The organism is Marinilabilia salmonicolor JCM 21150 (assembly GCF_000259075.1).
Lineage (GTDB): Bacteria > Bacteroidota > Bacteroidia > Bacteroidales > Marinilabiliaceae > Marinilabilia > Marinilabilia salmonicolor.
This window is the reverse complement of the sequence record NZ_AJKI01000041.1, coordinates 1-57,671: the sequence shown is the minus strand read 5'-3', so window position 1 is coordinate 57,671 and position 57,671 is coordinate 1. Positions and strand designations below refer to the sequence as shown.

Sequence of the window (57,671 nt, the reverse complement as noted above, 5' to 3'; positions counted from 1 at the left end):
ACGAGGAGGATCTTGACATTGTACTTGGTCGCAGGCCTGAATTTAAAAGTCACTCATGGCTTGCAAAAAAGACCTTCCGGGGTATTCGCGACTGCATCGACACCCTGCGAATGGCTGAACTCCCATCTATTGACTATTCAAGCATTAGCTTATGAGCAAAAGAAATAAAAGACGCCTTCTGACCAATGAGGAGTATTGGGCAAGGCAAAAGGCGCGCAAGGCCACATTGTTCACAATTATATGGATTGCCGCCTACATCATCTTTATCAGTTCAATTATGTATTTCACAATTTAAAACCATTTAAACATGGAAACAAAGGACTTAGCACAAGCTGCAACAAGCAATTTAAACTTAAACGAGCTCTCTTCTGAGGAGCTTGAGAAACTCCTGGAGCAAAAGAGAAGCCAGGAGAATACTGAGAGGCTTAAACGGCGAGAGGCCTATGAGGGTATTAGGGCAGATGTAGTGAGCCGGATAGAAAAAAAGGCGCGCGAAGTGGAAGCCTACGCCAAGGAGCTTTTTGATTTTGTTAGTGAAGAAACCGAAGCCTTTTACCAGGTGATGAAAGAATATGGCCAGCTGAGGAACGAAAACCAAATGAGCTATACCATATCAACCGAGAATTTTAAAGTTGAGGTAAAAGCCAACAAGGTTAAAAAGTTCGATGAGCGGGCCGATGTTGCTGCGGCAAGACTCATTGAGTTTCTCCAGGGATGGATCCAGAAAAGCAAAAGTGGCGTTGATGACCCCATGTATCAGCTTGGAATGACGCTATTGGAACGTAACAAATACGGTGATCTGGATTACAAGAGTATCAGCAAGCTTTACGATCTGGAGGAACGCTTCAATAATCCTGAATACAGCGCAATAATGCTCCTGTTCAGAGAAAGCAACGTCACCGAACGAACTGCCACCAACTTCTATTTCTACGAGCGCACAAAAATGGGTGTATGGCGAAAAGTAGAACCATCGTTTAACCGTCTTTAAAAATCGCATTATGTACCAGGTAAAAGCCATTATTTACGCAAAAGACCCTGAGTTCCCGGAAAGGAAATTTGAAAGGAAATACGCTCATGGGTTATACGTCCCCAAGGGGAAACAGGCACAGAAAAAGAAGGTATCTGAGGATGTAGCCGAATATTTAAACGAGAACCTAAAGCTTTCCCACGACAACAAGCATCTCGAATTTGATGTGGTTGTCACTTTGGTTCAAAGAATCAAAAACGACTTCATACTTAAAGAGGAGTAGCCTCCTCACCTGCAACGGTTCCAGGGGCGGTTCGATTCCGCCCGCAGGATCTCACATTTAAACACTATTTAAATGACTAAACAAGAACAAATACTCAGGCAAAAACGCCAGTTCTATCATCGACTACTCCTCGCATTGGGCGAAGAGCGCTACAAAAAGTTGATAGTGGCCGAAAGGTTTGGAGTGCAAAGCACCTCAGGCCTCACCGAAAAACAGATGGACATACTTATTCACGATGCCAGGCAACGACTTGAAAAAGTCCGCAAATCAAATCCACACTTCCCAAAGGCAAAGAGCCGGGAGAAAAGCGAACAACTCGTTCGCAAATGGCGCAACAAATGCCTCCTGGTACTCAACGAAAGGGGGATTACTGCAACGCCAAAAGACTGGTCAAATGTAAACCGGGAACTGGCAAAAAAGCAATATCAGTGGATTATGCCCCCCGAAAAGCAACAGCGTGAAATAGTAAACAGCAAAGGCCTTTATGCATTCAGCACAGTTGAGGATCTTAAAAAGCTGTTTCATCAGCTGGTAGCCATTCGCGACAATGAGCGAAAGAAAGCCAAAGAATTAAGAGAACTAATGTTGAGGAACTAACAATGGTTGGCGATATGAGAACAACAAACAAATACCTGAGAAAGGTTATTGCCTGCGAGGACTGCAAAGGCGTTGGAGAGATACTGATAGATCCAGGCACTCACAGCAAGTTTTACGAAAAGCAAGCCTGTAAAACATGCAACGGATCAGGCAGGCTGATCAGAAAAACAGCCGTTGAATATGAGCCTTACAACGAGGATCAGAAAGTAATGGTTCGAATATAAACCAAAACACACCAAACACATGAGAACTTATAGTCCCACAAGCGTTCTGGAGCGCAATGTAGAAACCTATCCTTTTCAGGATGGGTGGAACCTTATCCTTGGAGAGCCTGACATTAGGTTTTCCACGCTCATAAGGGGAAAGGCCAAAAGCGGGAAAAGTACTTACTGCATGAAGTTTGCCCAGCACTGTAGCCAGTGGGGCAAAGTTCTGTATGTAACCGCTGAGGAACGCATCAACAGTAAAACCCTGCGAAAGAGGATTCTTTCATGCGGGGTTGACTCACCTAAAGTACGCTTTTTACATACCAAGCACATCGAGGATATCGACAGGTTTTTGCACAGGGGTGGATTCCGTTTTGTAATAGTGGATAGCGTTCAGCACGTGGCCATGAGCTATGAGGATTTTGAGGACTTACGGCAAAAGTACAAGCGCCGGAAACTCTCTTGGCACCTGGTGATGCAAACCGGAGTTCCACTCGCAAAGTGGGAGCATGAAGTAGATGTCCTGATTGATGTTAAAGAGGGCTTTGCTTATTCCCATGGCCGGTATGGAAAAGCCGACCGCATGCAGGTGCTCAACGGACAAATGGCACAAGGACAGTTATTTTAAACACCATTTAAACCACATCAAATGGAAACAGCTATAGTATTATTAACAGAACACCTTGAGGAGAAAAAGGCAAACCTCGAAGGTATCAGCGGAACCCACGTGGATGGGCCGCACTACAAAAACATCATTGAAAAGGCCAAAGCCAGAACTCAAAAGGAAGTTAATGAGATTGAGTTGGCTATAAAATACCTCATAACGCATGAGGAAGTCAATTCAAAATCTATTTTTGAAAGGTTTGAGACAACTTACATAAAAAACGGGGTCGTTGTAAGTGGCCCCGTGGAACCGCCTTTTACAAAGTCTCAAACGCGGGCACTTCAAAACTTAATGTTTGAGGTGGCAAGCTGGTCAGATAAGACCTTTGGAAACGCCCAGCGGAATCCGGCAATAATCCACCACCTTAAAGAGGAGGTAACAGAACTCCTGGAGGTGGTAACTGCCTATGAAGCCAGCAAGCCGGACGGAAAGCTGCTAAAAGAGGCAAATGAAGAGTATGCTGATTGCCTCATGTTGCTGCTTGATTCGGCCTACCATATAGGCTTTTCAGCAGAAAAACTCATTTTTGCCGCATTTCAAAAGCTGGAAGTCAATAAAAACAGAGAATGGCAACAGCCAGACGAAAACGGAGTATGTCACCATATTAAAAAACACTAATCATGGACACCACAAAATTCAACATCGAATACCAGTACAGTCTTTACCTAGAGAAGATGAATTTGAAAGAGGAGCAAATGCACCCCGTTCAAAAGCAGGAAACAAAACGCGCCTTTATCAGCGGAATCGATGATGTCGCAGACATGCAACTGGAACAGGGAGTAACTGCGCTCGACGATATGTTTAACCAGGTTAACGACTTCTTTAAGAAGCAGAGCCAAAAAGCCAACTAATATGGTACCACACATTGTAAACTTAGGCAGCGTAGAAGATATTCGAGTCACGCTGCAACTCCCAAATGAGATTCCTCCACAAAGGTTAAGAAACGAGATAGCCTATGAAAAGAACAACAAGAACCGGGCTACGGTAATTAAAATGCTTGAGAGTAAACTTCGAAAAATGACTAAAGATGAAAAGAACGGACTTTAAAACACTAATCGAAATGGGCATGGTTCTAATAGTTGTGGCCGTGTTCATTGGCCTAATTGTTTGGGCCGCCTGGTACGAGTTCTGAACCACTTATCCAAACAGCATGGATGAAAAGAATAAATAGCAAGCCTGTTGGATAATCCGGCAGGCTTTTTAATTTTGTATATACCAAACACATAGAAAAATGAAAAAACTTACTCTTTTCCTAACTGCATTTACTGCATCTTTAAGCCTGTTGGCACAGGCCCCGGCTCAATACGACAGCTTACAGAACATTCCGGATAAAAACATCAGCGCATTAATAGGGCAGACCGTCCGGATCGTAGAGGTGAATGAACTTTATTCCTCTCAAGACAGAGGTGCAAGAATAAATGATCCCTCCCTGGTGAATAAGGGTTTTACCTTCGCTGATGCCACCAGGGATGAAGACCGCCTACAAATTTGGGTGAAGCTAACCGGCCCGGAGACAATTTTCTACAGGCTAACCGGCCGAAACATGGAAAACCCGCCATTTCTGGTTAATGGTTTTTTTGAAAAGCAGCAGCAACTTTACTCAGGAAAATCGTTTAAACTAAAACTGGAGCAAGACTACCTGGAACTAAACTCCGGAACAAAACAAACTTTCACCAGGAACGACACTTTCACCTGCAGGAAACTCGACTTGGTAAATCATGGCGGTGAAATCATTCCTTCTTTTATCCTGGAGAATCAATCGGGCCAATCCATCGCGGTACCGCTTAAAGGCTTTGAAACCACTGCCGGCAATACCATTGACAGGTTTATTGAGTTGTAATTTAAACGGTGTTTAAATATAAAAAAGGCTGCCCAAACCGGGCAGCCTTTTTTAATAATTCATAGTAAGCACCTCAGTCTTAGTCTTGCGCTTAGCCTTGCCATTTACGCTAACTTTGGAATCAAACGACTTAGTTTTCCAGCCATACTTTTTGGTGTATTGCGTTAATATTGGACTTGGGTAACTGGACAGCAAAAACTTTCCTTTAAGATTAGCAAGTGTCTGCAACAACTCCTCATAATCATTAATTGAGTATCCGTCATAATGACCCATATTGCTATTGTAATAAGGTGGGTCAACGTAAAAGAAACTATCCTCCCGGTCACGAGCATGCATAATATACAAAGCATCGGCACACTCAAGCTGCACGTTTTGAAGCTTAATAGCAAGGTCAACAGAGAAGTCATTGCGTTTATTGTCTATCTTCTTTGAGGTTGTATTTCTCTTTACATCATATCCCCATGTCCCGTCCAGCTTTCCGGCGAAACCTTGAGCGCTTAGCATCCACAATGCCCAGGCGCGCTTTAACTCAGGGAACATGTCAGGATTGTTGTAAATGACATAGGCTCTACGATGCAAGTCGCGGCTGTGGAGGCTTATTTGAATTTCCTTTTCAAGGGCCGGGAACTCATTTTGAACGACTCGGTAAAAGTTGATTAACTCCCGGTTGGTGTCGTTAAGTACCTCTACATTACTCTTTTCTTTGGCAAAAAATATTGCTGCACCTCCACAAAACGGCTCACAATAAAGGTTGTGTTCAGGGATTAAAGGCAGTATGTGTTTTGCCATCTGTTGTTTACCGCCGTAATAAGTAACCGGCGTTTTCATGTTCAATTTTTCACTCATTTTAGTCAAATTTTATTAAGTTTGTATTGCTACAACAATATGAATGCGGATATCACACAAACAAGGTATTTAAGCCCTCGACGTGTGCGATATTCGCATTTTTTGTGTTGTTGTAGCAGATAACCAAAATGAAGCGTTGGGGGCTTTTTTACTTACTCATAGGCCGTATAATTTTTTATTCTCTTTATAGTGGCCACAAACGGCATAAACTCCTTATCTCTCTCAAGCCTGTCTTCCGCTCCGGAGGGTCAACAATCAGCCTGGCAAGTCCGGCTCTGAATTGCTCGCCGTTGCTTAGCACCTTAAACGGCCTTAGCCACGCGGGCACATCTCCAAGTCCAACCGCCGCGAGCGCACCGGTTACCTTTTTAAAATCCCCTTCCGGAGCAATACAGTCAATAATGGGCCTGTTGTTATCCCAGCCTTTGTAAAGGTCATGTATTGGCACATTGGGCCATGACCTTTGACCTATACTCGTTTTCCCGGAACCCGACGGCCCAACTATTAGGCCAATTTGAAAATCTTCCTCAATCGGGATATCGGCCACATGCTCCCATGTGTGGCCGTACTCAGGGTTAAAAAGGCTTTTAACCTTATTGGCTCTAAAGCTGTCAAAGTTATTGCAGCTGTGTTTTACCTCAATTCTCATACTGATACTAGCTTTAAGTGTTTAAATCCCATTTTCTTTAGTTTCTCGAAAATCTCCTTTTGCTCCTTTTCTGAGCTGCACTTGAGTACTACGGCGTGCTGTTCTTTGTACTTAAATGTTTTATCCATTTCAACAATAATTTTTATTTATATTTGCAATCTCTCTGACATTTACTGCATAAAAAAGGTGCATGCACACCGACCGAAGACATTTGCCTCCGGCGTGGTGTGCATGCACCTTTATTGTTAGTAGAAGGTCAGAGAGCTACTAACAGAGTCGGGGGCTCTTTATCCCCCTTAGAAATATTTCTACAAACTGAACTTTGACGAATGACTAATAAACGGCACAACCTCCCCCATTCCAAGACAAATGCCGCACATGCGGCTATCATCCGGGAACAGGTTTTCGGCATCGCCGTTAAGTCCAAGTTCAACCCCCTTGAGGTTTGATTCTTCGTTTTCGAAAAACTGCTCCTTTTCGGGGGCGATGCTCAATACTTGTCCTTTATATGTGCTTTCGTCTGCCATGAATTATGCTGGTAAGTTTTTAGCCTGGATTGTGACTCGTGCTTTCCAGTAGCGGATAAAAAGGCGCTCGCTGGTAGCTTCGTCGTAATTGGGGTCTAAGTTGCCGTATTGGGGAACGCCGTTGACATCGTAATTAATGCGAGGCTCGGCGTACAAGTCCATTTTTAGCCACACGGCATTTGCGAGGGTTGGGTCTGTTTTTGAAACCTTCAACTCTATTGAACGTGGCTTATCGAGGTAAATTTCCTGAACGTAACCGGTGGCGCTTGTAAAATCGAGACCATCGGCGGTGGTGGCAATAAATGTTTCTCCCACATCGCGCGTTTTACCTGATGCCGTTTGTGAAATGGCTTCATCGCGAACTATGTAAGTTTTGCCATCAGTGAGCGCGGTTCCAGGATTGATGGCGGGGCCTAAATCGGCATCGACATTTACGGCATTACCGTTACGGGTAGCACGTTGTCCAAGTGCTTCGAGGCTGTTGATATGACGCAATTTAAGAAGGTCAACAATATCGGTTTCGGCGGTGGCATCAACGGTTTGGTCGATGATATTGCCGGATGCGTCGATATTGGTATAGCTCACAAAGTCGCCTGCAAAATCGGCCAGTGAACCCTCCGGGTATTTGCCTATATAGCCAGCTTCGTAACTCATTCGAGCAGCTTGGCATCCGGGCACGAGGTAGAAGTTTTCTTTTGCAGGGTCAATGAACAAATCGCCATCAGTTTGATAGCGGCAATTTTGCAGGTATTGGCTTGCTACGCCTCCATATACTACTGCCATCCGTGCGCGTAGATCTTCGAGTTTTTCGGTGTCGTCGGCTCCTGCTGGGGCTGTAAAAGTTGTTTCATCTGCTCCTTGGTCGCCTCCGGTGAATTTGAATGTGCAGTTGTGGAAGATAGTATAAACAATTTTCATATCACCGGTATAAAGCGGGTTAATGATTACATTCGACTCCGATATGATTGAATTTTTAAATCTATAATCTCCAAATTGCCTTAAATTCACTTCTCCACCATAAACCGTACAATTCTCAAGTATGTCAAAATGTGATATTGAGTTATTAAAAAACAAACAATTAGTGAGCTTATTTCGAGGCTCATATTGCGGCCTATAAATTGAAAGGTTTTCTATATTAGAGATAATGCAATTATTCCAAATCCAATTTACTTCAAAACCAATACTCTGCCTCAATTTTAAATAATTTCTTATTTTAATATTACTAAAACCTCTGAAACCTTGAAAACTCCCGTCAATAAAAGATGATAAATTATTGCCACCATCAAAAACTAAAAATCCAACCGAGTCAATCGTAGTCGATACTGGGCCAGAAGATAGAGCCTCAGAAAAAAAACCCACACCGCTAATAGGAGATAACCCCGCATCAATAGCACTCTGAATACTCCGCTTAGGCGTATCCCAGCTAAGGCCGTCATTTTCTACATTCCCGTAATTAGTAACATATCCAGCTGCCATATCTACAATATTTCAACGTTAAAAATGTGCTCTTTTACTGTGTACAAAGAGGGGTTAAGGAATTCCCGTTTTGCTGTGAAGCGCAGTCCGTCCTGCTCAATTGTCCAGGTGCATGTATTATCACTTTTAAGATCTCTCATATCTGTAAAGTCGATTTGAGAAAACACGGTTTGGGCGTATTCGAGGAACTCCGGCGATTGCTCGCTGTAGGGTTTTGTTTCGTCGAAATAGATATTGTCTTTTACCTGTATCATGCTACTTGTAATTTATGAGTAAGACTCCTGATTCTTTGCCGCTCTCGTAAGTTATCTGATAGTTGTACTCTCCCGCAGCTACGTCTATGGGCATTGCTTCGAGTGTGGAGGCGGTGAGTATTGCTATTTCTGAACTGTCTGATATTTTCACGAGCTTAACGGTGTCGAGGTTAAGGTGTGAGGGTACGGCTGTTATTTGCCTGGCTTCAGCAAAGGCGGTGGGGATGGTGGTGTGGCCGATTAGGGAGAAGCGCTCCTGGGAGGATCCGCCCCCAGCATTCTCACTCAACCAATCCAACTCCTCCCTCAGCCCAATCACATCCTCAATTGTAATATCCCCAATAGTTCCGCCCTGGTATGCCCAGTGGCTGGGATGAGTTTCCGGATTTTGCCCTGCAGGGGCATCCTCAAGAAGCCTGTAGAAACCTTCCTTCTGGAATTGTTTGTCTTCACTTTCAGGGTTGCTAAAGCTTACATATTCGGCTAAGTCGGGGTCAAATATGTAATTCTTTTGAGGGTCGTACTCCCCAACCTGTTCGGGGGCTACTACATCCTTCTTATCCATCTTTGCATCCAGCAGCGTTTGCAACCCCTCCACCTGCGCACTGGGTATATTATCATCCTTATGAAAAAATGAATCCAGCCAGTCCCAGAATTGCGCCTGAGTAGGTTTGCTGCCGGTGCGGAACCAGTTCTTTATGGTGTTTATTGATTGTTTGGCCATTACAAGTAATATGAGATATTATCAAGGTGGATTGTATATGAACCGCCCATTACAACTAAAGAACCACTCGTAGGGTTAATAAATGCCTCTGCATTGCCCATATCAAGCTCATCAGTCCCTTGAACCAAAGGAACAATTTTATTTACGGAGGGTCTATAAGACTCGGGGATGATTGTAGCTTGTACCAGAGGAACAGCAGCATCTCTATTTATAACAATTGTTCCTTTAAACCTAATTTCTCCGGATGCCGTTTTTGAAATATATGCATTAGAAGCGTCAGCAGTGTAATCAGCAGTTGAAACTGAAGGCAACTGCACCCATTCCAAGTTTTCAAGGGCATCCAACCTGTCTATGTTTGAGTTTACCTTCCCTCTGGTTATATCCGCCCAAGGCACATTTTCGGAAGTGTCGGAGGAAGTTCCAAACTCAGCTGTATAAACTATTTCGGTTTCAGAACCGGCACCGACAGGATAAACATTTTCTGTGGTTATGATTCTCACATTGGTCTGGATGGAACCGCCCTTGAATGGAACCAGTTTGCCTTTAAGTACCATCCAGCCGGAGGTAGCTGTTGAACCGGACACGGTGCAACCACTCACAATGAAGTTGTCTCCACCTATTGCGGCCAGTTTCTCAAGTGCGGAATAAGATGCCTGCATAAAAGCAAGCAGGTCGGTTGTCAAGGGGACATCCCTTGTGTTTTCTAATACTATTTTATTCATAGCGCGTTAGTTTATGTCGTATCGTTTACCTGCCAGTTTGTAATAATCAACCAGGGCCCTCATGGCATATATGTCTCCCTGTGAATAGGTGTAAGGGGTTTTCACTATAAAATCAAAGTTGCCGCCGTCGTAAGCACTGCGGTTATGTATGAGCAGGGCCGGATCTGTTCGCGGCTGTATTATCACGGGCTCCTCATCGGAGCGGCGGTGGATAAGTGTTACTACTTCGCCCCCGGCATCCTGTATGTATATGCGGCGTAGTTGGGGGTCGAAGCGGTCGTTTAGGGCATCTTCAATTGACCAGACCTGCGATGTGTGGGCCAGCTTGTAGGTTACATTGTTATTGTAGCTCAACAGGGTGTTGTAAATGTGAATCACTCCAGAGCCCATTGCGCTGATGAGACCATAAACACTGCCGGTTCTCAACTTAATGGGAAGTAGATTTACAACAAACCATTTCCAGTTAATCAACATCATAAGGCCTGTAGTTTATTGTTAGGTTTGCTTCATCAATCACCATATACCCGGCATTGGGTTTTACCCTTGCATCGATGTTTTGCCAGTCGTTGGCTGCATACTTGCTTTCGGCACTCAACACCGTAGGAATTACCACACCTTCGGTTTCCTGGAGCGCATCCACCAGTGCAACCACCTGAAACTCTCCGTTAAACGGCAGGGACTTAATGAACGACATGATGGTATCCTTGACGGGTTCCCCACCGCCCTCAAGTAAAAGTCCGTTTTCATCCAGCACCATCGGATCATACATGATATCAACCGACAGTCTCAAGTCATCACCGGCATCACTGATAACGGTTATTTTCACACCCGCATCCTTTACCTTATTGATGTAGGTGGTAAAGGCGGTCAGCTCCGAGGCATCAAGCGGGGCCAGATTCTCACCCTCGCTGGTAGCCACCTTCAGAAACAGCTGTCCTGCTATTTCATCTACTGCAGCATAGTCCACCACTTGTTTGGCTTCATCCGTTTCGTCGTAGTTTCCGGTGTCCGGATTGATGCCGTCTCCAAACTGAAAAGCCCTTGCAAGATTGACATACCATTGCCGGTTGTGTACAAGCCGCTGCGCAAGTGAGGTGTCAACGTCGCTTTTGAGTAAATCGAAAAGAGACTCAACCACAAAAATGGCGGAGGCCACAATGTAAAAAAGGATGCTCTCCAGGCTTACCATCGAAAAAACTGAGGAAAACTCAGCGCCTGCAGCAAAGCCGTAATACCCTGCAATAGTTTCATTACTCATAAAGTCGGAGGTCATTCCGCTTTTTATTTCTGTGATTGTTCTTGCCATTTTTGCGATAGTTTGAAAAAGGTTAACGAGTTCTCATTGTCCGAATAGCACACAAAAGCTAAGGGGCAGTTACTGCAGGTGCAGAAACCACAATACTCGTATCTCTCTGTTATTATTTCGGCATTACTCATAAGCATTTGCTTACCCGCGTTTAATCCAGTAATAATAGATTCCCTGGGCCCATGAATAGGCATAAACCATTGTCATAATCAATATTCCCCATTGTTCATTTTGAATGGTAGTCCAGATCCAAAAAGGCTGCCCGAGCATTCCCAGTATATACCCCCATCTTTTCCATTGCTCTTTTCTGCTTACAAACCAAATTGCTGAAGCTCCGAAAATCATTATAGCTATCTGTGATAACATCCTGCTACTATTTGTATTGTTACGATACAACAAAGTCAACGCCTATGGCCCAATAGCCAATACCTTCTTTAACCAGCTCACCGCTTTCGTCATCACCTGCAGCTGCTCCGGTTGCGGGGATAATGTTTTTGCCTTTAAAGTAGCCGGCCACTGCCTTATTGACTACTCCTGGCAGTTGCAACGTTTCGCCGGTGGTCAGTTCATCGGTCAGAGAAAGACCGTTTAAGACGGCAAGCTCCAGAGCAGCCTCAGCAGATCCGAGTTTCTGAATAGCGATATCAAAGAGGCTTTGGCCTTCAACTATCTTCACCTGGTCAGGATCCGGCATTCTCAAAAACGATGAACCCGATATCACCGGTGGTTCATTTATTACCGGATCGCTCCCGGCCGTAGTTGGCACTAAGCTTTTAAAGCTGAAGAAATCCGCAATGTCGTTGTCGATAATTTTCGACAGCCGTAAAGTGTATCCGGGTACCGGTTGATCGGTAATGGAAAGGCCGTTTAGAGTAGCAAGTGCAAAAGCAGCCTCAGCCGATCCGAGTCTCTGAATCGCGACATCAAACAAACTTTGTCCTTCAACTGCTTTTATACTTCCCATTTTTGCCGTTTAAATGCCGTTTAAATTGCTTTCGGTTTGTTTTTGCGGCCAACTACACCACAAACATCAAAACAGAGCCTTAAAAGGCTTTTTAAAATAAATGTATAGTCCTGCGATAAGAGCCAGGAAAAAAGTGCTGATCAAACCTTTTACCAACCACCCCGAAACGGCAGGTTTCTTTTTCTCCTTTAGCCGGGTTTCTTTATCGGTTGCGGTCTCTTTTTCCGTTTTGTCTGTAACGCGCTTTTCCACACTGGAGGTTTTCTCCTCCTCCTTTTCGGCCCGTATATCATTGTCCTTTTTCGACAGGGCTGTTTGGTTGATGTAGGTCGATTCTACCGGATACTGCCGGCCCGCCGTGTCGGGCTCCGACCATTTCACAATAACGGTAGAGGTTACCACGCTGTCTGCGCTTACTGTTTTATCAGTTACAGACTCCAAAGTTTGGGCTTTGTCCATTTTCTCAAGGTCGGTTTTCACATCGGCCTTAAGCGTGGTTTCTTTCTTCGCATCTTCTTTCAGGGTGGTTTTGGTTGTTTTGCAGGCACCCAGACTAATAGTCAATGCCATTATCATCAAGAAGCTTCTCATACTGTGCAATTTTGTTTTGAAGGGTTGTTATTTTCCGGTTCTTGCGTTTAGAGATTCGGATCTCATCTTTCAATGATTCTATCTCATCCCTCAGCAATCGGTTTTGTTCGGTAAGCTCATTCACTTCGTCAAGAAGTTTGTCAACTCTGTTTTCGAGACTATCCACCACCTTTTGCCATGTAGCAATGGCCATATCAATATTTTCTATTGATTGCCGCTTGCGACCAAAGAACCACCCGGAGAAGTGACCGGCCAGACCGGTTCCCAGGGAAATAAGAATTGTTGCCAGAATATCACGCATAACCTTTATTTATTGCCATCAGTATGGCTTCAACATGAAGGTCGGTAATCACCTGCCTTCCTTTTTCAGACATAATAAACCTGCAGTCCTCTACGGTGTCCATAAACAGGTTTTCGGTGAGCACTGCAGGACAATGCGTATGCTTCAGAACATAGAACTGCGCCTCCTTATCACCGTCCCCGTCGGTCATATCTTTCCTGATATTCATCCAGGGCAATAGCTTTTCCGCACTCTTTACAAAGCATTCGGCAATGTCATCGCTCCTGGTTTCACCTACCGAGGTAAAAACTTCCCATCCGGTTCCTCCGCCGGCATTGGCATGAATGGAAACCAAGAAACTGCCCGGATTACGTCGGTAAATCTCATTAACACGCCTTACCCGCTCACTTAGCTCAACATCGGTTTGCTCCGGAACAATCAAAACGGATTCTACTCCTTTTGACTTTAGCGCCTTTGCAAGCCTTTTGGCAATGTCACGGTTAAACTCCCACTCAAACAGCTGTGAGCCATCGGCCCATTTTGGACTTCGCTTGCCGTGTGTATCTACCCCGTGTCCGTTATCAATAATCACTTTCATAATCCGTCCGTTTTAATGTTAATTTCCATTCGTTCTTTGTACTCATCGTAGTCAATGCCGGCCCTGGTGAAATGGGAGCGGATTCTTTGTTCCACTTTCGTGGCACTATAATTACCACGCATAAACTTTGTCAATCCCACACCAATCAAAGGGTCTTCTTTCAGTTCACCCTGACTCATTTGTAAAACCATGGCCGCTTCCTGGTCGGTGGTATTTCCCGGTACCATGCCCGTCAGGATTTTACCTTTGCTGTCAAGCTTCGGTCTTACAACCAGGTCGTAAGTGGTGTCCAATAATACTCCCTTCATCAGTGCGTTATTTTAGAATCCTCAATCTCCGAAAAGTCCTCTTTGTCTGTGATAGAGGACAATCCCGTTTTAATAGTTGTAAGCAGAGCGGCCCCGCCATCGGAGGAGCCAGGAACGCCGTTGTTAATAGCATCAATGATTCCGTCAACCCTTGCGGTTAATTTCTCCAGTTGCGTTTTCAACTCCGGAGTATTGGCGAATCCACCATTTAAGCCCTGATTAAATTCAATCAACTCCGCGTCATTGGCATAAAGCAAAAAGGCAGTGGCTTCATTTCCCTCGAGTATGGCAATCAGGCATTCTGTTCCTTTCACTGGTTTAACGGCCATCATACCCACACCCAGCAAAACATCATAGTAGGGAAGATCATCCTCATCCGTAGCGGTCATGGTTTTGTTTTCCCAATCCACAGACTCGGCATCCACCCAGCGGAGGGTTGCTTTTACAGCTCCTCTTAAATGCTGTTTAAACAGTCCGGCAAATTCGTCCAGTTCACTTTTTAATGTCATACCGCTTTGTCTCCAAGTTTACATTGTTGCCGGTAACCCTCCTCCGAAAATGTCTTAGTCACTGAATCGATGTAATACAGCCCGTCCTTTTCGGGATATAAAACGCTCCGGAGTTTTACCCTCATACCATGCTGAACTCTTGGAATGCCAAAAAGCGTAATGTCACCATCAAGTCCCGGTTGCTTGGCTTCATTGTAAATTTGTTTGGCTTCATTCAGCATCTCAGTTTTTGTGAGAGTAATACCACTGAGTTCCCTGGTGATTCTTTTTCCGGCTCCCTTGTCTCCAAACTCAACCTTGAGTTTCTTCCCAACTTTCCGCAAAAGGCTTATCACAACCATTGTTGCTTCAATGGCCTTTTGCTTTATGCTCTCACCAGCTGTTTTCTCCAGTAATATTTCCACCGGATCCGCATCGCTTTTGGAAGCGCCAAAGGCATGCAGCTCTTTGGCTTCAAACCAGCAATTGATGCCTGACTTTGTGAGATCCTCAAGTATTTTACTGGCCGGCATGTTTGAGTATCGTACTTTCCCCATTACTTTGCTTTCATCGCAAACAATCACGTATCCCGGTGCAACTGCCTGCAATAGTTCTTTCAGGGAACAATTCTCTTTACTCACACTTACCGTCGAGCGCTTCAGCTGATACATCTCATCCTCGCAACTAATCACCAGTGGAATTCCTGCAGGTACTTTGTTGATGTATCCCTGAAACTCCAGAGAGAGATTTCCATCATAGCCGAGCCATATTTCTATGGGGTCACCTTCCCGGAACCATTCACTCACATTCATCCTGTCAAAATCTTTCACCTTGCGAGGAATGGTTATTTCTGCCGTATCGGTCAATGACTTCCAGCTACTCTCTGTCGTAACCTGGTTAAACCGCCTTATCTTAAATGCCTGCCTACCGTTGTGGGCAGGGAAAAACAATTCTCCATATAGTGCGTAAGTGCTCATAATTGGCTTTAACTGTCAAAAGAATAGCGGCGAGGCTGATTGGTTACTACTCAGCTTTTGAAACATCCAGGTAGTATTGGCCACCTTCTTCAAAGAAGCCACTTGCCTCTGTTTCATAGCTGATGGTCAATTGCAAACTACCCGCAGGGGTAAATTTGGCAAATGACTTGTTTTCCTCCGAGCCATCAATTACTGGCATCAGGTTTACTTCTTTCTGTTCGCATTCAGGAAAATCCTGTACACTAACGCATTCAAATTTTGCTCTAACCTTTGTCATAATGTCAAATTGTTAAATGATTAAATTTCAGTTACAAAATATCGGTCAATAACAAGTCCTCATCACTGGTGGCCTCTATGGTGTATTGCATCATATTGGGCCGTCCCTGGACAGGACTAAAGGATAAATCCTCGGTGGTTATCCTGTAGATGTTCCTTTTAGCAAATATTTGCCCGTCCACCTCAATGCTGCCTGCTATCTCGTGGTACTTCTGGATCATATCCATTTGTCCGTCCACAGTCTTAAAGGCACCCTCATTATCTTTGTCCGGAATAATGATTCCTTTAATAGTAATATTCCAGTCTCCAAGACCGTAAATCTCTTTTACCGTTCCTGATCCGCCGGTAGTGGTTGTTTTGTTCACCGTTTTAGGTCTGGTGAAATCTACAATCGAAGCCAGTGGCATCAGAAAATCAGGATAACTCTTTTCCTTGAGCTCACCGGTATAGTGATAAGTCATATACCGGCCACCTCTGAGCCAAAAGGCCCCAAACGTTTTATTCCCCATTCGCACCGGGGCATCATCATACTCCGGATCATCAGCCTCAACTTCGAGTCCCGGATAAGGAGCTGGAGAGTAGTCCCGCCCCTGCCACCAGGTGGGCAGGTAAACGGGACTTTCCACACCAAACACATCGCTTAATAACTTACCCACGTAGGCCACGTCGATTGTAGGAACAGTCCTCTTTAGGTCTGACTTGTAATCGGCGGCTACCTTTGCCGGGTTTATATTGTTTGTCAACGGGCTCTTAAAATCCATCTCATCAGTTTTATGAAACGGCTATCATGCCGTCGCGCAATCTGTCGTTTAATGCTTTTACCACCTTTTCGGCCACCGAGTCAATCTCAGATTTGGAACCTCCGGAACTGATGGTGAAATAGTTTTTCATATCAATGCGCTGGGTGATATTCTTGATAGAACTGCCCCCGGATCCACCAGTGGTATTTCCTCCTGTTGAACCACCCGTTGGCTTCGGTGACAAATCGGTTGGCGACAACTGCGGAGAGACGTTCTTAATGGCCATGGATGATGCACCAGCCTTTTCAGCCTTGCTGTTTGTACCGCCTGCAGTTTGTGCCTCGGGGATTTTATCCGGATTATCCTGGTAAAAGCTTTCTTCCCCTTCAGCCCGACCCTCGGCAAATGATTTAGCAAGCTTGGTTCCGTAGTCTTTAGCAGCATTGAGCACCTTGTCAAAGCCCTCGCTAAAACTATAATCACTGTCAAACCAGTTCTTCGGATTAAACACACCTTTTATAAGGTGCCATATTCCCTCCATAACCTGTTTGATGAATTCGTAATAACCGGTAAAAGCTGTTTTAATGAAGTTCCAGACGCCCATGAGTACACCCCGGAACGTAGCTGATGTTTTCCAGAAGTAAGCCCCAAGCGCAATGAGCGCGGCAATAATTGCAGCAATCCACCCAAGTATCGGGATATTCATAATGGCCACTCCAAAGGCTTTGGCCGCTGTGGACATTATGCCAAATGCACCGCTCACCAGGGAACTGCCAAGCGTTACAATTTTCCCAACCACCGGCATTGTCTTGAGCGTATTGAAAAGCAACAGGATCCCTTTTCTGGCATTGGCCATGTTTGCCATAACTGTTACGGCCCCGGCCAATCCATCAACAAAAGGAGCGATGTTAGAAGTGATGTCAAAGAGCCCTATTTTTAAATCGGTAAACCAGGCACTCACTCGGCTCATGGTTTCGGTGTACCCGCTCATTATCACATCTGCCTGCTCGGTTGCTGTATTAGTTCCTGTAATAGCAGTTCTCAATTCATCCTGCGCATCAACAGAGTTGAGTAATATGCTTGCAGCTGCAGCATTCTCGGTTCCAAAAATCTGGGCCATTATTGTGCCATCACTCTGTGCTTTCCTTAATTCTCTTAATCTGTCAGTTAAAGGGATGGCCTTATCAGCAACCACACTGTAATCCACTCCCAATGCTCTTAATTTTTCCGATGCGGCTTTGGGTATCACATCCTCACCGGCCATTTTGCTTAATACATTCCGGAGAGCCACACCGGCTTCCGAACCATATTTACCACCCTTTGCCAAAGCCTGTAGGGCCGCATTGGTTTCTTCGAAAGTAACATTTGAATCTTTTGCCTGGACACCGGCTTGTTTTATTGCCGAACCAATATCGGTTACCTCTGCGGCACCTTCTTTTGCACCTGCAGCCATCACGTTCATCATAATGGTCATCTGGTCAGCCGCCTGTAATGGATCCGAAAGATCAACGCCAAACTGGAGCATTGCAGTTGTCAATGCATCCATTGAACCTACGGCATCATTGCCCATGGTTTTACTCAGGGTCGCAATATTACGCCCCATCAAATCGAGCGCCTCCTGGTTGTTGGCAATATCAGGCCCAAGTCTGGAGAGTACACTTTTGTAACTTTCCGTCATGGCCGAAGCGTCTCCGCCAAAGTCCTTTGCTGTTTGTCTTGCTTTAGAGCCCAGTTCATCAAGCGCCTCTCCGGTAACTCCTGTAATTGCTTCCACCTCTTTAAGTGAAGCATTGAAAGCCGCACCAGGTGCGTTGATTTGCTCAAACTGGTTGGCAAGGCTTTCCACACTATCGGCAACTGCGAACAGGTCAATCGCAGACATTTCCTCAAGAGCGCTTTTGCTCTCCTCAGCTTCCTGCCCAACATCCTCCACGGCATCGGCGGCTTTATTGGCCGCTCCTATTACTTCTTTCATAGGAGCGGTCAACCTGTCCACCAATTCAAGAATCCATTGTGTCTTGTTCGCCATTCTTACCGAAGATTGCAGCAGCCGCAGATACAACGGCCGTTTTGAGGTTTAGAAATTGAATTTTATTCAGATAGAGGGTTTCAGCGTAAAGCGCACACCACTTTTCTTCATCCAATTTGTCAGGATCTATATGAAAAGTCTGTCTAATCATGGCATCACCCTGGCGGATGATATCATGATCCTCTATTTGGTATTGCTTTACGCGTTCGCTAAAAAAGTGGCGGCGGGCGCAATCATCTTTTCAAGCTTCGACACCACGCCCATGTAAACTATGCCATCCTCCAGGGCATCGATATCTCCACCTACCACAAGGTTCTTTATAGCCTTATCGGCAAACTCATCTATCTTTCTGTCTTTTGCCAATGGTAGTAACATCTTGATATGGCTCCGATCGGGACGCCTTACAACAAATTGATATTGCTCAGCTTCGGATATAACCTTCCCGTCTTTATCCTTTTCCTCCGGTTCTACCACCACCGTTACAAGCTTCACATGCTTGTATTTTACTTTTAAGTCCTGGATAATCTCCGGAGTAATACTGGAGGTAATAACTCCGGCCGGAATTGCGGCCATTGAGATAACCTCACGGGAGTTATTGGCCATGTAGTCAATGGCCGGAGTTATGTCCACGCTTGATAAAATAGAGGCTGTTACACCTGCTACCAGGACAAGCAGACACGTCAATAAGATTCCAATTGATTTCTTCATTTTTCAAGTATTTAAATGGTGCTTAAACAGGATTACAAAACATTCCAGCCGATATGGCTGATCAGCATCTCAAACTTGTAAGCAATGGTCTTGTCGTTTTGCTTAACAGCCACGCCGCGTCCGGGAAGCTTACAATTGTGAATGCGGTCTTTAATCTTGATGTCGTTGTATTCGTATTCCACAACGATATCAAAAGGAGCAATGTCGGAGAGTCTTTTCCCTGGAGGGAGTGAACGCTGAATAGCATTTACCTCTTCCAGGTAAAGAGTGATGGCCGCTTTGGCAGAGTAATTACCCTCACCATAACCAACAGGGAATTTCCCGGCCCCGTAAGCGTTTTCCATCTCCACATTATCATCATACTCAAGTTCGGTGATGCCTTCCACATCACGCCCAAGCATGTTAATGGTGATTGAGTTCCATCCGGCCAGTTTGCCGAACTTATTAATTAGTGTACTTGCAGTTGCCATCTTTTACAGTTTATCGGTTAAACCCAGGTCAACATCAAATTCATGCACGGTTTTACCCACAACGAGCTGACCTTTTACGCTTAGTGGTGTATCTTCCGATGGTGCCTGTGCCGGGTTAATATAGATGTCCTTTCCATCAATATTGCCGGCGGCCTGCATTGAGTCGAGTGCACTCAACACATCAGATTCGCAACCACTGATCCAGGTGCTTTTGATATACCCGGTAGCCGGATCGGTTGGCACTTTTGAGCGAACCTTTGGAATGAGGGTGCGCCGGATAATCCGTGCAGCTTTATTCCAAATGCAGTTGAGATTGAAATAGGCGTAGTCGCTTTCTTTGCTCACGGCAGTCGGACAACCGTTCCAGTAAAATCCGCTGTAATCGGCAAACGAGCCTACATACATATAGCCTTTTGCTGTAAGGCTGGATTGTTGAGCCGGTGTAAGACTCTTGAATGTTTTGCCGTCACAAAGAGCGGCACTCAACCATCGGCCCAGCAGCTCATCGGTAAGAGAGTAGTTTTCCTCTCCACGCCGATCACGGGGTTTGTCCTCTATGTCAACGCTTCCAATATCCTCATGCACCTTTCTCACACCCACAGAACCAAGTGCGGTTCCAACGGCGGCCCTTACAGCATAAGACGCTTTCAAAGCTGCCTGCGCTGGTTCCTGGGCAATCACGTAAGTCACGTTTGGTGCACTCAGTTCTCGCAGATCGGAGTAGGCTGTAACCTCAATGCCCAACGCGTCTCCCACGCCTTCCACAAAAATGCCGTCAATCAAAAGATGTTCCTGTTCAAATGCTGAAACAAGGCTCTGGAAGCTCAGCGCATCAGCATCAGCAGTGGTAACGGTTGTATCCAGTCCGGCAAAGCCCAGTACATTGACACCATCAACAGACCGAATGGCTGTTTTTAGTTCCTCACTTGCCACCAGTGCAGCAACGGTTTGAGTTGCATCCACAGGAATCAGATGGAAGGTTGTACCTGGAGAGAGTCTGAACATTTCCGACAAATGAAAATGAACCAACTCATCATTGGTGTCATCCGAGGACTCGGTAATCCCTAAATCCTCCGCCGTGGTAATGTCCAGTAGTTCGTAAGCCTTATTAAATGACATGCCTCCCGGAAGAGTCATGCCACAAATAAGAGCTATCACACGGTCAGAACTCACCTGTCGGTTCAGACCGCCGTTTAACTTATTAATATTCGCACCTGCAAAGCTCATGCTTAATCGGTTTTAAGTTCTTTAATCCGGGCTTCGGCTGCTTCAAGCACAGACTTGCGCTTTTTGCCCTGTTCCTCGGCTGCCAGAATATGCTCAACAGTGGTTGCTGTTTCTGCTTCATTAATGGCAGCAATAAGGTTTTCTGCAGTCTCCACCTTTGGAGATTTGGCGCTGTCAAAATCATCGCGCGTAAAGGAGTGGATCTTCAACTCCTTTTTATAGCGGTTTTTGATAGCGTGGTTCTTTACGGCGTTATCACCTTCATCGGTAATAAATGCCATGCCGTCGGTGGTAACAGCCACCTTTTGGGCCTTTTTGTATCGCTTGAATACATCGGCTGCCACGGCTTTGATTTCTTGTTTATTAAGTACCTTCATGGTTTAACGAATTAAATCGGCCGGGTTCCACCAGCCGGTAAATGAAACTTACACAACAATGCCGCTGACAATGGCACCGACTCCAATTTCCTGAATCCGATCCACCAACCCGTAAGTCTGAGTTCTAAACTCAGAGGTAGGATCTGCCGATTTGGTATCAGTGGTTTCCGGCTTGTACAGAATCTTAACACTGTCAAGATGATAAACTGTATTGGCCGCATGGAAAAACAAAGATGCCCGGCGATCGGTAGAGGTAAGAGCAGCACCTTTTGCCAGTTTGGCTCCTAAGTTGTCGTAAGCCAGAACCGCATTGTTCCTAAAGAACTTAAATCCCATCACAGACTGAACCTCTCCGGTCTTCGGATCGAAAAAGATGTTCTTGTTTGAGAAATAACTGGCACTGTCACGGTCAATAATCAGGTCGGTTCTGTGCTCCGGACAAAGAACCATGTAGTTCTCTTCAGGATTTCCCAGGTTGAGAACCTCAATCTTTTCGAGATATTTAACCAGGTCAACAAAAGTCAACCGCTTTCTTCCGGTTCCATCATCAGGCCCGGTAGTTCTCATTACCGGCATGTCTTCATTGGTATCATCATCGGGGGCCAGTTTCCACATCACGTGGTCACGAATACCTCTTTTGAAAGCTTCTGTATGCTTCACACGCACAGCAGAACGCTTGTCATAGTTCAACGACCTGATTTCTGCATCATCTACAGAAGTAGGTTCAGTGTCGTACTTTTCCCACTCAACAAAGGCCTTTTTACCATCCATTTTCTTGGCGGTAAACTCAGCCGAATTGTCAACGATGAAACCAACGTTGTTGATGAGCTTGTTAAAGCGGATACCATCAGCGGTAATCGCTTGCCTTGGGGCCCCTTTCAGCACACCAATGAAATCATCTTTGTCATTTTTGAACTCGGCCAAAAGCTGCGGGGCCACATATTGATTCAGCCAGTTGCCATCTACTAATACTGCCATCAGTTATCCTCCTTATTTGATTTTGTTGCGTTTTTTCCAGTCAGCAAACAATGCATCGAATGCTGTGGGATTCTCATCCTCTAATTGCGCCAGCAACTCAGGATCCTCATCCTGCAATTGCTCGAAGTTCTTACCGTTGTAAGTTGCCGTTTTACCATCGGCAGAGGTCTTAATCTCTGAGGACAGTGGTTTTTCAACGGGTTGAATGTCATCAAGCAGGGCCTTGGTGCCGTCGTAGTCCTTATCGAACATGGCCTGCCACTTGCTTCTGGCATCTGCTTTAATGCGCTTTTCCTTTTCGGCCTTGTCAAGGGTTGCCTTGATATCGGCTTCGCGCTGTTCCTTTTCCTTGCGCTCTGTCTCTGCTTTGAGAGCGTCATAGTCTGCAGCCTTTTTCGCATTGTCTGCGATACGGGCGTTAACTTCCTGCTCGGTTGACTTTTCAGGCATCCCAAGCGTTGTTGCAATAGCTTTTACATCCATTTCCAGATTGTTATTGTGAATAATATCGGTATTAGCAATGGCAATGGGAGAGCCACTCTCCTTAATTACCGCCGCCGTGTCGGTGTCAATTTTTACAGAATCTTTTACCTTGGTCACAAAACCCCACTCAACAGCTTGCTGGGCCGTCATCCAGAAATCTCCGCCATTCCATTTGTCTTTGAATTCTGATTCCGGCTTTTTCAGTTTGGCGGCGTAAGCATCATAATAGGTAGAGGTCATGTTTTTGACCAGTGCCAGGTAGTTTTCAATTTCGGTTTCGTTGCCGAAGGTTCCGCCCATAGGCTTGTGGATCATAAACTGACCGTTTCTTACCTGTTCAAAAACAGTGGCACATGCTGCGATGTAGGTGCCGGCACTGGCCACAATAGCACCACCGTCTCCGGTGTATTCTCCGAAAACTTCATGAAGAATATTCACTATTTCATTCGCCTGGATACAATCACCACCCACCGTCATCAAATAAACATGGCACTTTGTGGCACCAGCGTCTTTAAGTTCCTGGCATTTGGCCCGGAAGTCGGTAGCGTTGTTGTTATTCCATTCGGAAATTTCACCAATGATGTCCACCCTTGCAGTGGTATCCTCGGCAAATACATTAATCTGAAGCTTTGGTTTGCTCATAAACCTGTTGTTTTAAGGTTATCCGTCAGGCCGGATTCGTTCCATTGAGGTAACAAAGGTTCATGGTTTTTCAAAGCCTTACAAATCAGTATTTAATGGGGTGTAAAATTCTCGGGTAGTACTTATTTTTTTTCTCTTTTACAGGAGAATATTAGAGTAGAAAAAACGCTCATTTCCCAAACCGGACAAATCCAGTCACCTTTGCAAATAAAAGACTTGTAATGGCTAAAAAGACAAACTCAAAAGCCCCCAAACGAAAGAAACAACTGCCCCGCAAGGAGTATGAGAAGTTGAGGCATACAGCTTACGAGTACATTGTAGTGCATGGCCTTGACCAAAAGGAGGTAGCGCGTATGCTTGACCTTACCGAACAAACTATTTCCAAGTGGTCGAAGGATGGGAAGTGGAGAGAGGAAAGAACATCCAGACAGCAATGCCACTCCACAGATACGGCCAACACTAAACAGATCCTTCGCCTGATGAGTGAACAACGGCTCAAAATTGAAATGGAGATCCGGGATGCGGAAAAAACCGGAGACAAGGATGAAGAGCTAAAACTTCGAAAGGAGGCCCGGGCCTTATCCGATGAAATGAGTAAGCACAACAAAACGCTGCTTAACCTGGAAAAGGAAAACCGCATCACATTGGGTGTTTACATCGATGTGTTTGACGACATCTTTACCAGCCTGCGCAATTATGATGAAGACCTCTGGGGCAAAACCATCGACTTTCAAACCATTCAGATTCGCAAAAAGACAAACGAGTTAGGTTAATGGCTACACAACGCAAAACAGATAAGGAAAAGGCGGAACTATATCTCAAAAAACTTGAGATAGTACGGAAGGCTAATGATGTTAATCCTTTTGAAACAAAAAAGGAACAGGAAGATCGCATACGCAGATCAAAGGAGGATGTGGTTTACATGGTTATGACATATCTGCCTCATTATGCTACTGCCGAATGTGCAAAGTTTCAGGAGGATGCAGCCAATGAAATAGCGGACGATGTGCTAATTAAAATATTCCTGGAGTGGTTCAGAGGGGCGGCAAAATCTGTTTGGGCGAATGTCATAATTCCACTGTGGCTTTGGATGAGAGAGGACTATATGTTCTTTTGTCAAATGTCCGACAGTCTCGAACGGGCCCAGGAACTTATCGCGGATGTCCAGGCAGAATTAGAAGGAAACCCTCTTTTAATCCATGACTTTGGCGTTCAAAAAAGAGACGGTGACTGGGAGTACGGAAACTTCAGCACCATAGACCAGCGCTTTATTGGCAAATCGTTTGGTATCCGGAAAAAGGTTAGAGGTGTTCGTGTTAAAAACAGACGGCCTACCTATTGGAGTATAGATGACCTTGAGACACCGGACACCATTGCAAGTCCAAAAAGAATGAGAAAACAAGCCGGCATTATTGAGCGGGATGTAGTTCCTACAATGACCGGGCCCATTCGGAGGGTTGTTTATGCCAACAACCGTTTTGCCAGGGTAATGACCCAAACCATACTGCAGGAACGTCACCCCTCATGGGTTGTTCGTCAGATTAAAGCCTACAACAAAGTAACCTATCAACCTGCGTGGCCTGCTATGTACTCATCAGAGTATTACAAGCAGCAGGAAGTTGACATGGGTATCCCGGCTGCTTATGCGGAGTACCTCCATGAGTCAAAAATAGAAGGTAGTGTGTTTAGCGAAGACCAAATTCAATGGGCTAAGCTTCCATCGCTCCTGGACTTTAAAATGGTTATCGTTCACTGGGATATTGCTTATACCGACAATGAGAAAAGTGACTATAACGCATGCCGCGCCTGGGGACTACATGGAAATGATTTTTGGTTGATAGACTGCTACGTTAAGCAGTCAAAAATGAAACAGGCCGTTGAATGGATGTGTCAGTTTAAAGGAAGATTACCCAAGGGAACCAATGTCATTTTCCAATATGAATCGCAGTTCTGGAACGGTGAGGTACAACGTGCCATTAACGAGGTTGAGGAACAATACTACGATACTCTTAACCTGGTAAAAATACAGGTGCCAAAAGTTAACAAGCTTATGCGCATGATTACCATGCAGCCTTACTACCAAAACGGCAGGATCTATTACAACGAGGCACTGAAAAGCCACTCGGATACACAGGTAGGAGTTATGCAGCTTTGTTCAGTCGAGGAGGGTAGTAACGAGCATGATGATGCACCCGATGCAGACCAACAGGCTATCTCAAAACTTGAGCTCTATTCTACTCCGAGAGGTCAGGCTAAAGGCAAATCATATCGCACCGGTAAAATGAAATCTAAATACAACTTGCCATGAAGTACATTAATAAAGATGACCTGATATCTGTAATACAGGAAAGGTTAATGACCGAGACAGTGGCACTCTCTCCGGAAGCACCACTGAATGACAATACCATCTTAAACGACATAGAGGATCAAGCAATAGATCTGGTCGTATCATATATATCGGGCAAATATGATTATACAAGGATATTCCCGGATGCTCCCGAAACTCCAATCCGAAACGGGATACTTGTGCAAATCATTGCCTCTATTGTGGTTTACAGAAGTGTGCGCCGGAATGCTGCAAGAAAGGTGCCCGAAGATTACATGCAATTATACAGCGATGCTCTGAAGCAGTTGGAAAAGATTCAGTCCGGAGCCATGAAGCTTGTAAACTGTCCGCTTCTCGCCAACGATGATGGTAGTCCTGTTAGTCCTGTTTATGGCAATAACACCAACGATAATTTTTTCATTTAAACACTACTTAAATGGCTAAGCAAAAACTTATAGACCGTATATCCAACGCTGCTGAAAGGGTAATATTGAGCCGGATAAAAAACAACAACCTGTATAATGAATATCACAACCGGTCGGATGGGAAGAAAGCGAACTGGAAACGCCAGGCAATAACCTACCAAAAAAAGGACATCGAGGACTGGACAGTTGCTATAATGTCTGCAACAGATCCTGAAAATCCCAGGAGAGGACTTCTTATGCGTTTTTATCAGTCCCTCATGCTTGACCTTCACCTTGGCAGCTGTATTGACAACAGGATTCTACCCATTCAATGCGCCCCGTTTAAGTTGGTTGACAAGGACGGAAACGAGGACGAAGAGGCGCACAAGCTTCTGGACAGGCCATGGTACATTGAGCTCGTTAAGCTTATTTGTCTGCATACGTTTGAAGGCACCAAACTCATTGAACTTTTTGATCTGAATGAAAAGGGAGAGCTTAAACAGGTAACCGAAATACCTCAGTCCAACTTCCTGCCACAGAAAGGCATTATTATTAAGGAGGAGTATGATGACAATGGGGTATCCTATAAAGAAGGATTCTATTCAAATTATTATGTCCAGGTGGGGGGTGACTGGAGCCTTGGTATGCTGAGCCAATTGGCAATGATTGTTCTCGCTAAGAAGCTGGGCCTTGGTTCGTGGATGAGTTACATTGAAAAGTTTGGTGTGCCGCCACTCTTTGCCATTACCGAAAGAATGGATCCGGGGAGAAGAGATGAGTTATTTGAAATGCTGGAGGCTTTTAAGATGAATCATTTTGCAGTATTGCAGGGTAATGAAAAAATAGAGGTGCCCAACAATTACAATGTGGATGCTTATCAGTCGTTCAAGTCTCTCATTAGCGATATTGCAAACAGTGAGCTTTCCAAAAGGATACTTGGTGGTTCCGGCATATCAGACGAAAAGAGCTTTGTAGGCTCTGCAGAAGTACAGGAACGTTTACTCAAATTCAGGCACCAGGTGGACAAACTCATTTTCAAATTTTACTTCAATGAGCAAATCAAACCACGCCTGGTAAAACTGAGCTCGGTTTATGCACCGCTTGAGAACCTGTATTTTGAATTTGACGAATCGGAGTCATTATCACTCAAAGATATTCTGGAGGCAATTAAAGACCTTTCACAATACTACGAGTTTGATGTTGAGGAGATCGCCAAAATAACAGGGCTTCCGGTGTTGAAAGTCAAAAATATTATGGCAAGTCAGGAACCGGATCCTCAAAAAAAAAAGAGTAGCAACAACGTAAACGCATCTTTTAAATCAGGCTTCGCACCCTTTGCCGCGGCACAATACAACCTTAGTGCAGCCACATGGGATTCAGCAACTGAAAGAATGGCCACCCAAATATACAATGGGGAGACTAAACCGATTGATCTGGATCGTGATCTGGTATTAAAGAACTATGCCGCCTTGAACAAAGATGCCAACGCGGGCTGGGGAAAAGACTATTATGATAGTGATCTAACCCGTAAATTCAGGGAAAACCTTTTCAAGTTTTCCGGGGCTAAGAGTTACAACCTAATGAATAGCCTGGATAATATCTCCGGACAAAAGCTATCGAAGGATGAATTTGTTGAACAGGCAAAAAAGACTGTAAACCTCCACAATCAGACATGGCTGGATGTGGAACGTAAATGGGCGGCCAACTCATCAAGCTCTGCCAAAAACTTTGAGTCCTATTTAAGCGATATCGACATTTATCCCTACTTAAAGAACAGAACCATGCAGGATGAGAATGTTAGAGATTCGCACGAGGCCAATGATGGGGTGATTAAACCAATAAATGAGTGGAAGGTAATTCCGCCTTATGATCCGGGTTGCCGCTGTTGGCTCGAACAAACTAACGAACCTCCCACAACGGACAGAGACCTAACCGGCATTGGAGACCAGTGGGCCAATAATCCTTATTTGAGTGGGAAGCTGTTCAGGGATAACCATAGTTATTTCAAGTCAATACCATCGGGTGCCGTCTCCGGTGTTCGGGATAACACAGAGTTATTAAAGGAGTTTGTTCCTTACAACAGGTCTATTGATGCCGGAGATAAAAAGGTTTTGGTAAACGATTTTGCAGACACAAGGGATATGGACGAAAACATAAATGCGGCCATTAAGCTGGCTGAGAACCTTAGCAAAAACATCTATATCCGTCCCCATATCAATAAGCCGGGGTACAAAAACCCGGAATATGGAATTGGAAACAAGTCCAAAACAGGAGACCTCAAAACCTACTCTCCAATAAAAGATGGTAAGCCTGTAACCCTTGAAAAGTTTGTTGTCAACTCCATGAGCTCAGCCAATAAGCAGGGTGTATCACACCTTGTTTTGGATGTATCCCAATACCTGGGGCCAATTGATACAATATTAAAAAGGAGATTAACCGGTGGTTTGAATGATAAAATAAACCGCAACATCAGCGAGGTGATTGCTATCAATGGAGAAAAGGTTTCCAGAATAACCAGGAAGCAAGTGGCTAAACGAGATTTTAAAGAGTTCCTGGATGGCCTATTATAAAATCAAAAAGGCAGAAACCGGGATTCCTGCCTTTTATGGTTGAGATTGACCGTAGTCGCTCTCATTAGCACAACAAATATACAACTGTTTATGGCAAAAAGAAATAAAGTCCCTGAATTTTTAAAGATGGCCAATGACCTCAAAAAGAATGCTTCTCGTTATGCGGCATCGGAGTCAGTCAAGTTCTTTAAAGAAAGCTTTGTAAAAGGCGGGTTTACCGACACCTCCTTTCTGCCATGGAAAAAGTCTGCGTCTCCATTAGCTGGTAAAAGGACTCTATATAAAAAAGGTACTTTGATGCAGTCTATCCGAAAACAAATGGAGACCATGGAACGGGTTGTTGTTGAAGCAGACTCAGAGTATGCCGAAATACACAACAATGGTGGTTACATCACAGTAACAGAAAGAATGAAACGTTACTGGTGGTATCAATACACCCAGCTTAGCGGCAAGGTAAAAAAGACAAAATCAGGCAGAGTCTCAATGGCCAAAGCAAACCGCAAAGTATCAGGAAAGGCAGAATTTTGTAAACGAATGGCACTTATGAAAGTGGGTACCAAAATAAAGATTCCCAAAAGACAATTCATGGGAGAGTCCCAAACTCTTTTGATGAATTTTGAATCATTCTTTGATGGTCGAGTTGACGTAGTATTTAAACAGCATTTAAACAATAAGTAAAATGGAAGCCTGGACAGATTTATACAAAGAATTGGCAGAGGTAATTAAAACCAAAACTCCCGAAATTGAGTGGGTTGATTTATGGCACGAGCAGGTTTCATACCTCACGGATGAGCTGCCATTTCCAAGCCCGGCAGTTTTTATATCCTTTAACACCATGTCATGTGATGACAAAGGGCAGCTAATACAGGACTGCGAAACGCAAATAGACTTTTATCTATTCTTTGAGACGTTCTCTGACACCTACGTTGGATCATATAACCAGGATAGCGCGATTAACTTTCTCAGGATACTTACCAAACTACACACTGCATTCCACGGCCTTAGTGGCAACAATTTTAATACAATGAGACGGGTTGATATGCGCCGGGAGGAAAGCGGAGACGCTGGTAATCTTTATCGCATTTCGTTTGCCTCTGTTATCGAGGATGCCAGTGCGCAGGTTGAATACGACCAGCAATCAGTTAATGAAGTGGATTTGAGTAAAGGCCCAATCACACGGCCAGACACCACAGATGGTGAGCCGCTTTATGATATCAGGATGTAGGTTGCTTGGATTTACTAAGGAGCTGGTTGTAATACTCGTAGTTGCTTTTATCGTAGAATATCAAAGAGTAGATATAGTCTTGGTCTAAGAAAAAATGTTCCTCTTCAAGTTCCTTTAATACGTCATCAATGCGATTGCGCTTCACATCGTACAGCTCATAAAATTTATGAACCAGGCGTCGGTTTCGTTTATTGATTCTATCAGATTTGCGCATCAGGAATAGTGGCTTTGATACAAAAATAGAAAACAAATCCATCAGCCCCAGAAAAAAAATTGTAACCTATTTTGTAACCTAAATTGTAACCTTTCGATATTTTTTATTCTCCAACATCAAAAAAGCGCAAAACAGATTGAACTGCTTTGCGCTTTTAGCTTTCCTTTTGTATCCCCCGTTAAATCTATTATCTTAGTTCTACTCTTTTCACTTAAACAGGCTTAAATCAAATTCAATGCTTATTAAATGTATATTCAATCATCAGCACGGTTTGTAAAGGCTTGTTTTGTTCTTAAAACTTTATCAACCTTTTGCGATTCAAGACTTTACACATTATTTCATTGTAACCTATTTCTTTCATCATTCTTAATCCCCCTTACATTTTCTCATCATTGACCGTCCATACAAATACATCCAAATTGTTTTCCCCTGCTTTGTGCATTAATTCATCACTCAAAAGAGAATAATGAACATCAAGTCCATCAGCCCCATATTTTCGAGCAGTTTCTATAAGTTCTTCTACCGGTTTATTCTCCCATACTAACCAGTAACGCGAAACTTCCGGTAAATAATTAGACGCATCTTCTAACTTTGCAGCATTAAAAGAAATAATCACGCTTTGCTCTGAAGTGCCCGTCTCCGCCAGCAGATCTGATAGCATCGGAAAGACATCCCCAGCATCGCCTTCTTCCCAACAACATTTTATTTCAATAAAAAGTCTGACATCGGAAGGAAGTATTTCCAAAACTTCCCTCAGTGTTGGAATTTTAGTATTTCCGGTTAGGGTAAGTTGCCTCAAAGCTTTATATTCCGATTCAGGTACAACAAGAGAGTCCTCACTCAGGCGGGCAGTATGACGGTCGTGGAAAACAATGAGCGAGTCATCCTTTGTTCTCCATATGTCCACTTCTATTGCGTCACGGCCTAACTCTACAGCCTTTTTTACAGCCTCAATCGTATTTTCTGTTTCGCTTCCCGCAGCACCGCGATGAGCGATTACCTCTAATTTATTAGAACGACAGGCGCTCAGTACAGTTAATACCATAAGAGCTATTGAAAATTGCTTCATTCGTAAAAATTTATTTAATGCGTGTTTCAATAAATCGTTAGATTTTTAGATATAAAAGATAATTCAAATCACATTGACATACTGCATTTTAATAAACCCGGCCTTTGATGTTTACATCAACCGAAAACGGATCAGCGATACGGCTCAGCAAAACAGCCATCTGGCTTCTTGTGAGATCAGCGTCCGGGTTGAAAGTGCCAAAGCCCAGTTCTTTCCATATATCCTGTCCTGTTTTCAAATGGTCATTGCCGACAGTTTCTTTCCCTAAGTATTCTGCCAGTTCATAAGCGATTGAAACGCCTTCTTCTACAGAAAGTGCCTCATTTTTGAGAGTATAACCCATTTCCGGGATAAAGTCGTTAACTCCAATCGTTAAAGCCTCTTCGGTCATCACCGAGTCGGGATGAAAAAGTGTCACATTGGTCCAGCCTATATTTTTTCCTTCACCCCGGATAATACCAGTCGTTCCGATTTTCTGAACGTCTTCCCAGAAAGCATCTTCGGGGGTAACATCGGAATAAGGCAACAGATATGCATCGGATTTCAGAAGGTGGTTTTGCACCTCACGAACCGGAACTTCAGAAGGTGTAACCTCATTCTTCGCTGCAAGTGCAGCCAAAGTACCGGCTGCCTGGCCTATAAGAATACAAACAGGTTGTAATCGCGTTGTTCCGTTGACAATATTGGTGACGGAAATCGATTTCTCTGCTACAATAAAATCTTCAGTGGATTTAGGGATTAGAGTTCCCAAAGGCAGAGAAAAAGAAGGAACCGGATAGAAATGCAAGTCGGGCACTTTTGACTGATCGGGATATGCTGCATGATGGTGATCTATTGGATAGTCACCCACGGCAATTCCGGTGCGATATAACGGCCACTCCTGATCGAAAGGACGTGCCAGATCATTAACGGTAAACCTGACTTTCCCTTTAATGCGCCTTGACTCACGGTGGTAAGGAATTAACGGGAACCCGTCTTCAGTTGGGAATTCATCCTCTGCTATTCCCAAATATTTGAAGCCCAATTCGGTTTGCAGGTAATAAATGTAACAACGCGTAAACCATTTTGCCTCCTGATAAGCTTCTTCCCGTTCTTCAGGAGTCATTTCGATGACGTTCAGATAATAATCATTCCCGTAAATGGGCCAGTTTATCATGTACTTGTCATTAGGCAGTTTCCCGTACTCCATCATCTCATCGCACGGCCAAAGAGTTCGCGAAATCGTATCTGGATCACAAAGGCCCTTACACGTACAAAAAAACGGTGTAGGATCATAATTTTCGGGTCGTTCAATGGTCTTGTCGATTCCTTTACCGAAATTCTGAAGAATGGTCACATAGGTCATGTCCTGCACAATTTCGTTACCTTCTTCTGCTGCAATATCCTCACCTGTGTCGTAACTCGAATCCATACCAATATCATAAGGAATTTCGGCCATTTTTGCCACATCACCGAGTTCCGTTCCATCAATAACGACCGAAGCTTCAATAGTCATTTTTCCATCAGGCCCCTCAAGTCGTATAAGCCAGCCGCTATCTGCCTTTTCCAGAGTGTCCAGTTTTGTATTAAAGATCAATTCAAGGTTGGGTTCATTCATTGTCATTTCTCTGATCAATTTTTCACCGACAGAAGGTTCAAACAAAACATTACTAACCCAACCAGTTTTCACAGAGTCAGGCCCTCCGTAATAGTTGTAGAGTTTTTGCCTAAACTCTTCCCACAACCCGGAATGTAAGTTGTAATTACCATCAATGGCACTTACTCCGGCAGACGTTAACATGCCCCCCAACCAGGGGCCTTCCTCAACAATGAGGGTGCCCGCACCCATCCGTGCCGACTGAATGCCGGCCATGCTGCCACTGGCACCGCCACCAATGATCAAAACATCGTAAGAATTCTCTTCTGTACATGAGCTAAGAAAAAGTGAAAAAAGGAGGCTAAAAAGAATGATGTATTTGGTTCGTACCATCCGTATCAAATTTATTTAAAGAATTAATCTTATTACAGTCTTCTGGCAGGTAGGACAGACCGGCACTTATTATTTTAAGCTCCCCGGTTGACATTGCTACTTTTCACTTTCAACTAGCGAGATATTTTTTTTATATTTTCTACCGAATGCATCGGTAACAATTATTTCAATATGTTTTGCGTCATTATCCGGAAATGCTTTAAAAAGGTGATGGGTCTCCACCGGATTGGTCCAACTATGAATTAGTTTATCTCTATCCGATAAAATATCCTTAATCAAAGGATCAATACCGGAGAACTGCTGCATTTCTCCCATCTCTTTTCCATCTTGTTTCCAGATAACTGACCACTCTTCATCCCAATCCCAAACATTAACAACTAAAGCATCATCTTCAGAAAGTTCTCCCTCCGGTAAATAAACTCTGAATTGTTTATCACGTTCAGCGCCAATACTTTTATAGTAATGTGTTAATTTATCTCCTGTAGCATGAAAAACCATGTACCCCGATGGGGCCCCGTCGGGACAAATATCACTCTGCCACCACGATCCGCTAACAGCAGCAATATTGTGTTCAACGATATTGTCAGCTATACGAAACCGCGAAGAGGTATGTGTATGTCCTGAAAGTAAATGAACGTTATAATCACTAAGTATTTTCCAAAGCGCATTATTATTGACCAGCGAAGAAGAAATTCTGTCATATCTGAAACCTTCCTCTTTCTCGTTTCTTCTGGTTGTGGGGATATGCACAGCCACAACAACAGTACTACCCGGTTCCACATATTCAAGATCTTTCTCAAGCCAGCTTAATTGTTGTTCGGTTAAATAGCCCATATAAAAATATTCTCTTCCCAGGTAAAAAACATCGTTTAAAACAACATAATGAATTTCTCCCCTGTTGAAAGCGTAATAATCAGGCCCAAAATATTTTTTATACGATCGGGTCGTTTCCGCATTTGACCGGTTATTCAGGTTGATATCATGATTGCCAACGACTCTAAACACTGGTTTCCCGGTTTTTTCCAGAGACGCTATATATTCAGGGAAAAAATCCATCCTGTCGAATACAAGGTCTCCTAAATCCATCAGATGAAGTGGCTCTTTCAATGAATAAGAATCAATATGCTTTTGAATATCTTTGACCGCTTCATTCAACATCGGGAATTCTTCGTCCCGAAAAACCTGAACATCAGCCAGGGCTATAAATGTATGTTCATAGTCGTCTTCAATCTTCTTCAAAACAAAATCGTAAGTCCTTTTATTTTGATCTGAAGCGTTAAGAGGATAATAAAATTTCACCACCCCTTTCTTCTCGGGAGCTTCATAGCCAGGAGGTGTTGTTATGTAGACAAACGCAGCTTCCGGAAAAATTTCAAGAGCGTAAGTACCATCCGCTTTGGTTTGCACAAAATTATAACCATCTGTCACCTGAACGCCTGCGATCGGATCACCATCTTCTGAAATTACTTTACCCTGAATAATATTATTCCCTAAAATAGAGGAAGAATTTATTCCTATGAGTAAAACCACCAATACAGATAATAAATTTTTCATGATTCTAATTTTAATTGGTTTTACCATTCAATCGCCGCTCCACGGCTACATTTCTACTCGCCTATTGACCTAATAACCTTATTCCCTGTTCCAGGGCAAACCACAACCAGCTATTTCAGAGTATCTTTTAATTTATTGCCTCCAGGTCATCTTTTCAAGAGTCTGCCAGCACTGAAAGAGACCTCTCGGCACATGAAAACAGCCTTTCCATTTCCCGCCTTTAAGGCTATGCGTAACTTCGCCTCTTCGATTCAGGTAACCAAACCATTCGGGAGATTCGGTATCTTTAAAATGCTTCCATGTATAGTCGTGCACTTTTTCGAACCAGTGGAGATTTTCTTCCGAGCCGGTAAGATGATATCCTTTAAGCAAAGCAATAAGGGTTTCCAGATGCACCCACCAAAGCTTCATATCCCATTCCAGTTGTTGGGGAGGATGATTTTTTGCATCCATAAAATAGAAAATACCGCCAAATTTCTTATCCCATCCGTGCTCAAGTGTCTGTAAGATGATGGTTTGTGCTTGATCAATGACATCGCGTCTGTCGAGGCGCTCCGCCAAATCCATAATAAACCACATAGCCTCGATGGCATGACCCGGGTTGACCAGCCTTCCGTCAAACGTATCGGAAAAAGATCCGTTTTGGTTTACATTCTCGACAATAAGACCATACTCGGGGCGATAAAATACGTTCATCACTTCATCTATAAGCGTTACAGCCGACTCTTCAACAAACTCTTTCCCAAGCAGATGTTCCATTTCCAAATTAAGATTGCACATAATCATAGGCAAAGCAAAATTCTTCAGGTTTCTGGTTCCGGGAACAGCTTTGTTGTATCTTCCCTTTGGATTATCCTGGCGCTCCAGAATGCGATCGTAAGTCTGCCGTGCAAGAGAAGTATATTCATCGTTTCCGGTGGCAAGCCCCAGTTGAGCAAAAGCCATAGCAGCAAAAGTATAGGAAAAGATGTTATATGGCTGAATCAACGGTTTCCCATCAGTGGTAAGACTAAAATACCAGTTACCAAAGCCATCGTGTCCGTATTTTTTAAGGAATTCCCCCCCCTGCCGGGCACATTCTAGCCATTCAGGTTTTTGCTCAACCCGGTTATATAGCATCGAAAAAAGCCACACTTCACGGGCCTGTAACCAGACAAATTTATCAGTATCGAAAACCTTTCCTGCCTTGTCGAGACAGGAAAAATAACCTCCATATTCCTTATCCTGTGATTTATTAAGCCAGAAAGGCACAACATTTCCGAGAAGTTCGGTTTTATATTGAATTGCTAGTCGTTGAAAATCCATTGTTTACAAATTATTTCTTTCCCAAATACTCCATGTAGCGGTTATACAAATGCCCGGCCTGCAAGTAAGCCGATTGAGGACTCATAAAATGCGAGAATTCAAACGTAATGGCATCTTTTATTCCTGCTTTGGCAGCCATTTCAAGTTTTAATAGAAGTTTCTCCCACTTAATAGGCATAAATTTGATAGGCATATCGCGGTCAAATGTTTCAGAATTGGTCCAGCACTCAAGCCCGTATTTATCGGCAAGTGATTTATTAATCTGAAGGAATCCCGTCAATTCATCGTAATCCACATGCCCGTCCTGAAAAGCGACAATATCCACCGCGCCTTTAATGCCGCTAAAGATTTCACTCCAGTCGGCCTCGTGCTGCTTAAGCGTTATACCACTACTCTTTGTTGTATCGGTAGTGTATTGGCTCACATTCTTAATACCATCTATATATGGAGAAATCAGTACCGGCAGACCGTCAGATATACCCTTACAATGCCTGGCGAGGCCTGCATACAAATCAATTATCTGACCTGTTTGACGACTAATTTCCTGAGAAAGGTACCATCCTTTAAAAGCCGGCATGTTTCCGTACTTTTTCCAGACCTCATCAATGAACGCTTTATTAAGATCTACTTCCTTTTGGAATTTACCTTCATTCCAGTATTTCCCTGAATCATACAAACCAAAATAAAAGTCCATTCCGTATTTTTCTGCAAGTTCCAAAAACATCTTAACCAAATCCACAGAAGGACGATATGCATGCTCCTGCTGAATCAATACATCAGATGAAAATGTCTGCCATTTCCCGTAACCTGCGCGAATGAGAATAACAGTATCAATACCGGCTCTTTTCATAAAACCAAAATCTTTATCCCATTCTTTTCTACCCCAATTTTGATGGGGAATATCATGACTTATCTCATCCAAAAATGTCCCTTTAATTCTCATTCTTTTATCCTCTTATATCGTTAAAAGTCTTTTTTCCTAAACACTATTGACAAAGCACCTTGTTGTCCTGAAAGTTTTCAATCCAAATCTGATACCCTTTCTCATTAAGATGGAGCCCGTCAACACAAAATTTTTCCGGCAGCTGATCACTATTACCGGCAAAAACACGGTAAAGATCAATGACCTGAAGGTCATACCTGCGTCCCAATCCCCGAACATGCTCATTTAATACCTTAATGGCAGAAGTTTTGTCCTTCATGTAGTCGTAACTAATGGTCGATTCATTAATCGGCAAAACGGTCTGAAGTACCAGACGTGTACCAGGACTGTCACGTTTCACCTTCTGAATAATCTGTTCATATTTTGAGGCAATCAGTCCCACTGACAAACCACGACCAAGATCATTGATCCCGATCATCAAAAAAATGACAGCCGGTTTTTCCTGTAATATCGAATCTAATCTGGCATAAACGCCCCAACAGTTGTCACCTCCAATGCCCCTGTTTACTGCAGAAACATACGGAAACCACTCATTCCAAAACCCACGCTCTGTTATACTGTTTCCAAGAAAAACAACATGCCAGGGTTTTACTTCAACCATCTCATGCATTGCTCGTTTATTCAAGTAATAATTATTAGCATAAGAAGTATCAACTTTTACCTCCTGTCCTGATAAGTTAACCGACAGACCTGTCAAAAGAATGACCATTCCCCAAAAACCTCTCGAACCCTTCAGTTGATTTAATATATCCTTACTCATTATTCAATGTTTTTTATATGATCATACCAGAAAAACTTCAACAATACGGTAGTCCCGATAAATACCCCAAGCGAAACCCAGGCAGAAGTATATTCCCCGGACAGGAAATAGAGTGGCAATACAACCATTGACATCTGCCAGGTAATACCCACCACAACATTAAAAGCATCACGTTTAAAGTCCTTATTCGGAACAAATAACGGATCATCTTTAATAACCTCACGCTTCACGGGTTCCCAGAACCCCCATGGCCTGGTTTGCTTGTAAAACTTCTTAAGCGTTTCCATGTTTTCAGATTTAGTAAGAAGCGTTCCCAGAATGGATGCGCCCATGGATATAGCCAGAATAATCGGATACATATATATATCAATTGCACCCGGAACAAATATCCGCACTGTTGGGGGAACAACAATAGAAGCAACAAGGCCGCCAAGCATTCCATAGAAATACCCCATGCCGTTGAAACGCCACCAAATCCATTTCAACACGTTGGCGGCTGCATAACCACCATACAAAGAAGAAGTGATCCAGAGAGTAAGGCTGTTAAGATTTCTGGCAAACAGTCCAAACATAACACCGATAAGCACCAATACCAGGCTGGACATATAACTGTAACGCACCAGTTTCTTGTTCGAAGCATTCGGATTAAGATATTTCTTATAAAGATCGTTCACCAAATAAGCCGGCGCAGCATTGATGAAGGCCGAAAAAGTTCCCATAAATGCAGCCAGCAAACCAGCCAGCAATAATCCCTTGATTCCGACAGGCACAAATTGACGAATAGCCAAAGGAAGCACCATTTCAAAATCGATATCAGCTCCCATTTTCATTAGCTCTGGTTTAAGATAAACCAACCCAAGTATGGCAAAGCCACCAATCATTAAATAACGTGGAATGAACAAAGCCAGTGAAGTGAGTCCGCTCATTTTTGCAGCTTCTGCGGGTGTTCTGGTACTTAGTATTCGCTGCATATCATAACTAGGAACCGGTCCAGCAAGACTTGCAAAAATTCCTTTCAGAATCATCATCATCAACAACAACCCGAACATTTCATAACCGTCACCGCCGATTTTATCATTCAACTCGGGAAAAGTTTCTGACCAGTCGAGATTCAGTTTCCAATCGGGCCATAAATTCGTCCATCCTTCAGGGATGACGGCAGTAAGTTGTTCTGGAGTCACCTTATTGTAAGCAATAATACCTATCGATATACAGGCTACCGTCATAATGAGAAACTGAAGCACCTCGGTACTAACAACACTGTACATGCCCCCTTTCATAGTATAAAGGGTTGTAATGCCAATAATAATTAAGGCATAAACCTGTTCTGAGGTCAATTGCAGCCCTAATATGGTAGTAGAAAGATCCCAGGTAAAGAATGTTGTAGCAAATTTGCCAATGCCTTCCACAAAATAGCCTATGAAACCAATGACACTGACAATTGCGAACACCACAACTATGATATGAGAAAGGCGTCCACCTCTGCCATCACCAAAACGGAAGGTGATCCACTGAGCGCCAGTCATAGTATTCGATCGCCGCATCCAAATGGCCAGGAAAACCATCACGAATATCTGATTCCAGACAGGCCACAACCAGGGTATCCAGGCACTTTTTAAACCATAGACAAAAACAATGGTAACCGTCCACATCGTTCCCGATATGTCAAACATTCCTGAAGCATTCGAGAGACCAAGATAATACCATTTGATATTATTCCCTCCCAAAAAATAAGCCTGCAGGTCTTTTGATGCCCGCTTCGAAAGCCAAAATCCGATGAATAATGTAAGCGCAACGTAGGCCAGAACAATTCCAATATCGATAAATGATAAGTTCATTAAAAACTCCTATTTAAAAAATGTCATTTTCTACTAACAAAATCTCTCTCAACTGCATTCACTATAATCAAAAGTTCAGTCGGTCTTTTTTTTATTTTTTGCTTCGGAGACAGCTTCTTCCAGTACCGACCACCAATCTTTATTAATTAAATGCACAATATCAAAAATCATTAGACCGTCGGTTGTGGAATAAGCCATCTTAACAGCCTCTTTAAACTGATCTTCATTTTGTTCATATTGCTCAACATACAGGCTGCCGGTTACAGGAACAGCATTTTTTACAACTTTATTGGCTAATTGAGCACTTCCCTCAACCGAATACCAATAATCTTTGCCTTCTCCCATAGCAGCTTCGCCTCGTTTCTCCATTGCTACTTCGTTCAGTTTTTCAACTTCTTCAATGGTGACTTCATAAAAGTACAGACCGGTCATATAAAGATCGAGCAGTTCTGCATATCCGTAGTCCTTGTAGTTTTCGGTTGCCCAATCGTAATCTTTCGAAGGGTCATACTTTTTACTGGCCCAGTTCACACCCAATTCATAATAAACCGGATACCACGCACCGGTATAAGTTCCAAAATGAATATCCGGATTAGCTCGTTTTGTTACTTCCCGCGCGTCTTCAAAAAAGTTGTAAATCACAGATGTTCGCCATTCAATCCATTTTTTAAAGTGTTTTCCGCGCTTCCACTCATATTCTCCATTCTCATCCTGTACCCAATAAAGTACGTCATCTGGAAAATCTTCTACTTCTACACCAGCATATTCTTCAAAAGTTTTTTTCGAAAACTGACTGAAATCCGAGGTAATACCATCATATCTCACTCTGTCAAGGACCAGTCCGTCAAGTTTCGGATATTTACTGACTACTTCCTCAATAATATTCAGCTGATATTTCTGAACATCGGGAAGTGCAGGATTTAACATGCCATTGTAATGCCATTTCATTTCTGAAATAGGGACAATGGAATCGCACCAATAGTTAATCGACTGCCACTCCGGATGATCTTCGTAAATAATTCCCCGGTTGTGGAAATTGTGTCCTCCGGCAAAAACATTCATGGAAGCATGCACACCAAGGCCCAGCTTTTCACTTTCCTCAATAAATATTCCCAACATATCATAATCCCTGCTTCTTTCAACGCCTTCCCACTCCCCCATATAAGGAGCATACTCACTATCATACAATGTCTCACCCATAATGGCTTTAACATCTACAACAACATCAGTAACACCAACTTCTTTAACTTTTTCCAGGTAATATTTAATAGAGTCGGGATAACTCAATCGCTCATAATTAGCTTCACAATCAAACCACATATAAACCGGCTTCTCATTAGCTGATGTAGAATCTGAAGAGCCGCACTTGACAAACAGTACCGAAGCTATTAGTATTATTACTAATTGAATATTTTTCAATTTCATAAATATTATATTAAAAACAATTCAACCATCATTTTCTTCCGCATTCACTCAAATAAGGCCTGACAACAGCTTTCCACAGTTGATATCCGGAAGGTTTCATGTGTAGCATATCGCCAAGAAACAGTTCTTTCTTAATATTTTGATTTTTGTCAACCATCAACTGACTGACATCTATATATTTTAAATGAGGTTTGCTCATACAAAATTCACGAACAAGCGTATTAGCTTCCTGATATTCGTCAGTCCATTCCTCCCTGGCAGGACTGGGCTTTGTTGAAACAAACGCTAGTTCTGTCCCTGGCAGAAAAATTTCCACCATACGGGTAAAGGTGATAACATCCTGAAGGTAAGCTTCGGGCGACATGCCGGAAGCAATATCATTATCGCCCTCGTACACAACAATCTGACATGGGTTGTACGGTCGAACTATATCCTCAAAATAATAGATGAGATCGGACATGTGAGACCCCCCAAAAGCCCTGTTAAAACCCTTATATTCAGGAAAATCACCCTTTAAAGATCGCCATCCTCTGAAAGATGAACTACCGATAAAAAGAATGCTGCTTTCTTCTGGAAAATTCTTCTGATCTTTTCTTTAAACTCCTTTATGTCATCATCCCAGAGAGAGGCACGTGAGTAACGTTCCTGGGCAAAAAGACCTGAACTCAGAATGAAAAGAACTACAAATAATGCAGTCATTTTCATTTCAATAAAACGGGCTGTATTACTTCCAATCATTATTCAAAAAAATGTAAGCATTAATAATTATTATTGTTCCTCTGCAGTTACAACCTGGTCAATCCCATTTTTCACCACATTCCACTGGTCTTTTTGTTTTAAATGAATCATATCAAACAAAAAGTTCATAATAAAATTTATTAAATATTGAAATAACATACTAATCTGTGATTTTCGTCCGTCCCATTAAAACTATTTCCTGCAACGCGTATGCTTAACAAAAAAGAATCTCTATTCAATCTCCTTAATTACGGCGGCCCAACCTCCTCCATTTTTCATATCAATAGGCAGGCGGGTATCGGAGTCCAACACCATAACTTTTCTCACATAATCATTCGCTGCTGTGTTAGCATTAATTCCATCAGCAAAAATTGTAGCTTCATATTTTTTATCTTTATCTAGGAATGAGAAATCCAATATTACTTGACGACCTGTCCAGTTAGTCATGGCTCCAACATACCAATTGCTTTCCTTCCGTCGTGCAATAGCGACATATTCGCCTGCCTCACCAGCTAATGGTACAGTAGCATCAAACACTGTAGGTACGGAAGCAATAAAATCTATGCTTTCAGGTTCTCTCAAATAGTCTGAAGGATTATCGCAAAGCATAGAAAATGGAGAATCATACACTATGTACATAGCCAACTGATGACATCGTGTTCCCTGACTCATTGGATCTTCATAAATAGACCTCCAGTTAACAAAATTGGCATTATCCATTGCACCGGGTGTATAATCCATCGGTCCGGCCAGCATCCGTATATAAGGAAGGGTTACATCATGACGTGGCATATCTTTATAATCGGTCCCTTTCATCTGTTCAAGCCCGTAAACCCCTTCAAATGTGAGAACGTTAGGGTAAGTACGCTGTAATCCGGTGGGCTTGTAGGAACCGTGAAATAATACAAATTGCTTACTTTCGGCAGCCTTACGAGCAGCCCGATAATAAAAATTAACCATTTTTTGGTCGTCCCGATCCATGAAATCAATCTTATAGCCTTTAATTCCCATGCGGGCATATTTTTCCATGACTTCGTCCATCTGCCGACTGAGCGGGAGCCAGCCAGCCCAAAGCACAATACCTACGCCCTTTCCCTTTGCATAATTCACTATCTCCTTTAGATCAATCTCTGGAATAGTTTTGAGTAGATTGGTACTTTCTGACCATCCTTCATCTAATATAACATACTCCACTCCTTTACTTGCAGCAAAATCAACATAATATTTATAGGTTGTTGTATTGATGCCCGCCTTGAAATCAACATCGTAAAGGTTCCATGCATTCCACCAATCCCAAGCAACCTTACCAGGCTTAATCCAAGAAGTATCCTCTACTCGTGAAGGGGCAGCAAGCTTATATACTAAATCATTATCCAGTAATTCATAATCGCTTTCAGCAACCGCAAAAACACGCCAGGGAAACACACGTTCACCCTCGGTATCAGCTATATAATCAGCTCTTTTAGTAACACGGGATTGCAAATTATTGTGTCCTCCCTGTTTTTCTTCAAGAGGATAATTTGCAAATTCAGGATCAAAACCATCTGCCTTCTCATTTACCTTGAAAAACATTCCTGGATAATCCTCCAGATCGGCCTCAGTAACGACAACCGATAGTCCGTTTTTAGTTTTAACCATCAAAGGAGATATAATCAAAGAGTCTGGTTGAATTTCTGACATTTTTAAAACATCATAAGTACTCTCAAAGGAGGTTTGGTAACGCCCATAAGGATAGTGAATATAAGGAACGAAAACTGTTTCTGCTCCAGGGAAAATAAATTGAGCTTTTTCTGTATTCACCACAATATCCTTTTCAAAGGAAGTTTTAAACCGATAAGCCACACCTTCATTGTAAGCCCGAAAAATAATTTTATAATTATTCTCAAACTCCAGGTGCAGTTCATTGTAATTATCTATTATTTCATACTTCCTATAAAGATTAGTTTTTATAATTTCATTTTCAGACTCAACAAAATATTTCCTCAATACAGGGTCTTTCCCAAGAACACCATTTTGCCCGAGGTCTAAAGCAACTGCCTGAGGTCCTGCAATACATCCTCCATTCATCGACAATATCCATGATATTTCTTCATCAATATTAACACTAACTTTTATGGAACCATCAGGAGATGTTACTTCATATGGCGAATTTGCTTCCAAGTTAAAAGGAAAAACCAATGCCCCGATAATAATAAGAAACCTCAAAAACGTCTTATTCATTTTCACAAAATTTATTATTTCCATTGAATCGCTTTAAAAATCAGATTTAACAACCGATTCAGCGATTATTGTTTAAAAAAAGCTCCCTTCTTCAAAGCATGAATATCCTTCTCTGATAAAGAATGCCATGAAAAAAGACATACCCCACCAGTCTTTTCCTCTCTTGATATTTCAATCTGTTCCAGTAAAACATGTGGCTTATAGCCCATAAAAGGTCCTAAACCAACAATCGGTTTTACACTTGTACCTTGAAGCTCATCCAACATATCCAGGGTAGCCTGACGCATTGCATTATTATCAAGGTGATAGTTCATTATAAACAATTCATCAATCATCCCTTTTTGTACCCAGCTACTCCAATCCTGCATTTTTTGAATTTTGCTTTGCTCCTTATCAGGAAACACATCGGTAGAAATGGGAAGATCGGGGAACTCAGAATTAAAAAGTTCATTAACCTGAGTTACGAAAGAGGTAATATTATTGGCTCTATAATCATTCCATGTTGACCATTCCGCGTCATCAGGCGTAATTTTCAAAATATCGAATCCATACTTCTTTTTTACTTCACTTTGACAATATTCACAATAACACATTCCCTTATCCCAGGGTATACTCAAAGAATACCTTATATAATCTAATTGTATTCCATCAATTTCATACTTACCTGCTACGTCCTTTAATACTCCTAATAAAAAATCATGCACTTCAGGCCGAGCGGGACATAGATAGCAAAATGCAGGTTCAAGAGTAGCATGTTTCTTCCCATTTCGAAATTCAGCAAGCCAATCTGATTTTTCTTTAACGACAGGGGAATCATCCCTACCAACAAAAAACATCTCGGCCCACGGGATTAACTGGATATTGTATTTTTCACATTCTTCCACCAAAATTTTCATTGGATCCCACCCATGAAACTGAGGCATTTGATGTAGAAGAGAATGATTCGGATATATCGCATAACCATTATATATTGTCTCAGGTAAGATGGCATTAAAACCGGCCTCTGCAATGCTTTCCACAGTAGCTCTGAGTCCTTCAGGAGTCTTGTCAGAAATTCTAATCCATACTCCTCTAAATTCATCCTTTCCCGAATAACTAAAAGTTCTATAGTAAAAATCAACAGCTATGTTTGATAATAAAGAACCAGCCTTTCTAATTTTCTTAGGCGCATTTTTCTTCTTATTCCTTATAAGTTCAGAATAACTTTTCCCTAATTGTTGGTTCACCCGTTTAATATCATCACTCCCAATAAAATCAATGTTTTTTTCCTTAATTCTCTTCAAACCCATTCTATAAAAAATTCTTGCTCTTCTGACATCTGCATTTTCCGAATATGAATAGTGAAGAAACTCATTTTTAAGTTCCACTTTCATCCCTATTTTAAGAGTATCATTAATCCACTTTGATGATTCCCCGTTACCAGATATTACAAATCCATTTTGGGGTATTTCACTATCATTATGACCTATGCTTACAATTATTCCATCTTTTACAATGGCTTCAACACCCCATTCATTTGTTTCTGTTCTTTTACCGTAATCAGGTGTATAAATAATTAAATCGTTTCCTCCTCTACCCCCAGGATACGATCCGGTTTCTGGATTCAATCCGGTAAATTTTTTCTCTCCTTTTTCTTCAGTCACAGGACTGCCAAGATCATCTGTCAACCAACTCTCATTATTACTACAAGCAAAGGATAACAACGAAATACATAATATGATAAAATATTTTCCCATTTTTTATTATAATTAAATTAAGATCAATGTTTATAAAACCTTTAAAAAGCCTTTACTGTCAATTTTCACCCTCGTATCTATCTATACCTGATTTTATCTCATCCCACAAATCATTTTTAATAATCTGAACAATATCAAAGATTGTTTTATGAAATAATAACTGCAGTCAACTTCCTTAATTATGATTATATTTAAACACGCTAATTGCAATACCTCCGCCAGGTGCAAGTCTTATAGGTAATACAGTATCTGAATCAACCACTGCTTCTTCAATGGCAAAATCCGTTGGATTTTTTTTCCAATGGGCACCCATCCCATCTTTGTATATAGTTGCCTTAAAAGTTTCACCTTCGGGAAGAAAATCGAAAGAAAGTTCCATTTCCCTGGCACTTTCGTTCGTAATGGCTCCTATAAACCAATCACCGGTGTCACGCTCTTCACGGGCAATAACAACATATTCACCCACTTCACCATCTATAACTTTTGTTTGTTCCCAATCAATTCCGACATCACGAATAAACTGAAATGCAGCATGATCTTGATAATTTTCGGGTAAATCTGCAGCCATTTGTATTGGACTATATAACACTACATACAATGCCAACTGTTTCGCAATAGTTGTATTAACCTGATTGTTGAGCTTGTAAGGGTTAAGTTTAATATTGAAAATCCCAGGAGTAAAATCTATAGGCCCTGATAACATCCTTGTAAAAGCAACAGTAGGTAAATGCGACGGCAAATTTCCTCCATCAGTAGCCCACGCATTAAACTCCTGCCCCCTTAATCCTTCACGTGAAATAATATTTGGATATGTTCTACGTTTACCGGTAGCCTTTATTGGCTCATGAGCATTCACAGCGACATTGTATTTGGCAGCAGTCTCAATTACTTTTTGATAATGATTTACCATCCATTGTCCATGATGATATTCACCCTCAGGAATAATGTTTCCTACGTACCCGGTTTTCACTGTATGCAAATCAAGACTCTGCATTAGTGAAAAAGCGGTATCGAGTTGTTGTTCATAGGTTCTTGGTGCAGCAGACGTTTCATGGTGCATCATAATTTCAACATCTTTTTGCTTTCCATAGCGAACCAACTTCTGTAAATCATAATCGGAATAAGGGGTAACAAAATCAAATACACCTTCTCGATCAGGAAACCCGCACCAGTGGTTCCAACCTGTGTTCCATCCCTCTATAAGAAGTGCACCAATCCCATTTTCTGATGCAAAATCAATATATTGTTTGACGTTTTCAGTTCTTGCACCATGTTTTACCATCGAATCATTGCTTCCGGTTTTTTCCCTGGAATTCATATACCACGTAGATTTACCAATGTGCATCTCCCACCAGATACCCATATATTTCGTAGGCTTGAACCATGAAACGTCTCCTATTTTGTTAGAGTCGTTCAAATTCATATAAATATCAGAACCTTCAATAAGTCCGCCCGCAGATTCTGAAACCTGAACAACACGCCAAGGTGTTTCAAAGGGCATGTTCCTTTTCACTTTATATCCCAGTCGTTTCGAACCAACCAATTCGCTCACAAAGCCATCTTTGCTTTCATTAAGCTTCAAAGTCATACCGGCATAATTAGTTAAATCAGCCTCATGTATACTCAGATATACACCACCGTTTGTTTTCATCGTCACAGGAGTGTTCACTGCATTGTAGGGAATATAGGTTTGCCCAAGATCAGGATGGTTTCGCTTTGATATAGCATCGATTTCTGAAACTTTTGTTTTATTGTAATGATGCTCGTAGATTTCCCAATCCCCGGGAATCCACCAGGTTGTATGATCTCCAGTTAAATTAAACTCTGTCATCTCATCTAAAATAACAACATCTCCCAACATATTTTCTTGTTCAGGGAATTCATATCTGAAAGCAAACCCTTCGTTAAAAACCCGGAAGAAAATTTTCAATTTTCTGTTAGGTGCTTTTTGTTCCTTCAATGAAACAATCATCTCATTGTAATGATTAACAACTTCTCTCTTTTCACCCCATTGGGTTTCCCATATATTATTATGCGAACTATGTTTAACAGATATAATTTTCATATCCTTTTGAAATACTGACATATCCTTAAACTCAAATCCCAAAAAAGAGGGAGCTATCACCTGCTCATTATGTAAGGAAGCTTGATAAAATGGGATTCCACCACTAGTTAATTGAAAAGAAACAGTAAGATTTCTATTAGGTGATCTTAAAGTGGAATTTTGTGATTTATTACATCCACTAAAAAATAATAGAACAAAAACAAAAATGGAAATTAATTTGGCCATATCAAATTGTTATTATTACAAACTGTTGTCTCAGAAAAAATTACTAGACAAAGACAACCCAACATCAATTAATTAAAACCAGGTCCACAAATTGTCGTCAACTCATAGGAAATGACTCCTGTGTTACGACACATAGAATGAATATTACCAATAAAAAGAAGTTCCAATGTCTCTTTCTATCACCCTGGCATACAACTGCACTCATAAAGAAAAATAACACCCTGCTTTTTCTCTGATGCCTTAATTTTAAACCGCTTCTTCTTTTCTAATAAAAGATCAAATTCTCTTTTGCTACCCTTGTAGCATTAATTACCTTTTATTATCTCTAAAGCCTGCTTAAAAACAAGTTTTTAAAATTTTTATTTAACACCCCACTATTAAAAATAAATCAAAAACACCAGGATTAGATCAAATTCTTAACTTGAAATATAAGATTCTGCACCATTGCCTGTTCAATAAGAGAAGAAGTACAAGTTTTTTTTAAGCCACTATAAAGCATATAAGCATTTGCAAAACAAAAAGCACAAAAACCGGCCTCCTGACTGGAACTCGGCAATCCCAAAAAACAGGAATAACCTTTATAGTTGGGTCCAATTATAGGCCCCCCAATCAATAGAAGTATGATTTCTTTAAACCTTGCCAAAAAAAACTAATAATTTCTTAATAATTCTATCTGATCTAACAATATAAGAATAGGGAACTAATACATTAAGTTAAAGCAGCACCTAATTCCTCCTATCATCCCCTAATTCCTCAAGTTTAATATTCCGGAACATTATTTTAATATCGGCGTTGGAATGAATTTGCAAAGCAATTCGTCCCACTCCCTGACCAATTTTATCATCTTCTAGCTCTATCATTTGTTTTCCATTAAGCCAGGTGTTTATTTTTGAATCATTTAGCTTAACCCGGAGGGTATTCCATTCCCCGTAATTCAGAATTTCTTCCTTTTCTTCAGGGATCTGAATGAGCCATCCGCGGCCATACGATTCATAAACACCACCGGTATCATTTCCGGGAGGGGCAATTTCAACCTGCCATCCTGATATTTTTGTGTCTTCCAGCAGACTTCTGAAAAACAATCCACTATTGCCGTCTCTTATTTGTTTGAATTCCAAGGAGAGGTCGAAATCATCATAATATCGACGAGTTGCCAGGTAACCATATTCCTTATCAGGACCGTTTTCTGCAATGATGACACCATCTTTCACATACCATTTTTCATTGCCATATTTTTCCCATCCATCAAGATTTTTGCCGTTGAAAAGATTATAAGATTCATGTTTGTCGGGTAGTTCTTTAATTTTAATATTTTTAAACCATGTTTTGCTACCGTGATCCTGCAAACAGATGTGTCCTTTTTGTGCCAAGCCATATTCAGGAGCACTTTTCCATTTTCCACTGTTTTTGAGTTCAAACCATTTATCCGTCCATGCTTCAAACTCTACAATTTTTGCCCCATTAAGCCAGTGTTCTACATGACCGTTGTCAAAGACAATACGGGAAGTATTCCATTCTCCTGCATTTTTGATAATTTTTTTGTCCGGATCGGCTATGTGCATGGCATAATCGGCACCTGTCATCTGCCAATCGGCCAGTTCCTGTGGAAAGTCAAAATCATCAATCATTTGATATTCCGGACCAGTGAGGTAGGGAGCGCCAAATTTTTCGTTTTCAATAACGTGATACATAACACCACTGTTCCCATAAGATTCAATCTTCCACTCCCACTTAAGTTCAAAATTTTTGTATTTCTGATTAGAAACAATATCCCCGCCAATGTCACCACCTTCCCCAAGAGCCACAAGACACTGGTCTTCAACGACCCAACCCAGCACACTATCGTTCCCGTTAAATTTATGCCAACCATTGGTTGTAGATCCGTCAAAGAGAAGTTGCCAGCCATCTTTTTTATCTTCCTTCGAAAGCTGATTTTGTGGTTGATTGCAGCTTACCAATAAAGGTAATACCCCAAAAAATAAAATTATATACTTATTCATGAACCAAAATTTATAATTGTGAAAATTTTTATTTTTATACCTGCTACATCTATTGCTCTATCTTACTTCACAGCAATAAATCAATTACCACCCGAAACGAACTAAAATAATCTTATACTTTAATTCTAAAGATTTAACCTGCCTTATACATTAAGACATGTAAGATATAAACAGGATGAAAGCCTGATAGCAATAGCTTGGGGCAAGGCCCTGATTTTTGAGGTAATCCCCACGCCCGCACTCATTATTGTCTTTTTGTAGCGTAACTACTTCAAAATATCTTTTTCTTTTAATTCATTAAAGTACCGGATGCTTTTTCTTATGTCGGGAACAGATTTCATCCAGTTGTGCTCATACTCGATTGAAAAAACTCCCTCAAACTTCTGCCTTTTAAGTTCGTTAAGCATTCCTTTCAAATCTAGCGCCCCTGTTCCCCATATAACATCATGACGCTCTCCTTCTGTTTCTTCTTTTATATCTTTAAAATGCAGAGATTTTATTTTTCCTTCAACCTTTTTTAAACACTCTACGGGGTCTAACCCCATTCGTGCCCAGTGACCAACATCGGCACACACACCAATACGATTGCTCAACCCTTTCGTAGCTTCGAGAAACAATTCGGGTTTCCAGTAATTTGAAGGTTTCGGGTGGTTATGAATGGCCACATCGATTTTGTATTTGTTAGCCATCTTATCCACATATTTCAAATGTCCATATTCAGGCTCACAAGTAATAATTTCAATTTCCATGGCGTCAGCAAATTCGAAAAGCTGTTTCCATTCACCTTTGTCTTTGCAAATAATCACACCACTGGCAATAATTTTTACGCCTTTCGATTTTGCATACTTCTGTACCTGTTTACGAGTCTTCTTATCCATTCGGAAATCCATGGTACCTTTCATGCCTTCGCCAAGAGGCTGGCCGTAATAGACTTCTATGTAATCCAGTCCCAACTGGCGTGTTTTGTCAACAGCTTCCTGAAAAGTAAATTTATGGAATGTGTAGCTTTGGACTCCGAGTTTTAAGCCGGTTTTTTCCACCTTATCTTTTTGGGCAAAAATATTTATCGACAAGATGACAGCTGCAAGCATCAGGAAAATCTTATAAAATGTATTTCTCATCATTACAATATTTTTTTTGTGATCGAGTGACAATCCTTTTTAAGGTGGAGGACCTGTTTTGCTACAGCACTCCTCTCTTAAAACTATCTAATCTACAGGCATATTTGGCAATGACCAACCATTCCGATAAGTATGCTTAACCCATTCCTCTGCCATACTTTTGGCATTAAACTCAGCATATTCTCTTTGAAATTTAGGATCACCGTCAATTACTTCAAATTTATCTTTGGTAACAATTTTAAGTTTGTCTGAATCAGAGATGTTCGTAAATCGCATGTTTTCACCGTCCCAGTCTAAAATCCGATTTAACCCCTGAAGTCTGACTGCAAGAACACCCATTACAACCATTTCGTTAAGGGGACCGGAATAGGCAAAATTGGCACTAGTTTCCAACCTACTATCCGCTGGCTCTTTACAGGCCCGAATCCAATCACGTTCATGTGCACCACTCCAAGGCCCATTTTCTGAGCCAGGGATACGGCGCAGCACAGGCTTTGGCTCTTCAAAATCGTCCATCTTGGAATAAGGCAACAATGTTGGATTCATTCCATAATAACTTGTCATAATTTTCCCTTTCGTACCGACAAACAATAAACCTCCACCACTATCTTTACCAAGCACTTCGCCGTCTAAAAGTTCAATCGGACGACGCGGCAACAGACCGCCATCATACCACGTTACTTTCACTTCAGGCATATTAACATTAGGCATACTTTCTCTAGCCGGAAAAGTATACTCTACAATTTCGGCATGTGGAGCACTTTCAATATTAACAAGTGTAGAAGACCCCTCAACTTTAGTAGGATACTTCAATTTCAAAGCCCAAAATACCGGATCAAGAACATGACACGCCATATCTCCAAGTGCACCTGTTCCAAAATCCCACCAACCACGCCAATTCCATGGAGTATATGAGGAATGATAAGGACGATACTTCGCTGGTCCTAAAAACAAATCCCAGTCAAGAGTACCCGGAACATTCATCTTTTCAACTGGACGTTGAAGACCCTGTGGCCAGATTGGGCGATCAGTCCATGCATGAACTTCGGTAACTTCACCAATAGCTCCAGACCAAATCCATTCACATACTCTGCGAATATCAACATAAGAGTTTCCCTGATTCCCCATCTGTGTAGCAACACCATATTTTTTAGCGAGTTTGGACAACAGACGTGATTCATAAACCGAGTGAGTTAGAGGCTTTTGAGTATAAACATGTTTTCCAAGCGTCATGGCATGTGCTGTAATCCCAGCATGAGTATGATCGGGAGTAGCAACCATTACGGCATCAATGGAATCTCCCATTTTTTCAAACATTTTTCTCCAGTCCTTAAATCTTTCGGCTTTGGGATAATCTTTGAATGTTTTTCCGGCATAATTCCAGTCAACATCACATAATGCAACGATATTTTCTCCACTCATGTTGCGTAGATTGTTCCTACCCATTCCTCCAATTCCAATTCCGGCAATGTTTAATTTATCACTAGGAGGCACATGACCAAAACGTCTTCCCAAAACCGACCCCGGAACAATAGTAAGACCAGCACCTGCAACTGCTGCAGTTTTTACAAATTTCCTCCTGCCTATATCTACCATAATAATAATTGTATTAAAAAAACACTACTAATCGAACTGTAGCACCTCCCTTGCAATATTTTACTTAACAAGAGAATGTCCTATTTAGTCTTTGCAAGAAAACACCAACTACTTCGTTATTCCAAAACCTCGTATTTGGCGCTTTCTTATCAAAGACTGCAAAAAAAGCTTAGTTTTCTTGCTAGCACTATTTATTAAAAATCATTAATTGTACCTTCCTGTATCCCACCAAACTCGAACATCAGGACCATCTCCTTGTCCTTCATTAAGAGATCCGGATGTAGCATTTTCAGTATTTTCTTCGCGTTCTTTATCAACATACCGGAGTTTTTTTATGAATTCTCCGTTGTTTGGATTAATTGACGAATTCTCACTTTGAACAATCGGTATTAATTCAGGATATCCAGTTCTCCTGAATTCAGCCCAGGCTTCATTCCCATTTGGCAACAAGGAGATCCATTTCTGTGTGATGATTTTTTCCAGCTTTGATTCAAACTCTGCTGCATCGTCCCATGCAACAGAACCGGTAGTAATGTAAGTCTGATCATTTTCAGTCGAATAAAGACTTGGATCTACTTCGTGTCGAGCTTCCTCAAAAGATGCGCGTATTCCATCTTCATAGTTGGTTTGTGCATTCCCTGCATTGTTCCACCCTCTGATAGCAGCTTCAGCTTTAAGGAAACAAACTTCTGAAAAACGCATGGTATAGAAAGGATAAGCCCTAAACCCACTGGGTTTTCCTTGCCCCGAATTCCATTCCGGTGCCCACAGAAGCCCCCAAATATTAGAATTTTCAGCGGGGGTATTTCCGGTCTCAGATAATTGATTGGATGGCAATCCATTGCGAATACCTTTAAATTCCGGAGACTCTGTACCCCAAGTATCCTCTGTTACACCCCAATAAAACTCCATACGAGGATCGTAAACCGTACTAAGTTCTTTATATGCTTCTTCCAAAGTAGAGCTCATTCTGAATTCATTCCAGTAGCACACGGTGTAAAGAGGATGACCGATACCGGAATTGTCGTCAACGCTTGTTTCCAGCCCGGCATTATCTCCTACAGAAGTAAAAAGTTCCCCGTTAAGAGCAGCTTCTCCTTCTTGTTTTGCTTTGTCAGGATCAACAAATGAGAGGCGAAGAGCATAGCGAAGACGAAGAGAGTTCCCCAGTTTAATCCATTTATTCACATCTCCTCCATAAATAATATCCTGTGCCCCATAATTCATTTGTTCTGTTTCGAAACCAGTAGATAGTGCCTCGGTGGCTCCCCTTAATTCATCAAAGATGCTGTAATAAATATCTTTTTGTGCATCATAGGCCGGCTTTTCTGTTCCACGGCTTGCCTCACTATAAGGAACATCGCCAAACAAATCGGTTGTACGTGCCGTCCCAATAGCAGCAACAATACGGGCAATATGATACATTTGCTCATATTTTGGCGTTTCTTTCGCCATTTGTTTTATGTCAAGCAGATTCTTTAAAACAAAGGTATAATAGGGCGTCCAATAAGCGCTTGTAACCCAGCTATTATTATACTCATAGCGCCCAGAAGAAAAAGATGAAGCTGTATTACTCATCCATTGAACATACAAATTTGCATGAAGGTTCTCTCCCATCTGGTAGTTAGCATATCCACTATTGACGGCTTCGCGTTCCATCTTTGGCAACAGCAAACTGGGATTAATTTCTGTTGCCGCATTGGGATTTGTGTTCATCTCATCAAAATCGTCAGTACACCCGACAGATACGATAAGCAGTCCAATGAATATCTGAAAAAATTTAAAAATTTTTTTCATCGTTCAATTTTTTAAAATGTTAAATTAATGTTGAAACCAATGTTATATGATGGGGGCAAAGAGTTGAGTTCAAATGCCTGGGCCCAGTCCTGCTGGCTGGAAGCTCCTTCAGGATTAGTTCCCGGCGTGTGTCGAACCAAATAGAACAGATCGCGTCCTACCAATGAGAATTTTGCCGCCTTCAGGAAAGATATTCTTTCCAACAATGATTCAGGTATTCTGTAACCCAGAGAGATTTCTCTGACTTTTGCATAAGAGGCATCATATATAAAAGCTTCACCAATTCCATATGGACCTCCTACAGATGCCCAGTATTCCTCAGCGGTAACTTCTTGCGTATTTCGCACACCAGTAGAAGAAAGTACACCGTCAACAACCATTCCATCCCTGCCTTCGAGAGTGCGTTCTGAAGTACCAGCCTGCGTCGCAAGCGCATCTGTAACAGAAAGTATATCGCCACCTGATCGAATATCAATAAGTATTTTTAATGAAAGATCTTTGTATGCTAAACTTGAAGTAACAGCTCCTGTCCAATCAGGCATCATATTCCCCACCTTCACATACTCTGATGTTGCAATGGGAAGTCCGTTATCACTAACAAGAATATTTCCTTCATCATCCCGTTCAAATGCTTTACTCTTAATATCGCCGAATTTTCCACCTTCCTCAACAACAACTCGCCCAATTCGCATCTCTCCAAGGGTATGCGATTTTACATCCTCATCCAACTCAATACATTCAGTCGTATTGGTACCCCAGTTAAAGTTAAGGTCCCATTGCCAGTCTTTAGTTTTTACAGGCACTGCATTTAACATAACCTCAAGCCCACTACTTTCAATTTCACCTGCATTGATAAATTTACTGGTATAACCAGTAGAATGAGGTGTATCCAATGTCAATATCTGGTTGACTGTATTGGAAGTATAATAAGTCATATCAAATCCCAAACGATTTTTGAACATCCTGAAGTCAAATCCTGTTTCCCATGATTTTGTTTCTTCCGGTTTCAAATCATAGAAGGGTTGAGTATTGGGCAGGGTTGCAGAAATAAGGTTTCCGTTAATTTTTCCGAAGCTATACACCTGTGATAATCTATACGGATCAGTATCATTACCAACTTGTGCCCATGAACCACGTACTTTTAAGAAATCAATTGATTCAGGCAATTCAACCATATCTGAAACGATTCCACTTAAATTAAATGAAGGATAAAAATAAGAACGGTGCTTGGCCGGGAGAGTAGATGACCAGTCATTTCTTCCTGTTACATCCAAAAACAGAAGATTCTTATAGCCCAATTGTAGATTACCCAAAACAGATTGTATCTCTTTTTCAGAAGAGTATTCACCAGCAGATTGACTCGAACCGTTTGATAATTTATTAAATCCGTAAATAACAAGAGTCCCGGAGCTTCCACTTAAGGATTCATATTTTCTGTTCATAACAGCCGCCCCAAGATTGGAGTTTAGCGAAAAGTCATTGAATGTTTTGTTAATTTTTAGCATAACATCTGAATTGACTTCTTTTATTTGGATTTCTGAGCGACTACGCATAGGATTATCCCCGCTTACACTTTTTATCCCGTAAAACCCACCGTGATCCTGCAAAAAGTCTATGCCTGTTTTTCCGGCAATCGAAAGCCAGTTGGTAATTTCAAAAGAAGAGTTTACAACACCCATAATTCGGTCTCTCTTGTCCGCAGAACATCTTTTCTCAGTAATAAAACTATAAGGGCTAAGATGCTCATTACTTGGTCCTGACCAATTCATAGGAACATCCTCAACTGTCATATTATCCTGAAGATCCTGAATACGAATATTCGGAGGCATTTTTGTAAACTGCTGCATCATTCCATATTCCCCCAAAGCAACCCTATTCCTGGTTTCTTGGTGTGTATAAGTTCCTTTTACATCAACTGTAAGACGATTGTATTTAAAGTTGGAACTAAAATCGAAATATTTTCTGTCAATGCTATTGTTACGCGTAATACCGTCAATCTGTGTATCTGTAAAAGCAAACCGTCCTGCAATATTTTCTCCGCCTCCCTTTACTGAAACAGAATTAGTAGCACTCAAGCCTGTTCTAAAAAAATCTTTTACACGCCCTTTTTGCGACTCCATGGCGTAAGAACCAACCTCACGATCGTAAAAATGATCACGCCAGTTTTCAATACTCTGTCCATTCATTTTTGGACCCCAAGCCTCAGTGGAAGAAATGTCAAAGTTCCCGGCATTACCCTGCCCATATTCCCACTGAAAATCATAACCATCAAAAATTTTTGTCCATGTGTAATTACCATTGTAATTAACCTCAATAGATTCATTATGCTCTCCCCTCTTGGTAGTAACAACTATCGCTCCGTTTTGAGCACGTGAACCATAAAGAGCAGCAGCATTTGGTCCCTTCAAAACGGAAATACTTTCGATATCATCTGGATTTATTTCCGATGCAGCAGTAGCAACATCCGAACCACCCCATTGATCAAAACTCCCACCATATGAATTATCTACAGGTACGCCATCCACTATCCACAAAGGTTGATTATTCCCACTCAATGAATTTAATCCACGAATATCCACACGTGTAGATCCACCGGTTCCACTTGAAGATTGTGCAATGGAAACACCGGCAATTTTTCCCTGAAGCATATTGGATACATTTTCGGAACGAACCTCATTGAAATCTTCAGTTTTTACTTCCTGCATAGAATAACCAAGTGTTTTCTTTTCACGTTTAATCCCCAACGCTGTAACTACAACTTCACCTAATTCAGTAAGCGTTTCCTGAAGAGCAACATCAACAATAGTACGGTTATCTACGACAACCTCCATATCCTCGAACCCGATAAAAGAAAACACCAGTACGGTATTTCCATCTGACACTTCGATCGAGTAATTACCATCAATATCAGTAATTACACCGTTCGAAGTTCCTTTTTCTACGATGTTGACACCTATTAACGGTTCATTTTTTGTGTCAACTACTTTTCCAGAAACATGATGCTGGGCAACCAACCCCTGAGCACCAAGCAAAGAAAAGAGCATTAAAAAACAACAATACAAATACAGCTTTTTCATGACTAAATTTTTTAATTGTGCTGTTAAACAAAACTGATTAAGAATATTAAAATTATTTTTATAGTTATCACACATATGTATAGCCTGTTAAAAGGCAAAATTACATCCACTGAAAACAACGGAACTTAAAGAAGCATATTTCAAAGTACCATCAGTACTCATTGACTTAAGAGAAGTTTGACTTCCTTGCCAAAGAAGCCCGCTTGCCATAACCAGCATCAACGTAAGCATCGTGGAATCCTTGAAAGCCATTTACATTCCTTCGACTCATTTTTTCTCTTAAAAAAAAAAAAAAAA

The 57,671-nt window shown here is 42.0% G+C and carries 61 protein-coding genes (1 of these 61 running past the window's edge); 16 read left to right on the top strand and 45 right to left on the bottom strand.

Annotated elements, in window-relative coordinates; translation table 11 throughout:
• The 10 genes from W7W_RS0117480 to W7W_RS0117430 all read left to right on the top strand — a co-directional run.
• A protein-coding gene (locus tag W7W_RS0117480) for an ATP-binding protein (protein ID WP_010664962.1) crosses the window boundary here: on the top strand, window positions 1–155 show its final stretch. The gene continues 781 nt to the left of window position 1, outside the view; 155 of the gene's 936 nt are visible here — the last part of the coding sequence; its start codon lies off the left edge, out of view; its stop codon occupies window positions 153–155.
• Between the two features lie 152 nt (window positions 156–307).
• Window positions 308–988, top strand: a complete 681-nt coding sequence (locus tag W7W_RS0117475) for a DUF3164 family protein (RefSeq protein ID WP_010664961.1) — start codon at window positions 308–310, stop codon at window positions 986–988.
• A 10-nt stretch (window positions 989–998) separates the two neighbouring features.
• Window positions 999–1,250 carry a hypothetical protein gene (locus W7W_RS0117470; RefSeq protein ID WP_010664960.1) on the top strand — a complete coding sequence of 84 codons (252 nt, stop codon included), beginning with the start codon at window positions 999–1,001 and terminating at the stop codon, window positions 1,248–1,250.
• Between the two features lie 72 nt (window positions 1,251–1,322).
• Window positions 1,323–1,847, top strand: coding sequence for a hypothetical protein (locus W7W_RS0117465; protein WP_010664959.1), 525 nt, complete (start codon window positions 1,323–1,325; stop codon window positions 1,845–1,847).
• 14 nt (window positions 1,848–1,861) lie between these two features.
• Complete coding sequence (locus tag W7W_RS0117460) at window positions 1,862–2,071, top strand: hypothetical protein (protein ID WP_010664958.1); 210 nt, start codon at window positions 1,862–1,864, stop codon at window positions 2,069–2,071.
• A gap of 19 nt (window positions 2,072–2,090) precedes the next feature.
• Window positions 2,091–2,681, top strand: coding sequence for an ATP-dependent serine protease (locus W7W_RS0117455; protein WP_010664957.1), 591 nt, complete (start codon window positions 2,091–2,093; stop codon window positions 2,679–2,681).
• 21 nt (window positions 2,682–2,702) lie between these two features.
• Complete coding sequence (locus W7W_RS0117450) at window positions 2,703–3,335, top strand: dATP/dGTP pyrophosphohydrolase domain-containing protein (protein WP_010664956.1); 633 nt, start codon at window positions 2,703–2,705, stop codon at window positions 3,333–3,335.
• 2 nt (window positions 3,336–3,337) lie between these two features.
• On the top strand, window positions 3,338–3,568 hold the full coding sequence (locus tag W7W_RS0117445; RefSeq protein WP_010664955.1) for a hypothetical protein: 231 nt from the start codon (window positions 3,338–3,340) through the stop codon (window positions 3,566–3,568).
• Between the two features lies 1 nt (window position 3,569).
• Window positions 3,570–3,764: a hypothetical protein gene (locus tag W7W_RS0117440; protein WP_010664954.1), complete on the top strand. Its 195-nt coding sequence runs from the start codon at window positions 3,570–3,572 to the stop codon at window positions 3,762–3,764.
• A 184-nt stretch (window positions 3,765–3,948) separates the two neighbouring features.
• Window positions 3,949–4,557 carry a hypothetical protein gene (locus W7W_RS0117430; RefSeq protein ID WP_010664953.1) on the top strand — a complete coding sequence of 203 codons (609 nt, stop codon included), beginning with the start codon at window positions 3,949–3,951 and terminating at the stop codon, window positions 4,555–4,557.
• A gap of 51 nt (window positions 4,558–4,608) precedes the next feature.
• On the opposite strand, the gene W7W_RS0117425 is transcribed toward W7W_RS0117430, so the two are convergent.
• From W7W_RS0117425 to W7W_RS0117290, 26 genes are all read right to left on the bottom strand, one after another.
• Window positions 4,609–5,403, bottom strand: a complete 795-nt coding sequence (locus tag W7W_RS0117425; RefSeq protein ID WP_010664952.1) for a DNA adenine methylase — start codon at window positions 5,401–5,403, stop codon at window positions 4,609–4,611.
• A 184-nt stretch (window positions 5,404–5,587) separates the two neighbouring features.
• Window positions 5,588–6,052 carry a hypothetical protein gene (locus W7W_RS22450; RefSeq protein WP_010664951.1) on the bottom strand — a complete coding sequence of 155 codons (465 nt, stop codon included), beginning with the start codon at window positions 6,050–6,052 and terminating at the stop codon, window positions 5,588–5,590.
• A gap of 308 nt (window positions 6,053–6,360) precedes the next feature.
• Window positions 6,361–6,579 (bottom strand): hypothetical protein, encoded by a 219-nt coding sequence (locus W7W_RS0117410; RefSeq protein WP_010664950.1) that lies wholly within the window; start codon window positions 6,577–6,579, stop codon window positions 6,361–6,363.
• 3 nt (window positions 6,580–6,582) lie between these two features.
• Window positions 6,583–8,055 carry a hypothetical protein gene (locus W7W_RS0117405; protein ID WP_010664949.1) on the bottom strand — a complete coding sequence of 491 codons (1,473 nt, stop codon included), beginning with the start codon at window positions 8,053–8,055 and terminating at the stop codon, window positions 6,583–6,585.
• Window positions 8,056–8,057: 2 nt separating this feature from the next.
• Window positions 8,058–8,309: a hypothetical protein gene (locus W7W_RS0117400; protein ID WP_010664948.1), complete on the bottom strand. Its 252-nt coding sequence runs from the start codon at window positions 8,307–8,309 to the stop codon at window positions 8,058–8,060.
• A 1-nt stretch (window position 8,310) separates the two neighbouring features.
• Window positions 8,311–9,033: a hypothetical protein gene (locus W7W_RS0117395; RefSeq protein ID WP_010664947.1), complete on the bottom strand. Its 723-nt coding sequence runs from the start codon at window positions 9,031–9,033 to the stop codon at window positions 8,311–8,313.
• Entirely contained in the window at window positions 9,033–9,755 is a 723-nt protein-coding gene (locus W7W_RS0117390) for a hypothetical protein (protein WP_010664946.1), read from the bottom strand. Before W7W_RS0117390 ends, W7W_RS0117395 begins: the two co-directional genes overlap by 1 nt.
• A 6-nt stretch (window positions 9,756–9,761) precedes the next feature.
• Window positions 9,762–10,232, bottom strand: coding sequence for a hypothetical protein (locus tag W7W_RS22445; protein ID WP_010664945.1), 471 nt, complete (start codon window positions 10,230–10,232; stop codon window positions 9,762–9,764).
• Window positions 10,219–11,061: a hypothetical protein gene (locus tag W7W_RS0117380; protein WP_010664944.1), complete on the bottom strand. Its 843-nt coding sequence runs from the start codon at window positions 11,059–11,061 to the stop codon at window positions 10,219–10,221. Before W7W_RS0117380 ends, W7W_RS22445 begins: the two co-directional genes overlap by 14 nt.
• Before the next feature lie 141 nt (window positions 11,062–11,202).
• Window positions 11,203–11,427 (bottom strand): hypothetical protein, encoded by a 225-nt coding sequence (locus W7W_RS0117375; RefSeq protein ID WP_010664943.1) that lies wholly within the window; start codon window positions 11,425–11,427, stop codon window positions 11,203–11,205.
• Window positions 11,428–11,446: 19 nt separating this feature from the next.
• Window positions 11,447–12,025: a hypothetical protein gene (locus W7W_RS23295; RefSeq protein ID WP_010664942.1), complete on the bottom strand. Its 579-nt coding sequence runs from the start codon at window positions 12,023–12,025 to the stop codon at window positions 11,447–11,449.
• 66 nt (window positions 12,026–12,091) lie between these two features.
• On the bottom strand, window positions 12,092–12,616 hold the full coding sequence (locus tag W7W_RS0117365) for a hypothetical protein (RefSeq protein ID WP_010664941.1): 525 nt from the start codon (window positions 12,614–12,616) through the stop codon (window positions 12,092–12,094).
• Complete coding sequence (locus W7W_RS0117360) at window positions 12,579–12,917, bottom strand: coiled-coil domain-containing protein (RefSeq protein ID WP_010664940.1); 339 nt, start codon at window positions 12,915–12,917, stop codon at window positions 12,579–12,581. Before W7W_RS0117360 ends, W7W_RS0117365 begins: the two co-directional genes overlap by 38 nt.
• Entirely contained in the window at window positions 12,910–13,494 is a 585-nt protein-coding gene (locus tag W7W_RS0117355) for an N-acetylmuramoyl-L-alanine amidase (protein ID WP_010664939.1), read from the bottom strand. The genes W7W_RS0117360 and W7W_RS0117355 overlap by 8 nt, the downstream gene beginning before the upstream one ends.
• A complete protein-coding gene (locus W7W_RS0117350) occupies window positions 13,491–13,802 on the bottom strand; it encodes a hypothetical protein (RefSeq protein WP_010664938.1) in 312 nt (103 codons plus the stop codon). The genes W7W_RS0117355 and W7W_RS0117350 overlap by 4 nt, the downstream gene beginning before the upstream one ends.
• Entirely contained in the window at window positions 13,802–14,311 is a 510-nt protein-coding gene (locus tag W7W_RS0117345) for a hypothetical protein (protein ID WP_010664937.1), read from the bottom strand. Before W7W_RS0117345 ends, W7W_RS0117350 begins: the two co-directional genes overlap by 1 nt.
• Window positions 14,308–15,267: a hypothetical protein gene (locus W7W_RS0117340; RefSeq protein WP_010664936.1), complete on the bottom strand. Its 960-nt coding sequence runs from the start codon at window positions 15,265–15,267 to the stop codon at window positions 14,308–14,310. The genes W7W_RS0117345 and W7W_RS0117340 overlap by 4 nt, the downstream gene beginning before the upstream one ends.
• A gap of 46 nt (window positions 15,268–15,313) precedes the next feature.
• The gene (locus W7W_RS0117335; RefSeq protein WP_010664935.1) at window positions 15,314–15,544 is read right to left on the bottom strand and encodes a hypothetical protein; all 231 of its coding nucleotides are present in this window, start codon (window positions 15,542–15,544) and stop codon (window positions 15,314–15,316) included.
• Window positions 15,545–15,575: 31 nt separating this feature from the next.
• Window positions 15,576–16,304: a DUF6046 domain-containing protein gene (locus tag W7W_RS0117330; RefSeq protein ID WP_010664934.1), complete on the bottom strand. Its 729-nt coding sequence runs from the start codon at window positions 16,302–16,304 to the stop codon at window positions 15,576–15,578.
• Window positions 16,305–16,314: 10 nt separating this feature from the next.
• Window positions 16,315–18,312 carry a phage tail tape measure protein gene (locus W7W_RS0117325; protein WP_010664933.1) on the bottom strand — a complete coding sequence of 666 codons (1,998 nt, stop codon included), beginning with the start codon at window positions 18,310–18,312 and terminating at the stop codon, window positions 16,315–16,317.
• 198 nt (window positions 18,313–18,510) lie between these two features.
• Window positions 18,511–18,996 carry a hypothetical protein gene (locus tag W7W_RS0117315; RefSeq protein WP_148660915.1) on the bottom strand — a complete coding sequence of 162 codons (486 nt, stop codon included), beginning with the start codon at window positions 18,994–18,996 and terminating at the stop codon, window positions 18,511–18,513.
• A 56-nt stretch (window positions 18,997–19,052) separates the two neighbouring features.
• Entirely contained in the window at window positions 19,053–19,490 is a 438-nt protein-coding gene (locus tag W7W_RS0117310) for a hypothetical protein (RefSeq protein ID WP_010664931.1), read from the bottom strand.
• A gap of 3 nt (window positions 19,491–19,493) precedes the next feature.
• Window positions 19,494–20,717, bottom strand: coding sequence for a DUF2586 family protein (locus tag W7W_RS0117305; protein ID WP_010664930.1), 1,224 nt, complete (start codon window positions 20,715–20,717; stop codon window positions 19,494–19,496).
• Window positions 20,718–20,719: 2 nt separating this feature from the next.
• The gene (locus W7W_RS0117300) at window positions 20,720–21,094 is read right to left on the bottom strand and encodes a hypothetical protein (RefSeq protein ID WP_010664929.1); all 375 of its coding nucleotides are present in this window, start codon (window positions 21,092–21,094) and stop codon (window positions 20,720–20,722) included.
• A 48-nt stretch (window positions 21,095–21,142) separates the two neighbouring features.
• Complete coding sequence (locus tag W7W_RS0117295; RefSeq protein ID WP_010664928.1) at window positions 21,143–22,072, bottom strand: hypothetical protein; 930 nt, start codon at window positions 22,070–22,072, stop codon at window positions 21,143–21,145.
• A gap of 12 nt (window positions 22,073–22,084) precedes the next feature.
• Window positions 22,085–23,197, bottom strand: coding sequence for an ATP-dependent Clp protease proteolytic subunit (locus tag W7W_RS0117290; protein WP_010664927.1), 1,113 nt, complete (start codon window positions 23,195–23,197; stop codon window positions 22,085–22,087).
• A 221-nt stretch (window positions 23,198–23,418) separates the two neighbouring features.
• Between W7W_RS0117290 and W7W_RS0117285 the strand changes: the two genes are divergently transcribed.
• The 6 genes from W7W_RS0117285 (at window position 23,419) to W7W_RS0117260 (ending at window position 29,722) form a co-directional block, all read left to right on the top strand.
• On the top strand, window positions 23,419–23,970 hold the full coding sequence (locus W7W_RS0117285) for a hypothetical protein (RefSeq protein ID WP_010664926.1): 552 nt from the start codon (window positions 23,419–23,421) through the stop codon (window positions 23,968–23,970).
• A complete protein-coding gene (locus W7W_RS0117280; protein WP_010664925.1) occupies window positions 23,970–25,505 on the top strand; it encodes a phage terminase large subunit family protein in 1,536 nt (511 codons plus the stop codon). The genes W7W_RS0117285 and W7W_RS0117280 overlap by 1 nt, the downstream gene beginning before the upstream one ends.
• Window positions 25,502–25,948: a phage protein Gp36 family protein gene (locus W7W_RS0117275; RefSeq protein WP_010664924.1), complete on the top strand. Its 447-nt coding sequence runs from the start codon at window positions 25,502–25,504 to the stop codon at window positions 25,946–25,948. The genes W7W_RS0117280 and W7W_RS0117275 overlap by 4 nt, the downstream gene beginning before the upstream one ends.
• 11 nt (window positions 25,949–25,959) lie before the next feature.
• The gene (locus W7W_RS0117270) at window positions 25,960–28,497 is read left to right on the top strand and encodes a phage portal protein family protein (RefSeq protein ID WP_010664923.1); all 2,538 of its coding nucleotides are present in this window, start codon (window positions 25,960–25,962) and stop codon (window positions 28,495–28,497) included.
• Between the two features lie 90 nt (window positions 28,498–28,587).
• Window positions 28,588–29,175 carry a hypothetical protein gene (locus W7W_RS22440; RefSeq protein ID WP_010664922.1) on the top strand — a complete coding sequence of 196 codons (588 nt, stop codon included), beginning with the start codon at window positions 28,588–28,590 and terminating at the stop codon, window positions 29,173–29,175.
• A gap of 1 nt (window position 29,176) precedes the next feature.
• Window positions 29,177–29,722 (top strand): hypothetical protein, encoded by a 546-nt coding sequence (locus tag W7W_RS0117260; RefSeq protein WP_010664921.1) that lies wholly within the window; start codon window positions 29,177–29,179, stop codon window positions 29,720–29,722.
• Here the strand turns inward: W7W_RS0117260 and W7W_RS22435 are convergent.
• The 19 genes from W7W_RS22435 to W7W_RS0117160 all read right to left on the bottom strand — a co-directional run bounded on the left by W7W_RS22435 (window position 29,712) and on the right by W7W_RS0117160 (window position 57,374).
• Entirely contained in the window at window positions 29,712–29,936 is a 225-nt protein-coding gene (locus W7W_RS22435) for a hypothetical protein (RefSeq protein WP_010664920.1), read from the bottom strand. The two genes, W7W_RS0117260 and W7W_RS22435, sit on opposite strands and share 11 nt — an antisense overlap.
• A gap of 376 nt (window positions 29,937–30,312) precedes the next feature.
• Window positions 30,313–31,005 carry a glycerophosphodiester phosphodiesterase gene (locus W7W_RS0117250; protein ID WP_010664919.1) on the bottom strand — a complete coding sequence of 231 codons (693 nt, stop codon included), beginning with the start codon at window positions 31,003–31,005 and terminating at the stop codon, window positions 30,313–30,315.
• 88 nt (window positions 31,006–31,093) lie between these two features.
• On the bottom strand, window positions 31,094–32,974 hold the full coding sequence (locus W7W_RS0117245) for an FAD-dependent oxidoreductase (RefSeq protein ID WP_010664918.1): 1,881 nt from the start codon (window positions 32,972–32,974) through the stop codon (window positions 31,094–31,096).
• Window positions 32,975–33,070: 96 nt separating this feature from the next.
• Entirely contained in the window at window positions 33,071–34,528 is a 1,458-nt protein-coding gene (locus W7W_RS0117240) for a calcineurin-like phosphoesterase C-terminal domain-containing protein (protein WP_010664917.1), read from the bottom strand.
• 132 nt (window positions 34,529–34,660) lie between these two features.
• Window positions 34,661–35,833 (bottom strand): AGE family epimerase/isomerase, encoded by a 1,173-nt coding sequence (locus tag W7W_RS0117235; protein ID WP_010664916.1) that lies wholly within the window; start codon window positions 35,831–35,833, stop codon window positions 34,661–34,663.
• A 10-nt stretch (window positions 35,834–35,843) separates the two neighbouring features.
• Window positions 35,844–36,776 (bottom strand): DUF4434 domain-containing protein, encoded by a 933-nt coding sequence (locus W7W_RS0117230; protein WP_010664915.1) that lies wholly within the window; start codon window positions 36,774–36,776, stop codon window positions 35,844–35,846.
• 43 nt (window positions 36,777–36,819) lie between these two features.
• A complete protein-coding gene (locus tag W7W_RS0117225; RefSeq protein WP_010664914.1) occupies window positions 36,820–37,536 on the bottom strand; it encodes a GDSL-type esterase/lipase family protein in 717 nt (238 codons plus the stop codon).
• On the bottom strand, window positions 37,536–39,374 hold the full coding sequence (locus tag W7W_RS0117220; protein WP_010664913.1) for a sodium:solute symporter family protein: 1,839 nt from the start codon (window positions 39,372–39,374) through the stop codon (window positions 37,536–37,538). Before W7W_RS0117220 ends, W7W_RS0117225 begins: the two co-directional genes overlap by 1 nt.
• A 75-nt stretch (window positions 39,375–39,449) precedes the next feature.
• Window positions 39,450–40,799 (bottom strand): alpha amylase family protein, encoded by a 1,350-nt coding sequence (locus tag W7W_RS0117215; protein WP_036163390.1) that lies wholly within the window; start codon window positions 40,797–40,799, stop codon window positions 39,450–39,452.
• Window positions 40,800–40,827: 28 nt separating this feature from the next.
• Entirely contained in the window at window positions 40,828–41,349 is a 522-nt protein-coding gene (locus W7W_RS23940) for a GDSL-type esterase/lipase family protein (protein ID WP_394331624.1), read from the bottom strand.
• On the bottom strand, window positions 41,313–41,537 hold the full coding sequence (locus tag W7W_RS23935; RefSeq protein ID WP_010664910.1) for a hypothetical protein: 225 nt from the start codon (window positions 41,535–41,537) through the stop codon (window positions 41,313–41,315). The genes W7W_RS23940 and W7W_RS23935 overlap by 37 nt, the downstream gene beginning before the upstream one ends.
• A 231-nt stretch (window positions 41,538–41,768) precedes the next feature.
• The gene (locus W7W_RS0117200; protein WP_025007095.1) at window positions 41,769–43,757 is read right to left on the bottom strand and encodes a glycoside hydrolase family 97 protein; all 1,989 of its coding nucleotides are present in this window, start codon (window positions 43,755–43,757) and stop codon (window positions 41,769–41,771) included.
• A gap of 65 nt (window positions 43,758–43,822) precedes the next feature.
• Window positions 43,823–45,493: a glycoside hydrolase family 10 protein gene (locus tag W7W_RS0117195; RefSeq protein ID WP_010664908.1), complete on the bottom strand. Its 1,671-nt coding sequence runs from the start codon at window positions 45,491–45,493 to the stop codon at window positions 43,823–43,825.
• A 175-nt stretch (window positions 45,494–45,668) separates the two neighbouring features.
• A complete protein-coding gene (locus W7W_RS0117190; RefSeq protein ID WP_010664907.1) occupies window positions 45,669–47,783 on the bottom strand; it encodes a glycoside hydrolase family 97 protein in 2,115 nt (704 codons plus the stop codon).
• A gap of 725 nt (window positions 47,784–48,508) precedes the next feature.
• Window positions 48,509–49,783 (bottom strand): 3-keto-disaccharide hydrolase, encoded by a 1,275-nt coding sequence (locus tag W7W_RS0117180; RefSeq protein WP_010664905.1) that lies wholly within the window; start codon window positions 49,781–49,783, stop codon window positions 48,509–48,511.
• Window positions 49,784–50,049: 266 nt separating this feature from the next.
• Complete coding sequence (locus tag W7W_RS0117175) at window positions 50,050–50,907, bottom strand: sugar phosphate isomerase/epimerase family protein (RefSeq protein WP_010664904.1); 858 nt, start codon at window positions 50,905–50,907, stop codon at window positions 50,050–50,052.
• An 84-nt stretch (window positions 50,908–50,991) separates the two neighbouring features.
• Window positions 50,992–52,500 (bottom strand): Gfo/Idh/MocA family protein, encoded by a 1,509-nt coding sequence (locus tag W7W_RS0117170; RefSeq protein WP_010664903.1) that lies wholly within the window; start codon window positions 52,498–52,500, stop codon window positions 50,992–50,994.
• Between the two features lie 204 nt (window positions 52,501–52,704).
• On the bottom strand, window positions 52,705–54,297 hold the full coding sequence (locus W7W_RS0117165; protein ID WP_010664902.1) for a SusD/RagB family nutrient-binding outer membrane lipoprotein: 1,593 nt from the start codon (window positions 54,295–54,297) through the stop codon (window positions 52,705–52,707).
• 11 nt (window positions 54,298–54,308) lie between these two features.
• Window positions 54,309–57,374 (bottom strand): SusC/RagA family TonB-linked outer membrane protein, encoded by a 3,066-nt coding sequence (locus W7W_RS0117160; protein WP_010664901.1) that lies wholly within the window; start codon window positions 57,372–57,374, stop codon window positions 54,309–54,311.
• Window positions 57,375–57,671: the final 297 nt, after the last annotated feature.

Bases quoted from the DNA above. Each gene is read 5' to 3' on its own strand.
- W7W_RS0117230 (WP_010664915.1), bottom strand. From the start codon at position 36,776: ATGAGAATTAAAGGGACATTTTTGGATGAGATAAGTCATGATATTCCC.
- W7W_RS0117455 (WP_010664957.1), top strand. From the start codon at position 2,091: ATGAGAACTTATAGTCCCACAAGCGTTCTGGAGCGCAATGTAGAAACC.
- W7W_RS0117365 (WP_010664941.1), bottom strand. From the start codon at position 12,616: ATGAGAAGCTTCTTGATGATAATGGCATTGACTATTAGTCTGGGTGCC.
- W7W_RS22440 (WP_010664922.1), top strand. From the start codon at position 28,588: ATGGCAAAAAGAAATAAAGTCCCTGAATTTTTAAAGATGGCCAATGAC.
- W7W_RS0117390 (WP_010664946.1), bottom strand. From the start codon at position 9,755: ATGAATAAAATAGTATTAGAAAACACAAGGGATGTCCCCTTGACAACC.
- W7W_RS22450 (WP_010664951.1), bottom strand. From the start codon at position 6,052: ATGAGAATTGAGGTAAAACACAGCTGCAATAACTTTGACAGCTTTAGA.
- W7W_RS22435 (WP_010664920.1), bottom strand. From the start codon at position 29,936: ATGCGCAAATCTGATAGAATCAATAAACGAAACCGACGCCTGGTTCAT.
- W7W_RS0117465 (WP_010664959.1), top strand. From the start codon at position 1,323: ATGACTAAACAAGAACAAATACTCAGGCAAAAACGCCAGTTCTATCAT.
- W7W_RS0117430 (WP_010664953.1), top strand. From the start codon at position 3,949: ATGAAAAAACTTACTCTTTTCCTAACTGCATTTACTGCATCTTTAAGC.
- W7W_RS0117440 (WP_010664954.1), top strand. From the start codon at position 3,570: ATGGTACCACACATTGTAAACTTAGGCAGCGTAGAAGATATTCGAGTC.
- W7W_RS0117170 (WP_010664903.1), bottom strand. From the start codon at position 52,500: ATGGTAGATATAGGCAGGAGGAAATTTGTAAAAACTGCAGCAGTTGCA.
- W7W_RS22445 (WP_010664945.1), bottom strand. From the start codon at position 10,232: ATGATGTTGATTAACTGGAAATGGTTTGTTGTAAATCTACTTCCCATT.
- W7W_RS0117330 (WP_010664934.1), bottom strand. From the start codon at position 16,304: ATGGATTTTAAGAGCCCGTTGACAAACAATATAAACCCGGCAAAGGTA.
- W7W_RS0117225 (WP_010664914.1), bottom strand. From the start codon at position 37,536: ATGAGTAAGGATATATTAAATCAACTGAAGGGTTCGAGAGGTTTTTGG.
- W7W_RS0117290 (WP_010664927.1), bottom strand. From the start codon at position 23,197: ATGAGCAAACCAAAGCTTCAGATTAATGTATTTGCCGAGGATACCACT.
- W7W_RS0117425 (WP_010664952.1), bottom strand. From the start codon at position 5,403: ATGAGTGAAAAATTGAACATGAAAACGCCGGTTACTTATTACGGCGGT.
- W7W_RS0117335 (WP_010664935.1), bottom strand. From the start codon at position 15,544: ATGACAAAGGTTAGAGCAAAATTTGAATGCGTTAGTGTACAGGATTTT.
- W7W_RS0117275 (WP_010664924.1), top strand. From the start codon at position 25,502: ATGAAGTACATTAATAAAGATGACCTGATATCTGTAATACAGGAAAGG.
- W7W_RS0117405 (WP_010664949.1), bottom strand. From the start codon at position 8,055: ATGGCAGCTGGATATGTTACTAATTACGGGAATGTAGAAAATGACGGC.
- W7W_RS0117395 (WP_010664947.1), bottom strand. From the start codon at position 9,033: ATGGCCAAACAATCAATAAACACCATAAAGAACTGGTTCCGCACCGGC.
- W7W_RS0117270 (WP_010664923.1), top strand. From the start codon at position 25,960: ATGGCTAAGCAAAAACTTATAGACCGTATATCCAACGCTGCTGAAAGG.
- W7W_RS0117245 (WP_010664918.1), bottom strand. From the start codon at position 32,974: ATGGTACGAACCAAATACATCATTCTTTTTAGCCTCCTTTTTTCACTT.
- W7W_RS0117360 (WP_010664940.1), bottom strand. From the start codon at position 12,917: ATGCGTGATATTCTGGCAACAATTCTTATTTCCCTGGGAACCGGTCTG.
- W7W_RS0117260 (WP_010664921.1), top strand. From the start codon at position 29,177: ATGGAAGCCTGGACAGATTTATACAAAGAATTGGCAGAGGTAATTAAA.
- W7W_RS0117180 (WP_010664905.1), bottom strand. From the start codon at position 49,783: ATGAATAAGTATATAATTTTATTTTTTGGGGTATTACCTTTATTGGTA.
- W7W_RS0117280 (WP_010664925.1), top strand. From the start codon at position 23,970: ATGGCTACACAACGCAAAACAGATAAGGAAAAGGCGGAACTATATCTC.
- W7W_RS0117200 (WP_025007095.1), bottom strand. From the start codon at position 43,757: ATGAATAAGACGTTTTTGAGGTTTCTTATTATTATCGGGGCATTGGTT.
- W7W_RS0117215 (WP_036163390.1), bottom strand. From the start codon at position 40,799: ATGAAATTGAAAAATATTCAATTAGTAATAATACTAATAGCTTCGGTA.
- W7W_RS0117285 (WP_010664926.1), top strand. From the start codon at position 23,419: ATGGCTAAAAAGACAAACTCAAAAGCCCCCAAACGAAAGAAACAACTG.
- W7W_RS23295 (WP_010664942.1), bottom strand. From the start codon at position 12,025: ATGGGAAGTATAAAAGCAGTTGAAGGACAAAGTTTGTTTGATGTCGCG.
- W7W_RS0117340 (WP_010664936.1), bottom strand. From the start codon at position 15,267: ATGAGCACTTACGCACTATATGGAGAATTGTTTTTCCCTGCCCACAAC.
- W7W_RS0117400 (WP_010664948.1), bottom strand. From the start codon at position 8,309: ATGATACAGGTAAAAGACAATATCTATTTCGACGAAACAAAACCCTAC.
- W7W_RS0117310 (WP_010664931.1), bottom strand. From the start codon at position 19,490: ATGGCAACTGCAAGTACACTAATTAATAAGTTCGGCAAACTGGCCGGA.
- W7W_RS0117295 (WP_010664928.1), bottom strand. From the start codon at position 22,072: ATGGCAGTATTAGTAGATGGCAACTGGCTGAATCAATATGTGGCCCCG.
- W7W_RS0117250 (WP_010664919.1), bottom strand. From the start codon at position 31,005: ATGAAGCAATTTTCAATAGCTCTTATGGTATTAACTGTACTGAGCGCC.
- W7W_RS0117190 (WP_010664907.1), bottom strand. From the start codon at position 47,783: ATGGCCAAATTAATTTCCATTTTTGTTTTTGTTCTATTATTTTTTAGT.
- W7W_RS0117460 (WP_010664958.1), top strand. From the start codon at position 1,862: ATGAGAACAACAAACAAATACCTGAGAAAGGTTATTGCCTGCGAGGAC.
- W7W_RS0117240 (WP_010664917.1), bottom strand. From the start codon at position 34,528: ATGAAAAATTTATTATCTGTATTGGTGGTTTTACTCATAGGAATAAAT.
- W7W_RS0117305 (WP_010664930.1), bottom strand. From the start codon at position 20,717: ATGAGCTTTGCAGGTGCGAATATTAATAAGTTAAACGGCGGTCTGAAC.
- W7W_RS0117445 (WP_010664955.1), top strand. From the start codon at position 3,338: ATGGACACCACAAAATTCAACATCGAATACCAGTACAGTCTTTACCTA.
- W7W_RS0117220 (WP_010664913.1), bottom strand. From the start codon at position 39,374: ATGAACTTATCATTTATCGATATTGGAATTGTTCTGGCCTACGTTGCG.
- W7W_RS0117350 (WP_010664938.1), bottom strand. From the start codon at position 13,802: ATGAAGGGAGTATTATTGGACACCACTTACGACCTGGTTGTAAGACCG.
- W7W_RS0117175 (WP_010664904.1), bottom strand. From the start codon at position 50,907: ATGATGAGAAATACATTTTATAAGATTTTCCTGATGCTTGCAGCTGTC.
- W7W_RS0117475 (WP_010664961.1), top strand. From the start codon at position 308: ATGGAAACAAAGGACTTAGCACAAGCTGCAACAAGCAATTTAAACTTA.
- W7W_RS0117300 (WP_010664929.1), bottom strand. From the start codon at position 21,094: ATGAAGGTACTTAATAAACAAGAAATCAAAGCCGTGGCAGCCGATGTA.
- W7W_RS23935 (WP_010664910.1), bottom strand. From the start codon at position 41,537: ATGATTGGAAGTAATACAGCCCGTTTTATTGAAATGAAAATGACTGCA.
- W7W_RS0117325 (WP_010664933.1), bottom strand. From the start codon at position 18,312: ATGGCGAACAAGACACAATGGATTCTTGAATTGGTGGACAGGTTGACC.
- W7W_RS0117160 (WP_010664901.1), bottom strand. From the start codon at position 57,374: ATGAAAAAGCTGTATTTGTATTGTTGTTTTTTAATGCTCTTTTCTTTG.
- W7W_RS0117410 (WP_010664950.1), bottom strand. From the start codon at position 6,579: ATGGCAGACGAAAGCACATATAAAGGACAAGTATTGAGCATCGCCCCC.
- W7W_RS0117345 (WP_010664937.1), bottom strand. From the start codon at position 14,311: ATGACATTAAAAAGTGAACTGGACGAATTTGCCGGACTGTTTAAACAG.
- W7W_RS0117165 (WP_010664902.1), bottom strand. From the start codon at position 54,297: ATGAAAAAAATTTTTAAATTTTTTCAGATATTCATTGGACTGCTTATC.
- W7W_RS0117380 (WP_010664944.1), bottom strand. From the start codon at position 11,061: ATGGCAAGAACAATCACAGAAATAAAAAGCGGAATGACCTCCGACTTT.
- W7W_RS0117235 (WP_010664916.1), bottom strand. From the start codon at position 35,833: ATGGATTTTCAACGACTAGCAATTCAATATAAAACCGAACTTCTCGGA.
- W7W_RS0117470 (WP_010664960.1), top strand. From the start codon at position 999: ATGTACCAGGTAAAAGCCATTATTTACGCAAAAGACCCTGAGTTCCCG.
- W7W_RS0117450 (WP_010664956.1), top strand. From the start codon at position 2,703: ATGGAAACAGCTATAGTATTATTAACAGAACACCTTGAGGAGAAAAAG.
- W7W_RS0117195 (WP_010664908.1), bottom strand. From the start codon at position 45,493: ATGGGAAAATATTTTATCATATTATGTATTTCGTTGTTATCCTTTGCT.
- W7W_RS0117375 (WP_010664943.1), bottom strand. From the start codon at position 11,427: ATGTTATCACAGATAGCTATAATGATTTTCGGAGCTTCAGCAATTTGG.
- W7W_RS0117355 (WP_010664939.1), bottom strand. From the start codon at position 13,494: ATGAAAGTGATTATTGATAACGGACACGGGGTAGATACACACGGCAAG.